The 49,165-nt window shown below is 52.1% G+C and carries 42 protein-coding genes, 6 tRNA genes, 1 rRNA gene and 1 pseudogene (1 of these 50 running past the window's edge); 15 read left to right on the forward strand and 35 right to left on the reverse strand.

What is annotated here, in order from left to right; genetic code table 11:
- The 3 genes in view from BEB54_RS18600 to cyaY are tightly spaced (at most 47 nt apart) and all read left to right on the forward strand, a layout consistent with a single transcriptional unit that may run on beyond the window.
- Positions 1-371 carry the final stretch of a DKNYY family protein gene (locus tag BEB54_RS18600; RefSeq protein WP_123059748.1) on the forward strand. 1,102 nt of this gene lie to the left of the window's left edge, so only the last 371 of its 1,473 coding nucleotides appear in the window; its start codon lies off the left edge, out of view; its stop codon occupies positions 369-371.
- The gene (locus tag BEB54_RS18605; RefSeq protein ID WP_105277625.1) at positions 368-1,696 is read left to right on the forward strand and encodes a DKNYY family protein; all 1,329 of its coding nucleotides are present in this window, start codon (positions 368-370) and stop codon (positions 1,694-1,696) included. The genes BEB54_RS18600 and BEB54_RS18605 overlap by 4 nt, the downstream gene beginning before the upstream one ends.
- A gap of 47 nt (positions 1,697-1,743) precedes the next feature.
- Positions 1,744-2,064: an iron donor protein CyaY gene (gene cyaY, locus BEB54_RS18610; protein WP_105277626.1), complete on the forward strand. Its 321-nt coding sequence runs from the start codon at positions 1,744-1,746 to the stop codon at positions 2,062-2,064.
- Positions 2,065-2,103: 39 nt separating this feature from the next.
- On the opposite strand, the gene cyaA is transcribed toward cyaY, so the two are convergent.
- A complete protein-coding gene (gene cyaA / locus BEB54_RS18615; RefSeq protein ID WP_105277627.1) occupies positions 2,104-4,650 on the reverse strand; it encodes a class I adenylate cyclase in 2,547 nt (848 codons plus the stop codon).
- A gap of 386 nt (positions 4,651-5,036) precedes the next feature.
- On the opposite strand from cyaA, the gene hemC reads away from it, so the two are divergent.
- The 5 genes from hemC to aslA all read left to right on the forward strand — a co-directional run bounded on the left by hemC (position 5,037) and on the right by aslA (position 11,481).
- Positions 5,037-5,978, forward strand: a complete 942-nt coding sequence (gene hemC / locus BEB54_RS18625) for a hydroxymethylbilane synthase (protein WP_001303155.1) — start codon at positions 5,037-5,039, stop codon at positions 5,976-5,978.
- Positions 5,975-6,715 (forward strand): uroporphyrinogen-III synthase, encoded by a 741-nt coding sequence (gene hemD, locus BEB54_RS18630; protein ID WP_000026079.1) that lies wholly within the window; start codon positions 5,975-5,977, stop codon positions 6,713-6,715. Before hemC ends, hemD begins: the two co-directional genes overlap by 4 nt.
- Before the next feature lie 21 nt (positions 6,716-6,736).
- Positions 6,737-7,948, forward strand: a complete 1,212-nt coding sequence (gene hemX, locus BEB54_RS18635; RefSeq protein ID WP_000139106.1) for a uroporphyrinogen-III C-methyltransferase — start codon at positions 6,737-6,739, stop codon at positions 7,946-7,948.
- A 2-nt stretch (positions 7,949-7,950) separates the two neighbouring features.
- Positions 7,951-9,147 (forward strand): protoheme IX biogenesis protein HemY, encoded by a 1,197-nt coding sequence (gene hemY / locus BEB54_RS18640; RefSeq protein ID WP_000921791.1) that lies wholly within the window; start codon positions 7,951-7,953, stop codon positions 9,145-9,147.
- Between the two features lie 678 nt (positions 9,148-9,825).
- The gene (gene aslA, locus BEB54_RS18645; RefSeq protein WP_000395858.1) at positions 9,826-11,481 is read left to right on the forward strand and encodes an arylsulfatase AslA; all 1,656 of its coding nucleotides are present in this window, start codon (positions 9,826-9,828) and stop codon (positions 11,479-11,481) included.
- 174 nt (positions 11,482-11,655) lie between these two features.
- Here aslA and BEB54_RS18650 read toward each other — a convergent pair whose 3' ends face one another.
- The 21 genes from BEB54_RS18650 to trxA form a co-directional block, all read right to left on the reverse strand.
- On the reverse strand, positions 11,656-12,891 hold the full coding sequence (locus BEB54_RS18650) for an anaerobic sulfatase maturase (RefSeq protein WP_105282248.1): 1,236 nt from the start codon (positions 12,889-12,891) through the stop codon (positions 11,656-11,658).
- A 146-nt stretch (positions 12,892-13,037) separates the two neighbouring features.
- A tRNA-Pro gene (locus tag BEB54_RS18655) sits at positions 13,038-13,114 on the reverse strand.
- Positions 13,115-13,156: 42 nt separating this feature from the next.
- Positions 13,157-13,243, reverse strand: a tRNA-Leu gene (locus BEB54_RS18660).
- Positions 13,244-13,263: 20 nt separating this feature from the next.
- Positions 13,264-13,339, reverse strand: a tRNA-His gene (locus tag BEB54_RS18665).
- 58 nt (positions 13,340-13,397) lie between these two features.
- Positions 13,398-13,474, reverse strand: a tRNA-Arg gene (locus tag BEB54_RS18670).
- A gap of 102 nt (positions 13,475-13,576) precedes the next feature.
- Positions 13,577-14,962, reverse strand: coding sequence for a bifunctional threonine/serine APC transporter ThrP (gene thrP / locus BEB54_RS18675; protein ID WP_000774731.1), 1,386 nt, complete (start codon positions 14,960-14,962; stop codon positions 13,577-13,579).
- A 190-nt stretch (positions 14,963-15,152) separates the two neighbouring features.
- Positions 15,153-15,893 (reverse strand): lipopolysaccharide N-acetylmannosaminouronosyltransferase, encoded by a 741-nt coding sequence (gene wecG, locus BEB54_RS18680; RefSeq protein WP_001064038.1) that lies wholly within the window; start codon positions 15,891-15,893, stop codon positions 15,153-15,155.
- Between the two features lie 2 nt (positions 15,894-15,895).
- The gene (gene wzyE, locus BEB54_RS18685; protein WP_000055132.1) at positions 15,896-17,248 is read right to left on the reverse strand and encodes an ECA oligosaccharide polymerase; all 1,353 of its coding nucleotides are present in this window, start codon (positions 17,246-17,248) and stop codon (positions 15,896-15,898) included.
- Positions 17,245-18,324: a TDP-N-acetylfucosamine:lipid II N-acetylfucosaminyltransferase gene (rffT, locus tag BEB54_RS18690; RefSeq protein WP_105282249.1), complete on the reverse strand. Its 1,080-nt coding sequence runs from the start codon at positions 18,322-18,324 to the stop codon at positions 17,245-17,247. Before rffT ends, wzyE begins: the two co-directional genes overlap by 4 nt.
- Positions 18,321-19,571 carry a lipid III flippase WzxE gene (wzxE, locus tag BEB54_RS18695; protein ID WP_032185551.1) on the reverse strand — a complete coding sequence of 417 codons (1,251 nt, stop codon included), beginning with the start codon at positions 19,569-19,571 and terminating at the stop codon, positions 18,321-18,323. Before wzxE ends, rffT begins: the two co-directional genes overlap by 4 nt.
- Position 19,572: 1 nt before the next feature.
- Positions 19,573-20,703, reverse strand: coding sequence for a dTDP-4-amino-4,6-dideoxygalactose transaminase (rffA, locus tag BEB54_RS18700; protein WP_000612044.1), 1,131 nt, complete (start codon positions 20,701-20,703; stop codon positions 19,573-19,575).
- A 4-nt stretch (positions 20,704-20,707) separates the two neighbouring features.
- Positions 20,708-21,382 (reverse strand): dTDP-4-amino-4,6-dideoxy-D-galactose acyltransferase, encoded by a 675-nt coding sequence (gene rffC / locus BEB54_RS18705; protein WP_105277630.1) that lies wholly within the window; start codon positions 21,380-21,382, stop codon positions 20,708-20,710.
- Positions 21,360-22,241, reverse strand: a complete 882-nt coding sequence (rfbA, locus tag BEB54_RS18710) for a glucose-1-phosphate thymidylyltransferase RfbA (protein ID WP_000676063.1) — start codon at positions 22,239-22,241, stop codon at positions 21,360-21,362. Before rfbA ends, rffC begins: the two co-directional genes overlap by 23 nt.
- A gap of 18 nt (positions 22,242-22,259) precedes the next feature.
- Positions 22,260-23,327, reverse strand: coding sequence for a dTDP-glucose 4,6-dehydratase (gene rffG, locus BEB54_RS18715; RefSeq protein WP_105277631.1), 1,068 nt, complete (start codon positions 23,325-23,327; stop codon positions 22,260-22,262).
- Positions 23,327-24,589, reverse strand: a complete 1,263-nt coding sequence (gene wecC, locus BEB54_RS18720; protein WP_000006611.1) for a UDP-N-acetyl-D-mannosamine dehydrogenase — start codon at positions 24,587-24,589, stop codon at positions 23,327-23,329. Before wecC ends, rffG begins: the two co-directional genes overlap by 1 nt.
- Positions 24,586-25,716, reverse strand: a complete 1,131-nt coding sequence (gene wecB / locus BEB54_RS18725; RefSeq protein WP_105277632.1) for a non-hydrolyzing UDP-N-acetylglucosamine 2-epimerase — start codon at positions 25,714-25,716, stop codon at positions 24,586-24,588. The genes wecC and wecB overlap by 4 nt, the downstream gene beginning before the upstream one ends.
- Positions 25,717-25,771: 55 nt before the next feature.
- Entirely contained in the window at positions 25,772-26,818 is a 1,047-nt protein-coding gene (gene wzzE / locus BEB54_RS18730) for an ECA polysaccharide chain length modulation protein (protein ID WP_001355381.1), read from the reverse strand.
- Between the two features lie 11 nt (positions 26,819-26,829).
- The gene (gene wecA / locus BEB54_RS18735; RefSeq protein ID WP_001050960.1) at positions 26,830-27,933 is read right to left on the reverse strand and encodes a UDP-N-acetylglucosamine--undecaprenyl-phosphate N-acetylglucosaminephosphotransferase; all 1,104 of its coding nucleotides are present in this window, start codon (positions 27,931-27,933) and stop codon (positions 26,830-26,832) included.
- 239 nt (positions 27,934-28,172) lie between these two features.
- Positions 28,173-29,432, reverse strand: coding sequence for a transcription termination factor Rho (rho, locus tag BEB54_RS18740; protein ID WP_001054527.1), 1,260 nt, complete (start codon positions 29,430-29,432; stop codon positions 28,173-28,175).
- Between the two features lie 84 nt (positions 29,433-29,516).
- On the reverse strand, positions 29,517-29,618 hold the full coding sequence (gene rhoL / locus BEB54_RS18745) for a rho operon leader peptide RhoL (protein WP_001295255.1): 102 nt from the start codon (positions 29,616-29,618) through the stop codon (positions 29,517-29,519).
- 140 nt (positions 29,619-29,758) lie between these two features.
- Complete coding sequence (gene trxA, locus BEB54_RS18750) at positions 29,759-30,088, reverse strand: thioredoxin TrxA (RefSeq protein WP_001280776.1); 330 nt, start codon at positions 30,086-30,088, stop codon at positions 29,759-29,761.
- 130 nt (positions 30,089-30,218) lie between these two features.
- Between trxA and rhlB the strand changes: the two genes are divergently transcribed.
- Together rhlB and gppA are read left to right on the forward strand one after the other, a co-directional pair.
- Positions 30,219-31,484, forward strand: a complete 1,266-nt coding sequence (gene rhlB, locus BEB54_RS18755; protein WP_000047508.1) for an ATP-dependent RNA helicase RhlB — start codon at positions 30,219-30,221, stop codon at positions 31,482-31,484.
- A gap of 135 nt (positions 31,485-31,619) precedes the next feature.
- Positions 31,620-33,104, forward strand: a complete 1,485-nt coding sequence (gppA, locus tag BEB54_RS18765) for a guanosine-5'-triphosphate,3'-diphosphate diphosphatase (RefSeq protein WP_001355380.1) — start codon at positions 31,620-31,622, stop codon at positions 33,102-33,104.
- Between the two features lie 47 nt (positions 33,105-33,151).
- Here the strand turns inward: gppA and rep are convergent, their stop codons facing one another.
- On the reverse strand, positions 33,152-35,173 hold the full coding sequence (gene rep / locus BEB54_RS18770) for a DNA helicase Rep (RefSeq protein WP_001238880.1): 2,022 nt from the start codon (positions 35,171-35,173) through the stop codon (positions 33,152-33,154).
- 216 nt (positions 35,174-35,389) lie between these two features.
- Here rep and BEB54_RS18775 point away from each other — a divergent pair.
- Positions 35,390-35,839, forward strand: a pseudogene (locus tag BEB54_RS18775) (type II toxin-antitoxin system PemK/MazF family toxin).
- Between the two features lie 151 nt (positions 35,840-35,990).
- Positions 35,991-36,272, forward strand: coding sequence for a peptidylprolyl isomerase PpiC (gene ppiC, locus BEB54_RS18780; RefSeq protein ID WP_001140258.1), 282 nt, complete (start codon positions 35,991-35,993; stop codon positions 36,270-36,272).
- 45 nt (positions 36,273-36,317) lie between these two features.
- Here ppiC and ilvC read toward each other — a convergent pair whose 3' ends face one another.
- Positions 36,318-37,793, reverse strand: coding sequence for a ketol-acid reductoisomerase (ilvC, locus tag BEB54_RS18785; protein ID WP_000024951.1), 1,476 nt, complete (start codon positions 37,791-37,793; stop codon positions 36,318-36,320).
- Positions 37,794-37,942: 149 nt separating this feature from the next.
- Here ilvC and ilvY point away from each other — a divergent pair, with 149 nt between their 5' ends.
- Positions 37,943-38,833 carry an HTH-type transcriptional activator IlvY gene (ilvY, locus tag BEB54_RS18790; RefSeq protein ID WP_064530521.1) on the forward strand — a complete coding sequence of 297 codons (891 nt, stop codon included), beginning with the start codon at positions 37,943-37,945 and terminating at the stop codon, positions 38,831-38,833.
- Here the strand turns inward: ilvY and ilvA are convergent.
- The 7 genes from ilvA to ilvL form a co-directional block, all read right to left on the reverse strand.
- Positions 38,830-40,374 carry a threonine ammonia-lyase, biosynthetic gene (gene ilvA, locus BEB54_RS18795; RefSeq protein ID WP_072128498.1) on the reverse strand — a complete coding sequence of 515 codons (1,545 nt, stop codon included), beginning with the start codon at positions 40,372-40,374 and terminating at the stop codon, positions 38,830-38,832. The genes ilvY and ilvA overlap by 4 nt on opposite strands.
- 2 nt (positions 40,375-40,376) lie before the next feature.
- Positions 40,377-42,227, reverse strand: coding sequence for a dihydroxy-acid dehydratase (gene ilvD / locus BEB54_RS18800; RefSeq protein WP_032185547.1), 1,851 nt, complete (start codon positions 42,225-42,227; stop codon positions 40,377-40,379).
- Positions 42,228-42,291: 64 nt separating this feature from the next.
- Positions 42,292-43,221 (reverse strand): branched-chain-amino-acid transaminase, encoded by a 930-nt coding sequence (gene ilvE / locus BEB54_RS18805; protein WP_000208520.1) that lies wholly within the window; start codon positions 43,219-43,221, stop codon positions 42,292-42,294.
- Positions 43,222-43,240: 19 nt separating this feature from the next.
- Positions 43,241-43,504, reverse strand: coding sequence for an acetolactate synthase 2 small subunit (gene ilvM / locus BEB54_RS18810; RefSeq protein WP_000983255.1), 264 nt, complete (start codon positions 43,502-43,504; stop codon positions 43,241-43,243).
- Positions 43,501-45,147, reverse strand: a complete 1,647-nt coding sequence (gene ilvG / locus BEB54_RS18815; protein WP_105277634.1) for an acetolactate synthase 2 catalytic subunit — start codon at positions 45,145-45,147, stop codon at positions 43,501-43,503. The genes ilvM and ilvG overlap by 4 nt, the downstream gene beginning before the upstream one ends.
- A gap of 2 nt (positions 45,148-45,149) precedes the next feature.
- The gene (ilvX, locus tag BEB54_RS18820; RefSeq protein ID WP_001387183.1) at positions 45,150-45,200 is read right to left on the reverse strand and encodes a peptide IlvX; all 51 of its coding nucleotides are present in this window, start codon (positions 45,198-45,200) and stop codon (positions 45,150-45,152) included.
- 86 nt (positions 45,201-45,286) lie between these two features.
- On the reverse strand, positions 45,287-45,385 hold the full coding sequence (gene ilvL, locus BEB54_RS18825) for an ilv operon leader peptide (protein WP_001311244.1): 99 nt from the start codon (positions 45,383-45,385) through the stop codon (positions 45,287-45,289).
- Positions 45,386-45,737: 352 nt separating this feature from the next.
- On the opposite strand from ilvL, the gene BEB54_RS18835 reads away from it, so the two are divergent.
- Positions 45,738-47,258: a YifB family Mg chelatase-like AAA ATPase gene (locus tag BEB54_RS18835; RefSeq protein ID WP_105277635.1), complete on the forward strand. Its 1,521-nt coding sequence runs from the start codon at positions 45,738-45,740 to the stop codon at positions 47,256-47,258.
- Between the two features lie 24 nt (positions 47,259-47,282).
- On the opposite strand, the gene maoP is transcribed toward BEB54_RS18835, so the two are convergent.
- Complete coding sequence (gene maoP, locus BEB54_RS18840; RefSeq protein WP_000841001.1) at positions 47,283-47,621, reverse strand: macrodomain Ori organization protein MaoP; 339 nt, start codon at positions 47,619-47,621, stop codon at positions 47,283-47,285.
- A 118-nt stretch (positions 47,622-47,739) separates the two neighbouring features.
- Between maoP and hdfR the strand changes: the two genes are divergently transcribed.
- Positions 47,740-48,579 (forward strand): HTH-type transcriptional regulator HdfR, encoded by an 840-nt coding sequence (gene hdfR / locus BEB54_RS18845; protein ID WP_000379254.1) that lies wholly within the window; start codon positions 47,740-47,742, stop codon positions 48,577-48,579.
- 95 nt (positions 48,580-48,674) lie between these two features.
- Here hdfR and BEB54_RS18850 read toward each other — a convergent pair.
- The 3 genes from BEB54_RS18850 to rrf all read right to left on the reverse strand — a co-directional run bounded on the left by BEB54_RS18850 (position 48,675) and on the right by rrf (position 49,005).
- Positions 48,675-48,750, reverse strand: a tRNA-Trp gene (locus tag BEB54_RS18850).
- 8 nt (positions 48,751-48,758) lie between these two features.
- Positions 48,759-48,835: transfer RNA gene (locus BEB54_RS18855), tRNA-Asp, on the reverse strand.
- Between the two features lie 54 nt (positions 48,836-48,889).
- Positions 48,890-49,005, reverse strand: a 5S ribosomal RNA gene (gene rrf / locus BEB54_RS18860).
- Between the last annotated feature and the right edge of the window lie 160 nt (positions 49,006-49,165).

The following is a 49,165-nucleotide window of genomic DNA, read 5'->3' on the forward strand; positions in this document are numbered from 1 at the left end:
CCGGGAAACGCCATGGCTATTTACTTACGCGTGCCGAAGGGTGGCCAAACCATTCCGGTTTACACGTGTTTGAATCTGACGGACCGCTGATCTTACTGGATAACCACTCTCCGGATGAACGCGAAGCCCATCTTGATGACCATCCCTTTTTGCGCAGATGGTATGCCCGCGATAACCGCTACGTTTACAGCTTTGATGGCGCGCAGCTCTGGCGATACCGCACCGCGGATCCGAAACAAGTTCGCTTAATCTGGAAGGAACAACATTCGGGATATGGCTATGGCGTAAATTACAAAACGGGATATCTGGACGGAAAAATTACCGATGACGGCGAATTTATTCCTACCCCGCGCAATGAGGCGACAAAATGAAAGGTCAAATAATCACAGTTGCACTCATCCTGTTGGGGCACACATTTCTGACGCCTGCTGTACAGGCCATAGGGTTCGACTATTACAATGATCACGGTGTTATGTCTTACGGTAAAGGTTATGGGGAGAATGAGAAAATCATTGCCCAATTTCCGAAGATGAACAGAGCCGATTTGCGCCTTGTGACAAATATATCCGGGAAGCGGGAGTTAGTGGAAGGCTATATACCCACCGATGAAATAAGCATAAAAAATGAGGAATACCACTGGGTGACAGACGGCCGCGTTATTCTCTGGCGTGGCAAAATCGTTAGCAATCCACCGGGAACACCCACTGTCGATATTGCCAGCTTTCAGGCTATGGGCCGCTTCGCGGTCGATAAATATAGCCTCTATTTTGACGGACAGCGCACCGAAAGTAATAGCGGCGCGTCACGTGTTGATCTGGCGACACTAAAAGCTATCGAAGGTAACTCTACCACGCTGGTGGATAGTAAAAATCTCTACTTGTCCGGTCGACGTCAGGGGAGCAGCAGTAATGTTACTGTATTAGAAAAAAGATGGTGGGGTATTAATCCACGTCTTATGAGTGCAAACAGAAATTTGTATTCCAATGATCTGCTTATCCGCAGTGGGCAGAATATTTATTTAAATGGCGTTCACCTTACGGCGAATGCAGACTCATTTGAGATAATTCGCTGGATACCTCATTCACTGCTGGTTTTTCGCGACAATAAGGGTCTGCATCGTTATCCCTTTGGTCAATTATCAGGCAAGGCAATACCCGTAGATGATGACGTCTCTTTTGAAGTAGGGGAAAGTCGCGTTCGCTGGCGTAAACAGCTCACGCCCGACCGTCAGTGGAGCCAGTGGATAGACCTACCAGGTATTGAACCTGAACAATTTCATCTGATTACTGACAATATTGCGCAGTATAAAGATCGGCTGTATGTAACAAAATTATCGACTTTTGGTGAAGACCAGCTTGAAATAATCCCGCTGGATTCGCCAGACCTGGTCATTGATCACTCATTTAATCGCGGCAAACAGCATGCTTACTTTATCCACCAATTACGGTCACGCAAGAGCGTGCAAATTATTCCAACTAACAGCCCGCTAACTAAAAACGATCGCTTTGCTTATGACGATCGCAATGTTTATACATGGACCGATACAGAGGTAAGGATTACACCCTCCCCCTGCCCAGCGAAAACATACGTCAGAGAAAAGAATGTCCGTGAAATTCATAACAGCGACATTATTATTCCGGTGACGGAGGAATCGTGCCGGAACGCAGCAGCAGACGGGCAAACTTTGAAGCCCTGACACCATGCCGCTATACTGCCGCCATCACCTAAAAACAGGAAACAACAATGAACGACAGTGAATTTCATCGCCTGGCCGATACCCTGTGGCTGACCATTGAAGAGCGTCTGGACGACTGGGATGGCGATAGCGATATCGACTGCGAAATCAACGGCGGTGTACTGACCATTACCTTTGAAAACGGGAGCAAAATCATTATCAACCGCCAGGAACCGCTGCACCAGGTATGGCTGGCAACCAAACAGGGCGGCTACCATTTTGATATGAAAGGTGACGAATGGATTTGCGACCGTAGCGGCGAAACCTTCTGGGATTTGCTGGAACAGGCGGCAACGCAGCAGGCGGGTGAAACAGTCAGTTTCCGCTAAGATTGCATGCCGGATAAGCCTCGCTTTCCGGCACGCTCATCACGAAAAATACTGCTGTAATAGCGGCGTGTCGTGATCCTGATTGGCAGGCGGCATGTTACCGATAGATTTGGTGCGGAACGGAATCACCTGTTCACGACCATCAACCTTCACAATCTGATAGAACTGCGGCAGGTTGAAGTTGATGAAGCTTGAGCCGTAGGTAAAACGGTCGTGCGATGACGAGTAGAAGCGACTGACGTCACGCACCAGCTCCTCTTTGCTGCCTTCGCAGTGGTGATACACCTCAACCCGGTTGCTTTCGTCGAGAATGTAGATATTAAAGCCATTCTCGTCTTGCGTTTCTTCGAAGAAGAACTGGATGATCCCTTCGCTGGCAAAGCCGTCCACCACCGCCGGTAATTTGACGTGATTGGTTTCAACCTGCACTGACAGGCCGTGCAGTTTGTTATGCGAAATAGCGCCATAAAACTCAATGGCATTTTCCAGTTTCTGTACCGATACATTCAGCCGTTCGAAGAACAACCCCCAGGTTTGACCAGAAACGCGCAGCGCCTTGAAGCGCCCGGTTTCCTGGCGGGTGCTGGAAAGACGCAGTTCAATGCACTCAGAAACCAGTTGCTGCACGCGAGTACGGATTAAGCCGCGCAGATGCTGGCTGTAGCAGAAGACTTCCACGCTATCTGGCGGTGCGGCGTCCTGATGCATTTTGCCGAGAATAGTTTTCAGGGCTTCGATCATCGAGTGCTCGCCGTTGAAGTGCAGCGTACGCACTTCGTTCCACGAGTTGCGGTACAGCAGGTCAACGCTACCTACCAAGCAATTTTGGTTTTCGCCAAAGCTGAAGACGTCCAGCTTACGGAAATCAAAATGCACCACCTGATTGCGGAACGCAGCTGTCGGGTCATATTCCAGGTTAACGATAATCGCCAGATGGCGAATCTCACATGGGCTGTAGAGCGCTTTTGGCGTCGGTGCAGGCAGGCGCAGCGGGAAATGGTGCGACACATCGGCGACCATCTCCTGCAACTTAGGCAAATCGACAATGCCGTTGCCCTTAATATACAAGCGAGTGCGCGAGGTCAGCAGGCCGTTAAACCATGCCCACGCCACCAGTTTATTCAGGTAACGGTTATATTCCAGCGGCTGATGGCTGATGATCGACTCAATATTTGGCGCGCGGTTATACAGATACCAACCTGAACGGTTAGCCCGGCCCGGCGGCACATAAATAAAGGTCAGATTCGGTTCCGAGAGATCGGGCGAAATCTGCGGGTTTACCAGCGTCACTTTACCTGGCAATGCTTCAAACGCGGCGTACAGTTTACGCGTCAGAACACCGATATCCTGTGGGCTGGCGGAGACGCTAAGGTTATTGCGACGCGCAAAGCGGATCAGATTACGGTAGCTCTGCATCATTGCATCGAGCAGCTCGTTGTGCGCCTCGCGCACCTGATCAATCTTCCAGTTAGCGCGGTTATCGAGCATTGCCAGACGAGCATCGTCCCATTCCCACTCTTTCACTAACTGGGTTAGCACTTCACGACGCCAGCCTACACAGGCGCGTTCACGGCTGAGTTTTTCGCACACTTTTAAATAGAAGCAGCGACGCACTAAATCCAGACGGGTGAAATCTTCAATCGCCGTCAGGTATTCAGTAACACGCTCCAGCATCATGCAGTACGGATCGAGACCAAACGATACAATCTCGCCGTCGTGCAAACGCTGTTTGATATCTTTCGCCAGCAGACGTGGGTTCGGGTATTCCCAGGAATAGGCTTCCAGCAGCAGTGTTTTCAGCACCGCTTTGTAGGGAGAATCGATACTCTTATAGAGCTGCCAAAGGCTGGCACCAAAGTACTCTTCGGCAGAAAGTGAGCTTAAGCCGCCGAGATCCAGCCATTCATTAGGAGTAAGCACGCCCTGCGCGTAAAGCGTCATCACATAGTCGTCGTAATGCTCTTCTTCGTCACACGGCACCATATTCCACAGAATACGCTTACCGGCGAGACGCACGGCGGTACGATAAAATTCGTCAAGCAGCAGTATATGCTGGGTGGAGCCACAATCTTCGCCCCCCAGGCTGCCGCTTTCATTATGACGGAAGCGATTTTCATCAATCAGGAAGAAGCTAACTTCCACGCCCAGCGAGGCGGCCCAGCTTTCCAGCAGGCTGCATTTACGTTGCAGTAACTGGCGCTCTTCGCTATCGAGCCAGGATTGATGGCAGACCCAGATATCCAGGTCAGAGGAACAACTTTGCCCTACGGACGAGGTGCTGCCCATGGTATATACACCAGTAATTGGAAGCTCACCTTTCGGCGGATCCTGTACTGACATTCCACGATACAGTTCAAGCTCGTTCAGGTAGTGGCGTTGAGTTTCATCAGGCGTGTAAAGGCAAATGCCTTTGGGAACGTTACCATCAAGGTAACCCGGCATTAGCGGATGGTGATAGTGCAACAATGTCGGCAGTAGACTGTAGACCTGTTGGAATGCAGGCCCCATAGCAGCAAGCGCGCGATCCACACGCAATTGATTTATGGCATCCAGTCTCTGTTTCAGAGTCTCAATATAGAGGTACAAGACGTATCGCCTGATTTGCTACCCGTCATGACTGTGATTCCGCCAACATCAACGGTAACACGCGGCATTCGGGATATTTCGTATGTCAAAGGTAACCGTTACCACTTTTCGCGCCTGGTTTTTTTAGTTTCACGACGAAAAAATGGTCTAAAACGTGATCAATTTAACACCTTGCTGATTGACCGTAAAGAAAGATGCGCTACATACAAGTGTAGCACCGTTTATTCTCTGTAAATTCCTTATTACGACGGCGTGAAACGCCTGTCAGGATCCACTGCCAGACCTCATTTTACGGTTTGCGCAGGCGTCTACGTTTCACCACAACACTGACATCGCTCTGGCAAGGATGTTAGGATGGACCACGGATGATAATGACGGTAACAAGCATGTTAGACAATGTTTTAAGAATTGCCACACGCCAAAGCCCACTTGCACTCTGGCAGGCACACTATGTCAAAGACAAGTTGATGGCGAGCCATCCGGGCCTGGTCGTTGAACTGGTACCGATGGTGACGCGCGGCGATGTGATTCTTGATACGCCGCTGGCGAAAGTAGGCGGAAAAGGCTTATTTGTAAAAGAGCTGGAAGTCGCGCTCCTGGAGAATCGCGCCGATATCGCCGTACATTCAATGAAAGATGTGCCGGTTGAATTCCCGCAAGGTCTGGGGCTGGTCACCATTTGCGAGCGCGAAGATCCTCGCGATGCCTTTGTGTCCAATAACTATGACAGTCTGGATGCGTTACCGGCAGGCAGTATCGTCGGGACGTCCAGTTTACGTCGCCAGTGCCAACTGGCTGAACGCCGCCCGGACCTGATTATCCGCTCCCTGCGCGGCAACGTCGGCACTCGCCTGAGCAAACTGGATAACGGCGAATACGATGCCATCATTCTTGCCGTAGCCGGACTAAAACGTTTAGGTCTGGAGTCACGCATTCGCGCCGCACTGCCACCCGAGATTTCTCTTCCGGCAGTAGGGCAAGGTGCGGTAGGTATTGAATGCCGCCTTGATGATACACGCACTCGCGAGCTGCTTGCCGCACTCAATCACCACGAAACTGCACTGCGCGTTACCGCCGAACGCGCCATGAATACCCGTCTCGAAGGCGGATGTCAGGTGCCAATTGGTAGCTACGCCGAGCTTATTGATGGCGAAATCTGGCTGCGTGCGTTGGTCGGCGCGCCGGACGGTTCGCAGATTATTCGCGGTGAACGCCGCGGTGCGCCGCAGGATGCCGAACAAATGGGGATTTCGCTGGCAGAGGAGCTACTGAATAACGGCGCACGCGAGATCCTTGCTGAAGTCTATAACGGAGACGCCCCGGCATGAGTATCCTGGTCACCCGCCCGTCTCCCGCTGGAGAAGAGTTAGTGAGCCGTCTGCGCACACTGGGGCAGGTGGCCTGGCATTTTCCGCTGATTGAGTTTTCCCCAGGTCGGCAATTACCACAACTTGCCGATCAACTGGCAGCGCTGGGTGAGAGCGATCTGCTGTTTGCCCTCTCGCAACACGCGGTTGCTTTTGCCCAATCACAGCTGCATCAGCAAGAGCGTAAATGGCCCCACCTACCCACTTATTTTGCCATTGGACGGACCACCGCATTGGCGCTACATACCGTAAGCGGACAGAAGATTCTCTACCCGCAGGATCGGGAAATCAGCGAAGTCTTGCTACAATTACCTGAATTACAAAATATTGCGGGCAAACGTGCGCTGATATTACGTGGCAATGGCGGTCGTGAGCTAATTGGGGATACCCTGACGGCGCGCGGTGCTGAGGTCACTTTTTGTGAATGTTATCAACGATGCGCAATCCATTACGATGGCGCAGAAGAAGCGATGCGCTGGCAATCCCGCGAGGTGACGACGGTCGTTGTTACCAGCGGTGAAATGTTGCAGCAACTCTGGTCGCTGATCCCACAATGGTATCGTGAGCACTGGTTACTACGCTGTCGACTATTGGTCGTCAGTGAGCGTTTGGCGAAACTCGCCCGGGAACTGGGCTGGCAAGACATTAAGGTCGCCGATAACGCTGACAACGATGCGCTTTTACGGGCATTACAATAACTCTCATAACAGGAAGCCATAATGACGGAACAAGAAAAAACCTCCGCCGTGGTTGAAGAGACCAGGGAGGCCGTGGACACCACGTCACAACCTGTCGCAACAGAAAAAAAGAGCAAGAACAACACCGCATTGATTCTCAGCGCGGTGGCTATCGCTATTGCTCTGGCGGCGGGCGTCGGTTTGTATGGCTGGGGTAAACAACAGGCCGTCAATCAGACTGCCACCAGCGATGCCCTGGCTAACCAACTTACGGCACTGCAAAAAGCCCAGGAGAGCCAAAAAGCCGAGCTGGAAGGCATTATCAAGCAACAAGCTGTACAGCTTGAGCAAGCGAATCGTCAGCAAGAAACGCTGGCAAAACAGCTGGATGAAGTCCAACAAAAGGTCGCGACTATTTCCGGCAGCGATGCTAAAACCTGGCTGCTGGCTCAGGCTGATTTCCTGGTGAAACTCGCCGGAAGGAAGCTGTGGAGCGATCAGGACGTCACGACCGCTGCAGCGTTGCTGAAAAGTGCAGATGCCAGCCTGGCGGATATGAATGACCCGAGTCTGATTACCGTTCGTCGGGCAATTACCGATGATATCGCCAGCCTTTCTGCGGTATCGCAGGTGGATTATGACGGCATCATCCTTAAGCTGAACCAGCTTTCTAATCAGGTAGATAACCTGCGTCTGGCCGATAATGACAGCGATGGTTCACCGATGGATTCCGACGGTGAAGAGCTTTCCAGTTCCCTCAGCGAATGGCGTATCAATCTACAAAAAAGCTGGCAGAACTTTATGGACAACTTCATTACGATTCGCCGTCGTGATGACACCGCCGTACCACTGTTAGCACCGAATCAGGATATCTATCTGCGCGAAAATATTCGCTCCCGCCTGCTGGTCGCGGCACAAGCCGTACCGCGTCATCAGGAAGAGACTTACCGCCAGGCGCTGGAGAACGTCTCCACCTGGGTTCGTGCTTATTACGATACTGATGATGCCACCACCAAAGCGTTCCTCGACGAGGTGGATCAGCTAAGTCAGCAAAATATCTCGATGGATCTCCCGGAAACCCTGCAAAGCCAGGCGATGCTGGAAAAACTGATGCAGACTCGCGTGCGTAACCTGCTGGCACAACCGGCAGCGGGGACAACGGAAGCTAAACCTGCACCTGCACCTGCACCTGCACCTGCACCTGCACCTGCACCGCAAGCTGATACTCCGGCAGCCGCGCCGCAAGGAGAATAACCATGCTAAAAGTGTTGTTGCTCTTTGTTTTGCTGATTGCGGGGATAGTGGTTGGCCCGATGATTGCCGGTCATCAGGGTTACGTATTGATTCAGACCGACAACTACAATATCGAAACCAGCGTCACTGGCCTGGCGATTATTTTGATTCTGGCGATGGTAGTGCTGTTTGCCATTGAGTGGCTACTGCGGCGGATCTTCCGCACAGGCGCACACACCCGTGGGTGGTTTGTCGGACGTAAGCGTCGCCGTGCCCGTAAGCAGACCGAACAGGCGCTGCTGAAACTAGCGGAAGGCGATTATCAGCAAGTTGAAAAGCTGATGGCGAAAAATGCCGATCACGCTGAACAACCGGTGGTGAACTATCTGCTGGCTGCCGAAGCCGCGCAACAACGCGGTGATGAAGCACGCGCCAACCAACATCTGGAACGCGCAGCGGAGCTGGCCGGCAACGACACAATTCCGGTAGAAATCACCCGTGTACGTCTGCAACTGGCCCGTAATGAAAACCATGCAGCACGTCACGGCGTTGATAAGCTGCTGGAAGTTACGCCACGCCATCCGGAAGTATTACGTCTGGCGGAACAGGCGTATATCCGCACTGGTGCATGGAGTTCGCTGCTGGATATCATCCCATCAATGGCAAAAGCCCACGTTGGCGATGAAGAGCATCGTGCAATGCTGGAACAACAGGCATGGATTGGCCTGATGGATCAGGCGCGTGCCGATAACGGTAGCGAAGGTTTGCGTAACTGGTGGAAAAACCAAAGCCGGAAAACGCGTCATCAGGTGGCGTTACAGGTGGCAATGGCGGAACATCTTATTGAATGTGACGATCATGATACTGCCCAGCAAATTATCATCGACGGCCTGAAACGCCAGTATGACGATCGCCTGCTGCTGCCGATCCCGCGTCTGAAAACCAATAACCCGGAACAGCTGGAAAAAGTGCTGCGCCAACAGATCAAAAACGTGGGCGATCGCCCGTTGTTGTGGAGCACACTGGGTCAGTCGCTGATGAAGCACGGCGAATGGCAGGAAGCATCGCTCGCCTTCCGCGCGGCGCTGAAACAACGTCCGGACGCCTACGATTACGCATGGCTTGCCGACGCGCTGGACAGACTGCACAAGCCGGAAGAAGCCGCAGCGATGCGTCGCGATGGCTTGATGCTAACGTTGCAGAACAACCCGCCACAGTAGCTCTTTCTCACCCGGAGGCAAGCACCTCCGGGGCCTTTCTGATATATAAAAAAACGCCTGCTCTTATTACGGAGCAGGCGTTAAAACAGGTCTGTATGACAACAAGTGGGTGCTTCACTCAACGTTGTGTCCATGGTGTCTGATGAGGCATAAGCGACATCTGTCAGTGGACGATAAGCACCGTAAACGGCTCTGCGTCATTCCGGAGTTTATGAGGCACTAAGGCGAACATAAGAGATGGAATGAGCATCTACTCGTTTATTATGCCACAGAGAACCGGGAAATAACATCCCTTAACACTTGTTATGAGATAATTCTGTAATCCTCTTTGCTTCCTGAGTAATAACTTCCTGAGTGAATATTTCTCCTGCGCACGATTCTACACATATATATAATGAATAATAAAAGTCATTCAATTAATAACATATATATTAATTGCTGTTAAAACTAAAAACAGCATCAATAATCAACGCGATATAACATCACCGCCTTACATATCACCTGCGCCAGAGGTAGGATTGAAAACGCTCTCCTGATTTTCCAATTCATTATCTGGATAAATAAATAATTTATTTTCATCACTATTATTTATGCAATCATCCTGTCAGGGAGAGGGATCTCAATTATCAATGCTTAATTACGTCAACATTTTGACGACATGAAACCGGAGCATTTTGCATGGAATTTTCGTTTTCACCCAAACTTCTTGTTGTGGCTGTCGCCGCCGCTCTTCCACTCATGGCCAGCGCAGCAGATACCCCGTCAACCGCCACCGCACGCAAAGGCTTTGCCGGATACGATCACCCAAACCAGTATCTGGTTAAACCGGCGACCACTATTGCCGACAACATGATGCCGGTGATGCAGCATCCTGCACAAGACAAAGAAACCCAGCAGAAACTGGCGGAACTTGAGAAAAAAACCGGTAAGAAACCGAACGTGGTTGTTTTCTTGCTGGATGATGTGGGCTGGATGGACGTTGGCTTTAACGGCGGCGGCGTGGCGGTGGGTAACCCTACACCAGATATCGACGCCGTTGCCAGCCAGGGGCTGATTTTAACTTCGGCGTATTCTCAACCGAGTTCTTCCCCAACCCGCGCCACGATTCTCACCGGACAATACTCCATCCACCACGGCATTCTGATGCCGCCAATGTACGGGCAACCGGGCGGTCTGCAAGGGTTAACCACGCTGCCACAGTTGCTGCACGATCAGGGCTACGTCACCCAGGCTATCGGGAAATGGCATATGGGGGAAAACAAAGAGTCGCAGCCGCAGAACGTTGGCTTTGATGATTTCCGCGGCTTTAACTCGGTATCTGATATGTATACCGAATGGCGTGATGTTCATGTCAACCCGGAAGTCGCCCTGAGCCCGGATCGTTCTGAATACATCCAAAAACTGCCGTTCAGCAAAGATGACGTTCATGCCGTGCGCGGCGGTGAACAGGAAGCCATTGCCGACATTACGCCGAAATATATGGAAGATCTGGATCAACGCTGGATGGAATATGGCGTTAAGTTCCTCGACAAGATGGCGAAGAGCGATAAGCCTTTCTTCCTCTATTACGGCACTCGCGGCTGTCACTTCGATAACTACCCGAACGCCAAATATGCGGGTAGCTCTCCGGCGCGCACCTCTTACGGCGACTGCATGGTGGAGATGAACGATATCTTCGCCAATCTGTATAAAGCACTGGAGAAAAACGGTCAGCTTGATAACACGCTGATTGTGTTCACCTCTGATAACGGTCCGGAAGCTGAAGTTCCGCCGCACGGTCGCACACCGTTCCGCGGTGCGAAAGGTTCTACATGGGAAGGCGGCGTTCGTGTGCCAACCTTCGTTTACTGGAAAGGCATGATCCAACCGCGTAAATCTGATGGTATTGTCGATCTGGCGGATCTCTTCCCTACGGCGCTGGATCTGGCAGGACATCCTGGAGCGAAAGTGGCGAATTTAGTGCCGAAAACCACCTTTATTGATGGTGTGGACCAGACATCTTTCTTCCTGGGAACAAATGGTCAGTCTAACCGTAAGGCCGAGCACTACTTCCTCAACGGCAAACTTTCTGCTGTGCGTATGGATGAGTTCAAGTATCACGTCCTGATCCAGCAACCGTACGCGTATACCCAGAGCGGGTATCAGGGTGGATTCACCGGCACAGTAATGCAAACGGCGGGATCGTCGGTGTTTAACCTGTACACCGATCCGCAGGAAAGCGACTCTATCGGCGTGCGCCATATCCCAATGGGTGTACCGCTACAGACCGAAATGCATGCGTATATGGAGATCCTGAAAAAATATCCACCACGCGCGCAGATTAAATCTGATTAAGCCGGCGCTATCGCTACATCGGGCCACACTGACCTTGCCGGATGCGGCGTGAACGCCTTATCCGGCCTACAAGCCTTGCAAATTCAATAAATTGCAGCGTCCTGTAGGCCGGATAAGATGCGTCAGCATCGCATCCGGCAATCAACCGCAGGCGGCCACAAAATGGCTGCTTTTTTACTTATTCACCACCATCAAATGCGCCTGCATAATGTCGCTGGCCGGGCGACCGTGCGCCAGCAAATCAGCCATTGCTTTAAGATATGGCGGTAGATAGCGGAAATAACGCTGATACCCGGCACACAAATAATTCAGCCCCGGCTTACCGCTGGCATCGAGCATAAAGCGGTGTTTCGGGCAGCCTCCCCAACATGCTTTTAACACGTTACAACTGCGACACTGCGCCGGTAACTGCTTAAATTTATCTTCTCCAAACACCTGCTGCTGCGGGGAATCTACCATTTCTGCAATTGTTTGCTGAAGCATATTCCCCAGTCGATATTGCGGATAAACATAGTGATCGCAGGCGTAAACGTCGCCGTTGTGTTCGACAATCACCGAGCGTCCACAAGTCGGCTGATGATGGCAAACCGCACCCGGCGCACCGACAAAATTGGCAAACGCCCATTCGATATTCATCACGAAAATCTTGCCGACGTCACGTTTGATCCAGTGGTCAAAAATTGCCACCAGAAACTCACCGAACTCATCGGGGCGCACCGACCATTCTGTCAGTTCCCCCTGAATATCACCAGGCGCATGTAATTTCAGTCCATTGCGGGCAGCTGTTTCATCAGCCAGGCGCTCCACCACCGGAATAAACTGGATGAACTCCACGCCTGCATCACGCAAAAACGCATATACCTGCAACGGTTGCTGCGCGCTGGTGCGGTTGACGCAGGTCAGCACGTTATAGTCGACATGATGTTTTTGCAGGAGCGTCAGGGCACGCATCACCAGCTTATGCGTGGGTCTGCCACCTTTGGTCACGCGATATTGATTGTGGATCTCAGCCGGACCGTCCAGCGATAACCCAACAAGAAAATGATTTTTTGCCAGAAATGCACACCATTCATCATCAAGCAGCACACCGTTAGTCTGAAAGCTGTTACTTATCTTCCTGCCAGCACCATATTTCGCCTGTAGCGCCACGGCACGGCGGTAAAAATCCAGCCCGAGTAACGTTGGTTCGCCGCCCTGCCAGGTAAAAGCCACTTCGTTTTGGGGTTCGCTGGCAGCGATATAGTGACGGACATACGCTTCCAGCGTGTCATCGTCCATATGCGCAACTGGCTTTTCGCGGTAAAGGGATTGTTTTTCGAGATAAAAACAGTAGTCACAGTTCAGATTACAATCGGAACCGCTTGGTTTCGCCATCACATGAAAAGCACGCGTTGGAACCTGTTGCAGCATGGTCGCTCCTTGCCTGAAGTCATCCTTCAATACGTTAAGGGCGAAATCATACCGTGTAGCAATGAGTGACTACGGGCGTTTATTGCGAAGGGAGAGTGATGAAATGCACAGAAAACAAAAAACCCCGCCGAAGCGGGGTTCAAAATTGGTCGGCGAGAGAGGATTCGAACCTCCGACCCACTGGTCCCAAACCAGTTGCGCTACCAAGCTGCGCTACTCGCCGAAATACTGCTTTTTGAATTTTTAGTTCAATTCTTTAAAGTCGTGGTGCGAGGGGGGGGACTTGAACCCCCACGTCCGTAAGGACACTAACACCTGAAGCTAGCGCGTCTACCAATTCCGCCACCTTCGCATTGTCACAACTTCTAATAATGGGGTGGCTAATGGGATTCGAACCCACGACAACTGGAATCACAATCCAGGGCTCTACCAACTGAGCTATAGCCACCACTACAAATCTTGTTACGCGGTATTACTACCACCGCAGCTCAAGCGCCGGGACTAAATGGCGCGCCCGACAGGATTCGAACCTGAGACCTCTGCCTCCGGAGGGCAGCGCTCTATCCAGCTGAGCTACGGGCGCTTAGCGCCGTTGCGGGGGTGGATAATACGGACTTCCCCCCCCTCTGTCTAGTCCCTTTTTAAATAAATTGCGCGTTTGGTTACGGTTTGTGCGTTTTGCTGCTTATTCCTCCAGTTTATGCGCTTTACCGTGGCGATTAAGCCCAAAAACTTTATAAATTGCCGTCACCGCCAGCATAAAGATGATGCCGACAAACAGCGACATACGCGTATCTTCATTAAAGTACATGCCGATCAAAACGCAAATCAGGAATGCCATTGTTACGTAGTTGGCCCACGGGAACAGGATTGAGCGGAACGGATGGCTGGCAATCGCCGCTTTGTGCGCTCGACGAAAACGCAACTGGCTAATCAAAATCACAAACCATGGCACCATCCCCGGAAGCACGCTGGCACTGTAGACATAGACAAACACACGCTGTGGATTGGGAATGATGTAGTTCAGGCATGAGCCAATTAACAGAATAGCAATTGATACCGCCACGCCTGCAACTGGTACACCGTGACGGGAAACTTTCGCCATTGCCGCCGGTAACTGACGGTTTTTCGCCAGCGCATAGAGCATACGTCCGCAACTGTACATGCCGCTGTTACAGCCAGAGAGCGCAGCCGTCAGCACCACAAAGTTGATAATACCCGCTGCTGCGGTAATACCGATTTTGGCGAAAGTCAGTACGAACGGGCTGCCGTTGCTGCCAATTTCATTCCACGGGAAGATGGTGACAATAACGAAAATCGCACCTACGTAGAAAATCAGGATTCGCCACAGCACTTTGCCTACGGCACTGCGCAGCGTCACCTGCGGATTCTTAGCTTCACCGGCCGTAATGCCAATCAGCTCCACGCCCTGGTAAGACGCCACCACGATACACAATGCGGTCAGGAACCCTTTCCAGCCACCCGCAAAGAAACCGCCATGCTCTGTGAGATTGCTAAAACCAATCGACTGCCCGCCATTACCAAAGCCAAAGAAAATCACGCCCAGGCCAATAACAATCATCACGATAATCGTGGTGACTTTGATCATTGCGAACCAGAACTCGATTTCGCCGTACAACCGCACCGCCGCCAGATTCGCCAACGCTACCAGCGCCACCGCGATCAATGCCGGTATCCATTGCGCCATCTCCGGGAACCAGAACTGGACATAAACGCCAATGGCGGTGATTTCTGAGATCCCCACCGCCATCCACATAAACCAATAAGACCAGGCGGTGAGATAGCCAAAAAACGGGCTCATATAACGGTGCGCGTAAACGGCGAACGAACCGGTAACCGGTTCGAGGAACAACATTTCGCCCATTGAGCGCATAATGAAAAAGACGAACAGCCCGGCGATGATATAGGCCAACAATACGGATGGCCCGGCCCATTTCAGGGTACTGGCGGCCCCCATAAACAGGCCGACGCCAATGGTGCCCCCCAGGGCGATGAGTTCGATATGTCGAGCTTCCAGCCCACGCTGTAGCTCTGGTTTGTTATCTGCCATAAATCCTCGTGTTGTGTTTGCATGCTTTCCGGTGTTACCGGTTATCGTTATGGGTACATCGAGTGTTGCGAATGTTTTCGTAATTCAGGAGAAATGGCAAATAAAGCATTAAAAATTTGAATGCTTTGTGTAATAAAAAGACAGGCAGGCGACGAAGTGACCACTCCGTCGCTTTACAGAGAGAGGAAAATCAGAGGTTGCCGGTGTAATGCCAGCGTAAATAACGCAGCAAACGAAGCTGACGCTTAATGCGGCTCGGCTGCGAAAGCAGGCGGTAGAGCCACTCCAGCCCCAGCGTTTGCCAGATTTTCGGTGCGCGTTTCACGTGACCGGTGAAAACATCGTAAGTCCCGCCAACGCCCATATACAGCGCATCCGGATGCACCAGACGGCAGTCGCGCATGAAGATCTCCTGCTTTGGCGATCCCATCGCAACGGTGACGATTTGCGCTCCGCTGGCATGAATGCGTTCAAACAGCGCCTGACGCTGCTCGGGTTTAAAATAACCATCCTGACTGCCAACGATATTCACATTCCACTGATTGCGCAGTTTAGCTTCAGTTTGCGCCAGCACTTCAGGTTTACCGCCCACAAGAAATACCGGCGTCCCTTCTTTGCCTGCACGCGCCATCAGCTCTTCCCAGAGATCGGCCCCGGCAACGCGGGAAACCTGCGCCTGCGGGTACTTTTTACGTACTGAACGTACAACGCTGATGCCATCAGCATATTTAAATTCGGCAGCGTTAATTAACTCCCTGACCTCGGCGTTATCTTCAATGGTCAGCATTTTTTCGGCATTAATGGCAACCAGCGTTCCCTGCTTAAGCTGCCCGTCAGCAAACAGATAATCGAGGGCGTGCTGCATATCACGCCAACCAATCAACTGTAAGCCACGCAGCGTATAGGTCGGTGCTGTGGTGTTGTTATTCATTGTTATCCTTCAACCTGCGTCCGGAGCGATGATTTTGTACGTTTATGAATGAGTCCGGCGCTTTCAAAAAGCCAGTACAACAGTTTTGCGATCATCAGACATGCGCCGAAGACCACGATAAAAAAGACTACGCGTGAGACAAACGAATCCAGCCCTTCACGCGCCAGTACGATCATATTGAAGATCGCCCCGAAGCAGAAACTGTGCAATATCGCAGCCTTATAGCGATTAGTTTCGCGATTGCCCAGTTCATACAGCCAGTCGAACCATTTGATGATCAGTCCAACCACAATCGCCCCGAGCGGGATGAACAACGCGCCGCCCATAACAACCAGTGAGCCTATAAGCGTAGGCGAGATCGCCAGCCCGGAGTGGTTATTCAGCACTTCCCAGGTAAAGTAGTTGGCGGAGTTCAGTACCATACTCGGGCGACCCGGCCACAGCCAGGAAGGGATAAAGACATAGAAATCGCGGACAATGGGAGCCAGGCCCTGGAAGTCGATGTTGTCGTAGTTCTGCAACAGCAATGCCAGATTCTCCCACGGCGAAAAGGTATCGCGGGTGAGATAGAGAAACGTATAGAACGCTTCATCGCCGCTCACATTCATTCCATAGCGTTTTAGCGCCAGCCAGAACATGCCCACAATCCCCAGCACGCCCGCCGCCGCCAGCATCCACAACGAAATCCAGCCGCGAATAATGCCAATAAACAGGAAGATAGCAAATGCGATGATAATATTGGCGCGAGTGCCGCCGACAATCATGTAAGTCAGCAAGCCAAAGGCGACCGTGCTGACGAGGAAAAACAGCCACGCTTTGCTGTCCTGGCGCAGAAAGTAGACCACCAGCATCGCCGGGATGAAAAAGTAAAAGAAACGTTTTAACGCCACGCCGGAGACTTCACTGGAGAAGATCTGACTGTAGGAGTTAAGACGGAACAGCAAAAAACCGTTGTGCATGAAGAAGATGCCGACGCTTACCAACGCAATGCCCATCAGGATCACCCACGTGAGATTGGTCTCCACGCGGTTCATGGTAAACAGCGGACGGCGCGGTACATCAGCAACGCGTTTGCGTAGGCGGGTTTTGTAGGTGACATAGTAAACCGCGTAGAAGCAGCCCGCAGAAAGCAACGCCTGCAACAAGATTTCTGGCGGCGCAACACCAACATCAAAGCGAAATACCAGCACGCTGGTCAGCGGGAAGCCGAAGAAAAAGGTGAGCAAAAACAGCAATGAAAAGAAGACATTGAAGTTAAAGCGCACACGGCGAAACTCAAACCAGGTCAGCGTGGCAATAAACAGCGTGCAGAGCAGCCAGACAACAAACAGGCCACTGAATTGCAGCAGACTCATGCGACCTCCCCGGCGGCAATCGCCAACGCCCGCTGCCAGCCTTGTAGAAAGTTAGGGCTAAAGAAGGCAATGGTGTTTTTATCCACCGACGCCAGCTGGCGCTGTGCTTCACGCACAATATCCTCGTTGAGATCGTCGGTAGTAAACAGCACCGGCAAATGCTGTTCCGTCATATCCTGCCAGAACGGATTTTCCCGGTTAAGCACACAAGGAATGCCCGCCTGAATCAGCAAGCACAGCGTACCAATGCCCTGCTGGCGGGCAAAAATAAAGTAACCGAGATCGCACTGACGAAGTAGCGCCAGATAGGCATCAAATTCCAGTTTTTCGCTCAGAACTTGCAGATTTTCTTCGCTGAATAACGCCAGCCCCGCCTGGCGAACTTCATTGATATATGCATCGTTATTGGGTGGATATCCCATCGGCACCACGACTTTTACCGTATTGCCAAATTGCTGATGAACGGCGCGTAAGGCGGTGACATGCTCATTGCTGCGGTCGCCGGAGTTCCCCACCAGAATGGTCATTTTCCCTTCACGTTGGCGATCGTTCGCCATCGTATTGAGAGAAGGGTCCATCCGCGTCGGGAAGTACAGCAGTTCGCCCCGCACCTTTGGATGCGTTTTGGCAAAAAAACTCAAATCACCGCGGGTGGCAAATACACAGCCGACTCGCTTTTGCGCCAGACGGCGCAGCGGATAAAAAAGCTTATATCTCAAGCCACTGGAAAGCTCATACAGGTCTGCCCCCCAGATATGCCAGTAAAACTGGCTGGGCTTAATGCCCCCACTCAGCAGGGCCAGCCACAGTTTGGGATTGAACTGACCGTGGAAGAAAAATCGCTGCTGACGGTTAGCTTTTGCTTTCGCGATGACCGCTTCCGCCAGCGATTTTTTCCCAGGGAAAAATTGCACAGAAAGCGCCGGACAGCTATTACTTAAGCCGTCGTCCTTGCCAACAACCATAAACTCGCGCGCGTGCTCGCTCGTCGCGGCCAGCGCGTCGTTGAAAAACCGCAGAACGGTTCGGTTATGGTGAGGGATATCCGATCCCAGTACGTGAATCAGTACAGTCATGCCCGCCTACGCCAGAGTAAAAACACGCCACAACAAAGAGAAAAATAGACGATATAGGTTGCCATATAGGCCTGCGCCGCGCCCAGTGCACCATGCGCAGGGATTAGCCAGTGGGCAAATACCATCAATAAAGTGAACTGGCTGACTTCCGCCAGAATATAAAACCGCAGTGACGCTTTGGCGATCACCAGATAACCAAAGACATAAGCGCCCACTTTTAACACATCACCCACTAACTGCCAGGCAAAGAGATCGCGCATAGCGGTAAATTTATTCGACAACAGCAGCCAGATAGCAAAATCACGCAGCAACCAGACGGTAAAACTCGCCGCCGCCACTGCCGGTAAGACGAATTTCAGCGATTTAACCACTTCCCGGGTGATATCGCGCTTTTCCGTTAGCCGCGACAACGTGGGCAGTAAATATACGCTGAACGATGCCGTAATAAATTGCAGGTAGGCATCGGAAATACTGCTCACCCCTTGCCAGATACCCACTTCATCCCAGCTATACTGCGCCGCCAACAGTTTACGCATCATGATGTACGCAACGGGCAAGGTCACCGACGTAATCAACGCCATGAGCGTAAATTTGCTCAACTGCCCTGCCAGGCCGTTATCCCAGCTGGGTTTCAGATAGCTTAACGGGATGGCACCACGTTTGATCAACATGATGACGGCAGGAATCACCACCAACGCGGGAATCAGCGCCAGCCCCAGCAATGCCCCTTCATAACCGCCCAAACGGTAACTGACATAATAAGCAATTACGCCAATCAGGCTGCCGACAATCAGCGATAACGCATTACCTGCAGCATCGCGAAAGCCTTTCATCAGCGCCAGCAACAGGTTGCCCCAGGCGATCCCCATTTGCACCAGCGCCACTAAACGCACCAGCCCCACATAGTCGGTATTACCAAACAATCCCTGGCTAATTGGCGCTGCCGCCAGCACAAAAACCAGCGCCATCAGCGTAGAGAAACCAAGCACCATCGCTGATGAAGTGCCGACCACGCGGCGCAGCTGCTGCGGATTATCATGGTACTGGGCAACGTATTTGGTTACGCCGTTAAAGATGCCTGCACCAGCAAGCACGCCAAGCACGGTAATCAACTGGCGGAAATTTGCCGCCAGCCCAAGCCCCGCAGGACCAAATGACACCGCCAGCAACTTACCGACCAGTAACCCGGCACCAATCTTGACCAGTGTACTGGCCGCCGTCCACAAGGACGCTTTTGCCAACGACATATCAGGAGAAGTAGTTCAACAAGGTCGCAATTACCGTGCGCTGATTGACGGGCGACAGGTTGTAGAACAACGGCAGGCGCAGCAGGCGCTCGCTCTCTTTGGTGGTGTAGCGATCTTCACCGTGGAACTCACCAAAGCGTTCCCCCGCAGGGCAACCGTGCAGCGGAATGTAATGGAACACCGCCATGATTTCCGCTTCTTTCAGAAAGTTAATCAACGCGCTCCGGTCATCAATATCCCGCAGTTTAATGTAGAACATATGCGCGTTCTGCACGCAGCCATCGGGAATCGATGGCAGCTCGATACGCCCGGCTTTCGCCAGAGGCGCTAACGCATCGTAGTAGTTTTGCCACAGCGCCAGACGTTGCTGGTTGATACGATCCGCTGCTTCCAGTTGCGCCCACAGGTACGCAGCTTGCAGATCGGACATCAAATAGCTGGAGCCAATATCGCGCCAGGTATATTTATCGACCTGACCACGGAAGAACTGGCTGCGGTTTGTGCCTTTTTCACGGATGATCTCGGCTCGTTCGATTAACGCTTTATCGTTAATCAGCGTCGCGCCGCCTTCACCGCCCGCCGTGTAGTTTTTGGTTTCATGGAAGCTAAAGCAGCCAATATGACCAATGGTTCCCAGCGCACGCCCTTTATAAGTGGACATCACGCCCTGAGCGGCATCTTCCACCACAAACAGATTATGCTTTTTCGCCAACGCCATAATGGTGTCCATTTCGCAGGCCACACCCGCGTAATGAACCGGCACGATAACGCGCGTTTTGTCGGTGATCGCTGCTTCAATCAACGTTTCGTCGATGTTCATGGTGTCCGGGCGAACATCCACAAAAACGATTTTTGCGCCACGCAGCACAAAGGCATTGGCGGTGGAGACAAAGGTGTAGCTCGGCATGATCACTTCATCGCCAGGCTGGATATCGAGCAGCAGCGCCGCCATCTCCAGCGAAGCGGTGCAGGATGGTGTCAGTAACACTTTGGCGCTGCCAAAACGTTGCTCCAGCCACTGCTGGCAGCGACGGGTAAAACCGCCATCGCCACACAGTTTGCCGCTACCCATTGCCGACTGCATATAGTCGAGTTCGGTTCCCACCACCGGCGGTGCGTTAAATGGAATCATGTGATCACCTGTATAACCAGTACGCGGTGCTTTCTACATTCGCACCACTTTGTATGTATCGTTTAAGCGCGGCGGTGTTGCCCATTTGGGTCGCCACCCGCAAAGTTGTTTTACCGCGAGCATACGCCCAGTTTAGCGCCGTTTGCATCAGCTCAGCACCTGCACCGCGTCCAGCCAGCAGGCCAATTCGTGCATCTGTCGCATTGAGTTCCCGTAAAGAGACATAGCCGCGAATATCGCCGGACGCCGCACGTAAAATCAGACATTGATGATCAAAGGTGCCGCGCACGGCATTTTCAATCCACTGCGCATAAAAGCGACCGCTGGCGTCAGGCGCATACCATGGCGCACGAAAACGGCTTTGCGCAAATGCGGCGCTGGCTAACTGACGTAATGCGGGAATATCTGTCTCTTGTGCCACTTCTGCGCCGCTATCACTGACATTGTTCACGGGTAGCGCCAAATCAACTTCACCTTCAACCAGGCAGAATCCCAGCTGTTGCAAGGCATCCAGCTCAACAGTATTTGATGCAGTAATTTTGGCCTGTACTCGTGACCACGTCGCTAAAGCGTCTGGCGTCAGGAGTGGCGCATCAGGAGTGAGATGCACGATAGCGCTGTTAACGCCAAAGAAGGCATTTTCCCAGGCTAGTGGTTCAATACTGGCGCGGACGGGCACGGAGTAACTCCAGCAGATATTGGCCGTAGCCAGTTTTCGCTAATGAACTGGCAGCACGCTTCACACCTTCGTCATCGAGCCAGCCGTTACGCCAGGCAATCTCTTCCAGGCAGGCAATCTTAAAGCCCTGGCGTTTTTCCACCGTCTGTACAAAGGTACTGGCTTCAATCAGGCTGTCGTGTGTGCCGGTGTCCAACCAGGCAAATCCGCGCCCGAGCAGTTCAACGGTCAGGTTGCCTGCCTCGAGGTACATCTGGTTGATGGAGGTAATCTCCAGTTCACCACGCTCCGACGGCTTCACCTGCTTTGCGTACTCCACAACTTTACTGTCGTAGAAATAAAGCCCGGTCACCGCCCAGTTTGATTTTGGCTGTTTTGGCTTTTCTTCCAGAGAGATAGCGCGGAAATTGTCGTCAAACTCCACGACGCCAAAGCGTTCTGGATCCATTACCTGATAGCCAAATACCGTCGCCCCTTGCGTGCGCGCCGCAACATGACGCAGCTTCGGACTGAAGCCCTGGCCGAAGAAGATGTTATCGCCCAGCACCAGACAAGATGGTTCACCATTAAGGAAGGTTTCACCGATGATAAATGCCTGCGCAAGACCGTCCGGGCTGGGCTGTTCGGCATATTCCAGCTGGATACCGAACTCACTACCATCGCCCAGCAGGCGCTGGAAATAACCTTTATCTTCCGGCGTGGTGATGATGAGAATTTCGCGGATACCGGCCAGCATCAGCACCGACAGCGGATAGTAAATCATTGGCTTATCGTAAATCGGCAATAGTTGCTTCGATACGCCGCGCGTAATCGGATGCAATCGGGTGCCGGAACCGCCCGCCAGGATAATACCTTTCATGTTTGCCTCCGCTGAGAATTAGCCGTTCAGACCTAAACGCTCACCCTGATAGCTGCCGTCCTGCACCTGCTTCCACCAGCTTTCATTAGCCAGATACCACTGCACTGTTTTACGCATTCCACTTTCAAAGGTTTCCTGCGGCAGCCAGCCAAGTTCACGGGCAATTTTCGAAGCATCAATGGCATAGCGTAGGTCATGCCCTGGACGGTCAGCGACAAAGGTAATCAGATCGCGATAGTGCGCCACACCGTACGGTTTATTCGGGGCCAGTTCTTCCAGCAGCTCGCAGATGGTTTCCACAACCTCGAGATTCTTACGCTCGTTGTGACCACCAATATTATAGGTTTCACCGACTTTCCCGGTGGTCACCACGCAATACAGCGCGCGGGCATGATCTTCAACATATAACCAGTCACGGATTTGCTGCCCGTTGCCATATACCGGCAGCGGTTTACCCGCCAGCGCGTTGAGGATCATCAGCGGGATCAGTTTTTCCGGAAAGTGGTAAGGACCGTAGTTATTAGAGCAGTTGGTGATTAACGTCGGCAGGCCGTAGGTCCGCAACCAGGCGCGCACCAGATGGTCGCTGCTTGCTTTTGAAGCAGAATAAGGGCTGCTCGGCGAATACGGCGTGGTTTCGGTGAAGAAATCATCTGTGGAATGCAGGTCACCGTATACTTCGTCGGTGGAGATATGATGAAAACGGAACGCCGATTTTTTGTCTTCTGCCAGCGTATTCCAGTAAGCCCGCGCCGATTCAAGCAGTGTATAAGTCCCGACAATGTTGGTTTCGATAAACGCTGCCGGGCCGTCAATAGAACGGTCAACATGGCTTTCAGCTGCCAGATGCATGACGCAGTCTGGCTGATGTTCTGTGAAAACACGCGCCAGTTCTGCCCGATCGCAGATATCAACTTTCTCAAAGGCAAAGCGATCGCTTTGCGCAACCGGTGCCAGCGACATCAGGTTTCCGGCGTAGGTCAGCTTATCGACCACCACCACCGCATCGCTCGTTTCGTTGATGATATAACGCACCAGCGCCGAGCCAATAAACCCGGCACCGCCTGTTATCAGAATCTTTCTCATTAGCGCCAGACTCCTTTGGCATCGACGACATACTGCTGATGGACGTTGTCGCCATTGATAACTTTGAACTGACTATGATCGACCAACATCACCAGCACATCTGCCGTTGCCAGCGCCTCGTCAAGCTGCGCCAGAGTACAAAGCCCATTCAGTTTGTTCGGCAACTGGTGAATGTTAGGCTCAACAACCAGCGTTTCGCCGCTGTGCCACTGAGCGATCAATTCAGCGATTTCCATCGCCGGACTTTCGCGCAGGTCATCAATATTCGGTTTAAACGCCAGACCAAAACAGGCAATTTTCAGCTCACTGGCGCGTTTATCGGTAGCGGCCAGGCAGTCGGCAACCGCCGCTTTGACCTGATCAATCACCCAGAACGGTTTGTGATCGTTCACTTCGCGCGCGGTACGGATAAGCCGCGCCTGCTGCGGGTTCTGTGCCACGATAAACCACGGATCAACAGCGATGCAGTGACCACCCACGCCAGGGCCAGGTTGAAGAATATTGACGCGAGGGTGACGATTCGCTAGGCGAATCAGTTCCCAGACGTTAATCCCCTGATCGGCGCAAATCAGCGACAGTTCGTTAGCAAAAGCGATATTCACATCGCGGAAGCTGTTCTCGGTGAGTTTACACATTTCCGCCGTCCGTGAGTTAGTGACGACACACTCACCTTCGAGGAAAATTTTGTACAGTTCGCTGGCACGGGCCGAACAAACCGGCGTCATACCACCAATCACGCGATCGTTTTTAATCAGCTCGACCATAACCTGGCCCGGTAACACGCGTTCCGGGCAGTAAGCAATGTTGACGTCCGCCAGCTCGCCCACCTGCTGTGGGAAAGTCAGGTCCGGACGCATCTCTGCTAACCATTCTGCCATCTTCTCGGTTGACCCCACCGGCGAGGTGGATTCAAGGATCACCAGCGCGCCTTTTTTCAGCACTGGCGCAATGGAGCGAGCAGCCGATTCAACGTAGGTCATATCTGGCTCATGATCGCCTTTAAACGGCGTGGGTACAGCAATCAGCCAGGCATCCGCTTCAACCGGCGTCGTGCTCGCTCGTAAAAAACCGCCTTCTACGGCAGTTTTTACTACGCTCGCCAAATCAGGCTCGACGATATGGATTTCGCCACGATTGATGGTATCAACTGCGTGTTGGTTGATATCGACACCAATCACCTGTTTTTGCCGTGAGGCAAACGCTGCCGCCGTTGGCAGCCCGATATAACCCAGTCCGATAACAGAAATGGTCGCAAAACTCATAGTGATATCCGATTATTTTTTAACGCTTCCAGAATGCGAGAGCATGCCTGACCATCACCATACGGGTTATGGGCGCGGCTCATAGCTTGATATTCGTTTTCGTCTTTTAAAAGACGCGTCACTTCCTCGACAATTCGCTGCTTATCCGTGCCGACCAGACGCACCGTACCCGCCTTCACTGCTTCCGGACGTTCAGTGGTTTCACGCATCACCAGCACCGGTTTCCCCAGGGAAGGCGCTTCCTCCTGAATGCCACCTGAATCGGTCAAAATCAGCCAGGCGTGGTTCATCAGCCAGACAAACGGTAAATACTCCTGGGGATCGATCAGAATGACATTTTTCACGTGCCCCAGAATGCGATTGACCGGCTCTCTGACATTCGGGTTGAGATGCACCGGATAGACAATCTGAATGTCCTGGTGAGTGGTGGCGATGTCTGCCAGCGCATGGCAGATTTCTTCAAAGCCACGACCAAAACTCTCACGTCTGTGACCGGTCACCAGAATCATTTTTTTATCAGGGTCGATAAACGGATAATTTGCCGCCAGTTCTGAACGCAGCGTATCGCTGCTCATCACCTGGTCACGCACCCATAACAGTGCATCAATAACGGTATTACCGGTAATGAAGATTCGGCTGTCAGCAACGTTTTCACGCAGCAAGTTTTGCCGGGACGTTTCGGTTGGAGAGAAGTGATACATCGCCAGATGCCCGGTCAATGTACGATTTGCCTCTTCCGGCCACGGCGAATAGAGATCGCCCGTGCGCAGACCAGCCTCAACGTGACCAACAGGAATACGCTGATAAAACGCCGCCAGACTGGTTGCCAGCGTCGTCGTCGTATCGCCGTGAACCAGCACGACGTCTGGTTTGAACTCGGCAAGAATAGGTTTTAGCCCTTCCAGAATCCGACAGGTTATCTCTGTCAGACCCTGTCCTGGCTGCATTATGTTGAGATCGTAGTCAGGTACAATGGAAAAGAGTTTCAGCACCTGATCGAGCATCTCCCGATGCTGCGCAGTGACGCAAACTTTAGCCTCAAAAAAAGGATCTTTTGCCAACGCATGCACCAACGGTGCCATCTTGATGGCTTCCGGGCGCGTACCAAATACAGTCAGTACTTTCACATCGATTCTCTTCGAATAAGCGGCGAGCGCCTTTGCGCTCACCGCAGCAGTGTTGCTATTTCGAGCAACGGCGGGTTAATGCGACACCAGCCCCGATCAGCCCCCCGACAATGCCCCACATAATCATCAGGAAGGCACGACGTGGGCTATCGCGTTTTACCGGTTCTTCCGGCGTACGCAAATAGCGATAGGTCTGAAAACGCGGATCCAGGGTTGGACCAACATTCAGGGTGTTTAACATGGCCCGATTCTGATCATAGTCGAGATCAAAGGCCGGACCGACGGCCTGTAAATTTTCCAGCCGCGCCTGGAGCATTGGACGCCCAAGCAGGAACATTTCTGAATCAGGTAGTTCCTCGGCAGGTACATCTGTCGCACTGCGCGAAATATTATGCTGCTCAGCAATTTTCAGCGCCTGTTCAATGCTGTTCATCCGGCGGTCGTAGATGGCTTTCGCCACTTCTTCCTGACGCTTCACCTGAGCTTTCATCTGGATGGTACGCGCCGCCCATGCGCCTTTCAGCTCATCATTCAGATGGCTGGCAGCTCGTTGGCTGGCAAACGCAACATACTGACGTAACAGGTTATTAGCGTCAGGCGCGGTTTCGGCAATCAGCTTAACGCTATCATTGACCGCACGCGTGAAGTCACCGGGAATAAACACGATGTTGTTAATCATTTCATCCAGCAACGCCGCATCGGCTTTGCTGTTCCCGACCATCCGCTGTTTGTAATAGTCTGTCTGCAACCAGAAATCGCGGCGGGTATCCCACGAGGCCAGTTGCATAACAAACTCTTTATAGGCTTCATCCATGACCGATGGTTGGTCGGCAGAAGCCATGTTCGAACGGACGTCCAGGTTACGCAAAAATTGCTGCTGCGAGTAGTATCCTCCCAGCATATTCACTGTTGGACGATCGGTAATCGCCGTCGAGCTCCACTCCTGACGAGCAAAAAAAGTATACGCCAGCGCGATTAACGCAAACGCCAGCCCCATGCCAATAATCCACAGCTTCCCAGCCCACAAGGTACGAAACAACCCACGAATATCCAGTTCATTTTCAGCGTCTTCGGCCGGTTTCCCAGGCATTGGTTGTGTCATCACATCCTCATTTATTTGGTTAAATTGGGGCTGCCACCACGATTTCTACGCAGTCTGCGTTTTACGCGCTTAATAAAGCGAGCAACTTTCCAGGCACGCTTAATGCAATATCCATAGAGGAAGAATGCTAGCAAAAAGAGCACCAGCATGACCCATTCCGGGACAAAATGAGAGTATTCTGCCAGCACGCCAATTGAGGCGAGCAGTGCTGCGGCAAGGGTAATCAGCACAAACGCCTGGCGGGAAGTAAACCCGGCACGCATGATCAAATGGTGAATATGCTGACGGTCAGGAGAGAATGGGCTCATGCCTTTACGCAGGCGACGGTACATAATTGCCACCATATCCATTAGCGGAATGGCGATAATCCATAATGCAGTAACCGGGCTTATTGGGTGCGTTTTTCCCTGAGTCGTTTCGAGCAGGATCCAGATAACGGTAAAACCAATCAGCGTACTGCCCGCATCACCCATAAAGACTTTGTAGCGGCGACCCAGGATACCAAGGTTGAGCATGATATAGGGCAGGATGGCGGCGATCATCGCAAAGCACCAGATAGCGAGGCTGGTTTGCCCGTCGAACCACAAAATCATACCGATTGCTGCAAACGAGACGCAGGACAACCCGCCCAGCAAGCCATCAATGCCATCAACCATGTTGAAAGCATTAATTGCCGCCCAGACGGCAAATAGCGTCAGGAAGTAGCCAAACGGTCCGAGCACCATCTCCCAGGAGCCAAAGATATAACCCAGGCTACTGAGATAAAGTTTGCCGAACACCATCATAACAATGCCAACAGCGGCCTGTATGGTGGCACGGATTTTTACGCTGATATCAAAACGGTCATCCAGCGCACCGATGAACACAAGCACACCGGCACAAGCGAGATAGAGAGATGCATGCGGAATATAATAATCGACAATTCCGAACGTGAAGCAAATCCCTGCGTAAACCGAAATACCCCCAACGAGAGGTATCAATCCCTGGTGACGTTTGCGGAAGTTAGGTTTATCCACTAAACCGACTTTTTTTGCTACCTTTCGGGCAAAAAACAGAAACAGTGTCGTGAATAAAAAAATACTGATGAGATCAGTACTCACTGTCAGTAAATTCACAATGCATGCTCTCAGAGAAAATTATTAGCAGAAGTATAACCACGAAGACCTTTATTCAGAAGGGAAAGTCCGTTCCGAACCCACCAGTCCTGTGCAAAAATTAATCATTCGATATGCAAATTGCATAACACACGAGCAAAACCCAGGAATTTTCCTAACATTGCCAGTGCGGCAATAAGATTACAGATATAAAAGCAAAACGCCACGTAAACACGTGGCGTTTTTGGCATAAGACAAATTTATGAGCGCTTCATCATTTCGAAGAAATCGTCATTGGTCTTGGTCATCGCCAGTTTATTAATGAGGAACTCCATGGCATCGATTTCGCCCATCGGGTGAATGATTTTGCGCAGGATCCACATTTTCTGCAGCTCTTCCTGAGTAGTGAGCAGCTCTTCTTTACGGGTACCGGAACGGTTGTAGTCGATTGCCGGGAAGACGCGTTTTTCAGCGATCTTACGAGAGAGGTGCAGTTCCATGTTGCCTGTACCTTTAAACTCTTCGTAGATAACTTCGTCCATCTTGGAACCGGTATCGATAAGCGCGGTAGCGATGATGGTCAGGCTGCCGCCCTCTTCCACATTACGCGCCGCACCGAAGAAGCGTTTCGGACGATGCAGGGCGTTGGCATCCACACCACCGGTCAGCACTTTACCTGACGCCGGAACAACGGTGTTGTAAGCACGCGCCAAACGAGTGATGGAGTCGAGCAGAATGATAACGTCTTTCTTGTGCTCAACCAGGCGTTTCGCCTTCTCGATTACCATTTCCGCAACCTGAACGTGGCGAGATGCGGGTTCGTCAAAGGTAGAAGCAACAACTTCACCTTTTACCAGACGCTGCATCTCGGTGACTTCTTCCGGACGTTCGTCGATCAGCAGAACCATCAGCACACAATCCGGGTGGTTGTAAGCAATGCTCTGGGCAATGTTCTGCAGCAGCATGGTTTTACCAGCTTTCGGCGGTGCCACAATCAGACCACGCTGACCACGACCGATAGGTGATGCCAGATCCAGTACGCGAGCGGTTAAATCTTCAGTAGAACCGTTACCACGTTCCATGCGCAGACGAGAGTTTGCGTGCAGCGGGGTTAAGTTCTCAAAGAGGATTTTGTTGCGGGCGTTTTCAGGTTTGTCGAAGTTAACTTCGTTAACTTTCAGCAGCGCAAAATAGCGTTCACCTTCTTTCGGCGGGCGAATCTTACCAGAGATGGTATCACCAGTGCGGAGGTTGAAACGGCGGATTTGGCTAGGAGAAACGTAGATGTCATCAGGACCGGCGAGGTAGGAGCTGTCTGCGGAACGGAGGAAACCAAATCCATCCTGCAATATCTCCAGTACGCCATCACCAAAGATATCTTCGCCACTCTTTGCGTGCTGCTTCAGGATGGCAAAAATAATGTCCTGCTTACGCATACGAGCCAGGTTTTCCAGCCCCATATTTTCGCCGAGAGTGATCAGCTCAGAAACCGGCGTATTCTTTAATTCGGTAAGATTCATAGTGGTGTGAGTTCTTAAACTTGGGGTAAATCTCGAACTTAATGTTGTGAATGGTATGGCAGGATCATCCATGCCTGTTTACGGTCATCGACTCATGTCTTTTCGCTGCCTGGTCACAGGAGAGTACGCAGAACTGAAACGACAAGACGGATTGAGTGACGAGCCAGAAATCTGTTCACTTCGCATTTAAGATAAAACGGGAAGCGTTGGAAATTACAAGATTCAAACTTAATAAGGTATGTTTAATACGAAGTCAACACTAAGTTAGCATGACTCACGCCGGGCGTCCAGTTTTTAGCGACAGGGCACCCGAACATGAAATTCCCTTACGCCAGGTTAGCGTCGAGGAACTCTTTCAACTGACCTTTAGACAGTGCGCCCACTTTGGTTGCCGCCACTTCACCGTTTTTGAACAGCAGCAGAGTCGGGATACCACGGATGCCATATTTCGGCGCAGTGCCAGGGTTTTGATCGATGTTCAGTTTTGCAACGGTCAGTTTGCCCTGATATTCGTCAGCGATTTCATCCAGAATCGGGGCGATCATTTTGCACGGACCGCACCACTCTGCCCAGAAATCAACGAGGATCGCCCCGTCCGCTTTGAGTACATCCGTGTCAAAACTGTCGTCAGTCAGGTGAATAATTTTATCGCTCATATATAACTCCACAGGAATAAGCCTGGCGTGTTGGTTTCGTTGTTGGTGTAACATTAACCAACTAAAGGTTGACTTTATTTCACCGGATACGCTTTCGTAAAGCAATAGTAAGCTGATATTCTACCACACTATGAGCAAAACACATTTAACAGAACAGAAGTTTTCCGACTTCGCCCTGCATCCGAAGGTTGTAGAAGCCCTTGAAAAAAAAGGGTTTCATAACTGTACGCCCATTCAGGCACTGGCCCTTCCGCTGACGCTGGCGGGTCGTGACGTAGCCGGGCAGGCGCAAACCGGTACCGGGAAAACGATGGCGTTTCTTACGTCAACGTTTCATTATCTTCTCTCTCATCCCGCGATTGCCGATCGCAAGGTGAATCAGCCGCGTGCCTTAATTATGGCACCGACGCGTGAACTTGCCGTGCAGATCCACGCCGATGCGGAGCCACTGGCGCAAGCTACCGGCCTGAAGCTGGGTCTGGCTTACGGTGGTGATGGCTACGACAAACAGCTGAAAGTGCTGGAAAGCGGCGTTGACATACTGATTGGCACCACGGGTCGTTTAATTGACTACGCCAAGCAGAACCACATTAACCTCGGTGCCATTCAGGTGGTGGTACTGGACGAAGCCGATCGCATGTACGATCTGGGCTTTATTAAAGATATACGCTGGCTGTTCCGCCGTATGCCGCCTGCAAACCAGCGCCTCAACATGCTGTTCTCCGCCACGCTTTCGTACCGGGTACGCGAACTGGCATTCGAGCAGATGAACAATGCCGAATATATTGAAGTGGAACCGGAACAGAAAACGGGCCACCGTATAAAAGAAGAGCTTTTCTACCCTTCTAACGAAGAAAAAATGCGTTTGCTGCAAACGCTGATTGAAGAAGAATGGCCAGACCGAGCGATTATTTTCGCCAACACCAAACATCGTTGTGAAGAGATCTGGGGCCACCTGGCGGCAGATGGTCATCGTGTCGGTTTGTTGACAGGCGATGTCGCGCAGAAAAAACGTCTGCGTATTCTTGATGAATTTACCCGTGGCGATCTGGATATTCTGGTTGCCACCGACGTTGCCGCGCGTGGTTTGCATATTCCGGCAGTGACGCACGTCTTTAACTACGATTTACCCGATGACTGTGAAGATTACGTTCACCGTATTGGTCGTACAGGTCGCGCAGGCGCAAGCGGTCACTCTATTAGCCTGGCGTGTGAAGAGTATGCATTGAATTTGCCTGCTATTGAGACCTATATTGGTCACTCAATTCCAGTAAGCAAATACAATCCGGACGCATTGATGACCGATCTGCCAAAACCGCTGCGCCTCACGCGCCCGCGCACAGGCAATGGTCCGCGTCGTACTGGCGCTCCGCGTAATCGTCGTCGTTCAGGTTAAATAAAAAATGTCATACTCAAAATCATTCAAACTGTATCAAGATGGCAAGAGAGTTAATCCCAATGAACTTACTGTAGTAAGTGATTCGGGTGAAAGAACGCAGCCAACGCAGAGACAGATTGAAGGATGAAGAGTATGGGTTCCACCTCGTCATTATATGCAGCCATTGATCTCGGTTCGAATAGTTTTCATATGCTGGTTGTGCGCGAGGTGGCTGGAAGCATCCAGACGCTGACGCGAATTAAACGCAAAGTGCGTCTGGCTGCTGGCCTGAACAGCGAAAATGCCCTGTCTAATGAAGCAATGGAGCGCGGTTGGCAATGTTTGCGCCTGTTTGCTGAACGTCTGCAAGATATCCCTCCCTCGCAAATTCGCGTTGTCGCCACGGCGACATTACGCCTTGCCGTCAATGCCGGTGATTTTATTGCCAAAGCGCAGGAAATCCTCGGTTGTCCGGTACAAGTGATCAGCGGTGAAGAAGAAGCTCGCCTGATTTATCAGGGTGTTGCTCACACCACTGGCGGTGCCGATCAGCGCCTGGTGGTGGATATCGGCGGCGCCAGTACTGAACTGGTAACCGGCACGGGCGCACAAACCACCTCGTTGTTCAGCCTGTCGATGGGCTGCGTCACCTGGCTGGAACGCTATTTTGCCGATCGTAATCTGGGGCAGGAAAATTTTGATGCCGCAGAAAAAGCGGCACGCGAAGTGTTACGTCCGGTTGCCGATGAATTGCGGTATCACGGCTGGAAAGTATGCGTTGGTGCTTCCGGCACTGTGCAGGCCTTACAAGAAATCATGATGGCACAGGGGATGGATGAACGGATTACCCTGGAAAAGTTGCAGCAACTGAAACAACGCGCCATTCATTGTGGTCGACTGGAGGAACTGGAGATCGACGGACTGACGCTGGAACGTGCGTTAGTGTTCCCGAGTGGTCTGGCGATCCTGATAGCCATTTTTACCGAACTGAATATTCAGTGTATGACCCTGGCTGGCGGTGCACTGCGTGAAGGCCTGGTCTACGGCATGTTGCATCTGGCCGTCGAGCAGGATATTCGCAGCCGTACACTGCGTAATATTCAACGCCGCTTTATGATCGATATTGATCAGGCTCAGCGAGTAGCCAAAGTTGCGGCTAACTTCTTCGATCAGGTGGAAAACGAATGGCATCTTGAAGCGATTAGCCGTGATTTGCTCATCAGCGCCTGTCAGCTTCATGAAATCGGTCTGAGCGTTGATTTCAAACAAGCGCCGCAACATGCTGCTTATCTGGTGCGTAATCTGGATCTTCCCGGTTTTACGCCTGCACAGAAAAAATTACTGGCGACGCTACTACTCAACCAGACGAACCCAATAGATCTCTCCTCGTTGCATCAACAAAATGCCGTACCGCCACGCGTCGCAGAACAACTCTGCCGTTTACTACGCCTGGCCATCATTTTTGCCAGCCGTCGCCGTGACGATCTCGTGCCAGAGATGACATTAAAGGCCAACCATGAACTGTTGACCTTGACGCTTCCGCAAGGTTGGCTAACCCAACATCCGCTGGGTAAAGAGATTATTGATCAGGAAAGCCAGTGGCAAAGCTATGTTCACTGGCCGTTGGAAGTACATTAAAGAATAATATGCCGGATGCGATGCTCGCGCATCTTACCCGGCCTTGATTATTTCCCTCGTTTTGCTGCCATCATCGCCTTCAGATTTGCCAGATGGTTTTGGCCTTTCTGCATTCGTTCTTCGGCGCTGACAACTTTGCGCTCCTGTTCCCAAACCAAATCATCCTGCGGCAGCTCCAGCAGGAAGCGACTCGGCTCCGGGCGCACCAGTTCGCCGTACTGACGGCGTTCTTTACACAGCGTAAAGGTCAATTCCTTCTGGGCGCGGGTGATGCCAACATAGGCCAGCCGACGCTCCTCATCGATATTGTCTTCATCGATGCTGCTCTGGTGGGGCAAAAATCCTTCTTCCATACCGACCATGTAGACATAGGGAAACTCCAGCCCTTTTGACGCGTGCAGAGTCATCAGTTGTACCTGATCCAGCTCTTCCTCGCTCTCGCCGCGCTCCATCATGTCTCGCAGAGTAAAGCGCGTCACCACCTGAGTGAGCGTCATCGGCTCATCCAGTTCACTGCCTTCCAGCATCTCCGTCATCCAGCTAAACAGTTGGTTGACGTTCTTCATGCGCATTTCGGCAGCTTTCGGGCTGGGCGATGTTTCATACAGCCAGGATTCATAATCCATGCCGTGGATCAGATCGCGTACTGCGGCAATCGGCTCCCGCTCCGCCAGGCGCTGGATTTCCGCCAGCCAGTGAGTGAAGCGGGTCAATGCTTCATAACCACGTCCACTAAGCGTCTGACTCAGGCCCATATCAAAACTGGCGGTAAACATACTTTTATTGCGCGTCATCGCCCACTCGCCCAGCTTTTTCAGCGTCGCCGGACCAATCTCTCTCTTCGGCGTGTTAACGATACGCAGGAACGCACTATCATCGTCCGGGTTAGTCAGCACACGCAGATAAGCCAGCAAATCCTTGATTTCCGGGCGAGAGAAGAATGAAGTACCGCCAGATATTTTGTACGGGATGCGGTTTTGCATCAGGAATTTTTCAAACACCCGCGACTGATGGTTACCACGATAAAGAATGGCGTAATCTTTGTACTGCGTTTTATTGACGAAGTGATGGGCGATCAATTCACCGGTGACGCGCTCGGCCTCATGTTCCTCGTTATTCGCGCTTAAAACTTTTAGCTCTGTGCCGTAACCCAGTTCAGAAAAAAGACGCTTTTCAAAGACGTGCGGGTTATTGGCGATAAGGATGTTCGCCGCTTTCAGAATACGCCCGGAAGAGCGATAGTTCTGTTCGAGTTTAATCACCTTCAGCGCCGGAAAATCCTGGCTCAACAGCACCAGGTTTTGCGGACGTGCGCCGCGCCAGGAGTAGATCGACTGGTCGTCATCGCCAACTACGGTAAAGCGCGCGCGGCTGCCCACCAGCAGTTTCACCAGTTCATACTGGCTGGTGTTGGTGTCCTGATACTCATCCACCAGCAGGTAGCGAATTTTGTTCTGCCAGCGCTCGCGGACTTCTTCATTGCGTTGCAGCAGTAACGTCGGCAATAAAATCAGATCGTCGAAGTCGAGAACGTTGCACGCTTTCAGGTGTGAATCATACAGCCCATAACAATGGGCAAAAATACGGTCCCGCTCGCCCTTTGCTTCTGCCGCCGCCTGCGCCGGTGTTTTGAGATCGTTCTTCCAATTGGAGATGGTCGAAATCAGCTGTTGCAGAAGAACTTTGTCATCTTCAATCAGCCCCTCGGTCAACTCTTTGAGCAACGCCAGTTGATCGGTATCGTCAAACAGTGAAAAGTTCGCTTTCATCCCAAGCGCCGCATACTCCCGTTTGATGATATCCAGCCCTAATGTATGGAAGGTGGAGATCATCAGCCCGCGCGCCTCTTTACGCCCCAGCGTCTGCCCGACACGCTCTTTCATCTCGCGCGCCGCCTTATTGGTAAAGGTCACCGCCGCGATATGTCGCGCCTGATAACCGCAACCGCGGATCAGATGGGCGATTTTATTGGTGATAACACGAGTTTTACCGGAACCCGCGCCCGCCAGCACCAGGCAGGGGCCGGTAACGAATTCGACAGCTTGTTGTTGGCCGGGGTTTAGACGCATAGGTGTATTGCTCAATCTTCGAACGGGGGGAGGATTGTAGCAGAATCGCATTTGAATGTGACCGAGTGAAAACCGCTAACCGGATGGCTGCGGATGTTTAAATCAGAGAGGGAAGGCCGAAACCGGAGTTCATCATGAATCCATTAGACTTAGAAAATATCGGGTCGTAACGTTGTGTTATTACTTTTTCAGAGTTTACTAAGGAGAGGTTTACTCGTGGCGATTAATTTCAGCCCCAAGGTTGGTGAAATACTGGAATGCAACTTTGGTAACTATCCCGTTAGCCAGAATGGACAGTTCAGCACGACGTATTACGATGGCCGCATTCCACCTGAGATGATAAAAAATAGGTTGGTTGTCGTGCTCAACGGAAAAATTAATGGCAACGCATGTATCGTCGTTCCATTATCAACCACTCGCGACCATGACAAGTAAAATCGTGGAATGCATGTTGAAATAGCCAGTAATGTTATCAATGACCTGCAATTCTTTGATCAGCAGATACGTTGGGCTAAAGCCGACCTGGTACAACAAGTCAGTCGAAACCGATTAAACAGAGCAAGGACTTATCGGGGGTATCTTAATCAATGTTTGCCACATGAGTTGGTTGCAGACATACAGAGGGCAGTCATCAAGTCAATCAATGCCATATCGCTCATAAATTGACAATAAAATCACCATCCCCGATAATGACTCTGTAGCCCATAGAGGCCCTAAGTTTTCTCCCCTTGAGGGACCTGCGAAGCCCGGATTTTCCGGGCTTTTGCCATATATGTCCCCCCTCCCTGACTGACAATTTTTAATTCAAGGCACGATCATGGCAAAAACAGCAGCAGCACTGCATATCCTTGTAAAAGAAGAGAAACTGGCTCTGGAACTTCTCGAGCAGATTAAGAACGGTGCCGATTTCGGCAAGCTGGCGAAGAAACACTCCATTTGCCCGTCAGGCAAACGCGGCGGTGATTTAGGTGAATTCCGCCAGGGCCAGATGGTTCCGGCGTTCGATAAAGTGGTTTTCTCTTGTCCGGTACTGGAGCCAACCGGTCCGCTGCATACCCAGTTCGGGTATCACATCATTAAGGTGCTTTACCGTAACTAACAGCAAGGCCTTCTCCGGGAGAAGGCCTTGAACTCTGAATCGCACTTAACCCGCAACTGCAATACGTTTCATATCCGTCATATAGCCGCGCAGTTTCTTACCTACCTGCTCAATCGCATGGCTGCGAATCGCTTCGTTCACATCACGCAACTGCGCGTTATCTACCGCACCTTCCGGAATAGCTTTACCCAGGTCGCCCGGTTGCAGCTCTGCCATAAACGGTTTCAGCAACGGCACACAAGCGTAAGAGAACAGGTAGTTACCGTACTCGGCGGTATCAGAGATAACCACGTTCATTTCATACAGACGCTTACGGGCGATGGTGTTAGCAATCAGCGGCAGCTCGTGCAGTGATTCATAGTAAGCCGACTCTTCGATGATGCCGGAATCAACCATCGTTTCGAATGCCAGTTCAACGCCCGCTTTCACCATCGCGATCATCAGTACGCCTTTATCGAAGTACTCCTGCTCGCCGATTTTGCCTTCATACTGCGGCGCAGTTTCGAACGCGGTTTTGCCGGTCTCTTCACGCCAGGTCAGCAGTTTCTTATCGTCGTTGGCCCAGTCAGCCATCATGCCGGAAGAGAATTCGCCGGAGATGATGTCATCCATATGTTTCTGGAACAGCGGTGCCATGATCTCTTTCAGCTGTTCAGAGAGCGCATAAGCACGCAGTTTCGCCGGGTTAGAGAGACGGTCCATCATCAGGGTGATGCCGCCCTGCTTCAGGGCTTCGGTGATGGTTTCCCAACCGAACTGAATCAGTTTTTCTGCATATGCCGGGTCGGTGCCTTCTTCCACCAGCTTGTCGAAGCACAGCAGAGAGCCAGCCTGCAACATACCGCACAGAATGGTTTGCTCGCCCATCAGGTCAGATTTCACTTCCGCAACAAAGGACGATTCCAGCACGCCAGCACGGTGACCACCAGTTGCTGCCGCCCATGCTTTAGCGATCGCCATGCCTTCGCCTTTCGGATCGTTTTCCGGGTGAACGGCAATCAGCGTCGGTACGCCAAACCCACGTTTGTACTCTTCACGCACTTCAGTGCCAGGGCATTTCGGCGCAACCATTACTACGGTGATGTCTTTACGGATCTGCTCGCCCACTTCGACGATGTTGAAACCATGTGAGTAACCCAGCGCCGCGCCGTCTTTCATCAGTGGCTGTACGGTGCGCACCACGTCGGAGTGCTGTTTGTCTGGCGTCAGGTTAACCACCAGATCTGCCTGCGGGATCAGCTCTTCGTAAGTACCCACTTTAAAACCGTTTTCGGTCGCTTTACGCCAGGATGCGCGCTTCTCAGCGATAGCTTCTTTACGCAGGGCATAAGAGATATCCAGACCAGAATCACGCATGTTCAGGCCCTGGTTCAGACCCTGCGCACCACAACCGACGATGACCACTTTTTTACCCTGAAGGTAGCTCGCGCCATCGGCGAATTCGTCGCGGCCCATAAAGCGACATTTGCCCAGCTGTGCCAGCTGCTGGCGCAGGTTCAGTGTATTAAAGTAGTTAGCCATGGTGATTCCTCGTGATGTTGTGCTTCTTATTGTTCGGTTCGCGTTTGCGAGATTGAATTCACTATATGACAGGAAATTTATTGCGGAAATTGATATATTCACAACGTCACATTGCAATTTTTGCAACGTCAACATTGAGGGCTGCCCCATTGGATTTACGCGATCTGAAAACCTTCCTGCATCTGGCGGAAAGCCGCCATTTTGGCCGCAGCGCGCGGGCGATGCACGTTAGTCCATCCACGCTTTCCCGACAGATTCAGCGCCTGGAAGAAGATCTCGGTCAGCCGCTGTTTGTGCGCGATAACCGTACGGTGACGCTGACCGAAGCGGGCGAAGAACTGCGCGTTTTCGCCCAGCAAACACTGTTGCAGTATCAGCAATTGCGCCACACCATCGACCAGCAAGGACCGTCGCTCTCTGGCGAATTACATATCTTCTGCTCGGTGACCGCTGCCTACAGCCATCTGCCGCCGATTCTTGACAGATTCCGCGCGGAACACCCGTCAGTGGAGATCAAACTCACTACCGGTGATGCGGCGGATGCGATGGAAAAAGTGGTGACGGGGGAAGCGGATCTGGCGATTGCCGGGAAGCCGGAGACTCTGCCAGGTGCGGTGGCATTTTCGATGCTGGAGAACCTTGCGGTGGTGCTGATCGCGCCCGCGCTGCCTTGCCCGGTGCGTAATCAGGTTTCGGTAGAGCAACCGGACTGGTCGACGATTCCCTTCATCATGGCCGATCAAGGGCCAGTACGCCGCCGCATTGAACTGTGGTTCCGACGCAATAAAATCAGTAACCCGATGATTTACGCCACAGTCGGTGGGCATGAAGCGATGGTATCGATGGTGGCGCTCGGCTGCGGCGTGGCCTTGTTGCCAGAAGTGGTGCTGGAAAACAGCCCGGAACCGGTGCGTAACCGCGTGATGATTCTGGAGCGTAGCGATGAGAAAACGCCGTTTGAACTGGGCGTGTGTGCACAAAAAAAGCGGCTGCATGAGCCGCTGATTGAGGCTTTCTGGAAGATTTTACCGAACCATTAACCCGCCAAAAAGAACCTGAACGCCGGGTTATTGGTTTCGTCGTGGCAATCGTAGCCCAGCTCATTCAGCCGGGTTTCGAAATCCGGTTCATGATCGCCAAGCTCGAACGCCGCCAGTACGCGCCCGTAGTCGGTGCCGTGGCTGCGATAATGGAAAAGCGAAATGTTCCAGTGGGTACCTAGCGTGTTGAGGAAGCGCAGCAGCGCACCCGGTGATTCCGGGAATTCGAAGCTGTAGAGACGTTCCTGCAACGGATGCGATGGACGCCCGCCAACCATATAGCGCACGTGTAGCTTCGCCATTTCGTCGTCGGAGAGATCAACCACGCTGTAGCCGCCATCGTTGAGCATCTGCAAAATTTCTTTGCGCTCTTCGAGGCCGCGGCTTAAGCGCACGCCGACAAAGATGCAGGCGTTTTTGGCATCGGCAAAGCGGTAGTTGAACTCGGTGACCGAGCGCCCGCCAAGCAGTTGGCAGAACTTCAGGAAGCTGCCCTTCTCTTCCGGGATAGTCACCGCCAGCAACGCTTCACGCTGTTCACCCAGTTCGCAGCGTTCCGAGACGTAGCGCAGGCCGTGGAAATTGACATTCGCCCCCGAAAGCACATGCGCCAGTCGTTCGCCGCGAATATTGTTCTGGGCGATGTATTTTTTCATTCCCGCCAGCGCCAGCGCGCCGGAAGGTTCCGCCACTGCGCGCACATCTTCGAATAAATCCTTCATCGCTGCACAGATCGCATCACTATCGACGGTGATGATGTCGTCGAGATACTCCTGGCATAAACGGAATGTTTCGTCGCCAATGCGTTTTACCGCTACGCCTTCAGCAAATAGCCCCACGCGCGGCAGATCAACCGGATGACCCGCATCCAGCGCCGCTTTCAGGCAGGCGGAGTCTTCCGCTTCAACGGCGATCACTTTGATTTGCGGCATCAGTTGTTTGATCAGCACCGCCACACCCGCCGCCAGACCGCCGCCGCCGACCGGCACAAACACGCGGTCAAGATGGGCATCCTGCTGGAGCAGTTCCAGCGCCAGCGTGCCTTGCCCGGCGATCACCATCGGGTGGTCGAACGGCGGCACCCAGGTGAAGCCCTGCTGCTGTGACAGTTCGATCGCTTTCGCTTTTGCTTCGTCAAAGTTCGCGCCATGAAGCAACACTTCGCCGCCAAAGCCGCGTACCGCATCAACTTTGATATCGGCGGTGGCGGTTGGCATGACGATCAGCGCCTTCACGCCTAACCGTGCGGAAGAAAACGCGACGCCCTGCGCGTGATTACCCGCCGAGGCAGTGATCACGCCGTGCGCTTTTTGTTCTTCCGTCAGGCCCGCCATCATGGCGTATGCACCGCGCAGCTTAAAGCTGTGTACCGGCTGGCGATCTTCGCGCTTCACCAGAATCACGTTATCAAGACGCGACGAGAGCTTTTCCATTTTTTGTAGCGGCGTGACCTGCGCCGCCTCGTAAACCGGTGCACGTAGCACCGCTCTTAAATATTCGGCGCCTTCCGGAGCACCAGACAGGGGTTGTGAGTCTGCCATCATTAACCCCCCAGTTTCGATTTATCGCGCACCGCGCCTTTGTCGGCGCTGGTTGCCAGGCTGGCGTAGGCGCGCAGGGCAAAGGAAACCTGACGTTCACGGTTTTTCGGCGTCCAGGCTTTGTCGCCACGGGCTTCCTGCGCTTCACGACGGGCCGCCAGTTCGGCATCACTTACCTGTAACTGAATGCCACGGTTCGGAATGTCGATAGCGATCAGGTCACCATCTTCAATCAGGCCAATGCTGCCGCCGCTTGCCGCTTCCGGCGAGACGTGGCCGATGGAAAGACCAGAGGTGCCGCCGGAGAAGCGTCCATCGGTGATCAGCGCACAGGCTTTGCCGAGCCCCATTGATTTCAGGAAGCTGGTTGGGTAGAGCATTTCCTGCATGCCAGGGCCGCCTTTCGGGCCTTCATAGCGGATCACCACCACATCGCCCGCGACAACTTTGCCACCGAGGATCGCTTCTACCGCGTCGTCCTGGCTTTCGTACACTTTCGCCGGGCCGGTGAATTTTAGGATGCTGTCATCGACGCCTGCGGTTTTAACGATGCAGCCGTTTTCTGCGAAATTACCGTAGAGCACCGCCAGACCGCCGTCTTTGCTGTAGGCGTGTTCCAGCGAGCGGATACAGCCGTTTGCGCGATCGTCGTCCAGCGTATCCCAGCGGCAATCCTGCGAGAATGCCTGTGTAGTACGAATGCCCGCAGGGCCAGCGCGGAACATATTTTTTACCGCATCATCCTGGGTCACGACGATGTCGTATTGTTCCAGTGTTTGCGGCAACGTCAGGCCAAGTACGTTTTTCACATCACGGTTCAGTAACCCCGCGCGATCCAGTTCGCCGAGAATACCGATAACACCACCAGCACGGTGAACATCTTCCATATGGTATTTCTGGGTGCTCGGCGCGACTTTACACAGCTGCGGTACTTTGCGGGAGAGCTTATCGATATCACTCATGGTGAAGTCGATTTCCGCTTCCTGTGCCGCCGCCAGCAGGTGAAGTACGGTGTTAGTCGATCCGCCCATCGCAATATCCAGCGTCATGGCGTTTTCAAACGCCGCCTTACTGGCGATGTTACGCGGCAGTGCGCTTTCATCATCCTGTTCGTAGTAACGTTTGGTCAATTCAACAATGCGTTTACCGGCATTGAGGAACAACTGCTTACGGTCAGCGTGGGTTGCCAGCAGCGAGCCGTTGCCCGGCTGCGACAGGCCCAGAGCTTCGGTCAGGCAGTTCATCGAGTTAGCGGTGAACATCCCGGAACACGATCCGCAGGTTGGACAGGCGGAACGTTCAACCTGATCGCTCTGGGAGTCAGAGACTTTCGGGTCTGCGCCCTGGATCATCGCATCAACCAGATCGAGCTTGATGATCTGATCGGACAGTTTGGTTTTCCCGGCCTCCATCGGGCCGCCGGAAACAAAGATCACCGGAATATTCAGGCGCAGGGAAGCCATCAGCATCCCCGGGGTGATTTTGTCGCAGTTAGAGATGCAGACCATGGCGTCGGCGCAGTGGGCATTGACCATATACTCAACGGAATCAGCGATCAGTTCGCGAGATGGCAGTGAATAAAGCATCCCCCCGTGGCCCATAGCGATCCCATCATCCACCGCAATGGTATTGAACTCTTTGGCAACGCCGCCAGCCGCTTCAATTTGTTCGGCGACCAGTTTACCGAGATCGCGCAGATGAACGTGACCCGGTACAAATTGGGTGAACGAGTTCACAACCGCGATAATCGGCTTACCGAAATCGGCGTCGGTCATTCCGGTGGCGCGCCACAGCGCACGAGCACCCGCCATATTACGACCATGAGTGGTGGTGGCGGAACGGTACTTAGGCATACTTTATTTACTCCCAGTGTCTGTCTCGTAAATGGGACGGTGCGTGCCGTCCCATTTTTTGTATTTATTGATTAACTTGATCTAACCAGCCCCATTTATCTTCGGTTTCACCAGTGAAGAGGCCGAAGAAGGCTTGCTGGATGCGTTTGGTAACCGGGCCACAACGGCCTTCACCTACCTGGATACCATCTACACTGCGCACTGGCGTGATTTCAGCCGCTGTACCAGACATAAACACTTCATCCGCCAGGTACAGTGATTCGCGCGACAGCACCTGCTCACGCACTTCAATTCCCAGTTCTTTCGCCAGTTTGATGATGGCGTCACGGGTAATCCCCGGCAGCGCGGATGAGGTGAACGGTGGGGTAAACAGCACACCGTCTTTCACTTCAAACAGGTTTTCGCCCGCACCTTCAGAGATATAACCATTCACGTCCAGCGCGATACCTTCCTGATAACCGTGGCGGCGCGCTTCGCTACCCACCAGCAGAGAAGAGAGGTAGTTACCACCGGCTTTTGCCGCGGTTGGGATGGTGTTTGGCGCTGCGCGGTTCCAGGAGGAAACCATTGCATCGATCCCCTGCTCCAGCGCTTCTGCACCCAGATACGCTCCCCACGGGAAAGCGGCGATAATCACGTCGGTTGAGTATCCCGCTGGCGGGTTTACGCCCATGCCAACATCACCGACGAAGATCAGCGGACGGATATAGGCGCTGGTGAGATTGTTTTTGCGGATCACGTCACGACACGCTTCCATCAGCTCATCAATGCTCTGCGAAACCGGGAAGCGATAGATTTTGGCGGAGTCATGCAGACGCTGCATATGCTCACGATGGCGGAATACAACTGGTCCTTTGTGCGAATCATAGCAACGGATACCTTCAAAAACTGAGGTACCATAGTGCAGCGCGTGCGACATCACATGCACCTTCGCGTCTTCCCAGCGAACCATTTCCCCATTGAACCAAATGTAATCAGCTTTCTTCGTGGTCATTTTTATATTCCTTTTGCGCTCAGGCGCGGATTTGTTGTGATGTGGTTGTGCTCTGGCAGATGGCAACGTGTGCGACGTCCACCAGTTTATTTAACTGACTAAACAGTAAGTCGACCGACCGTGGGCTGGCAACGGTCAATTCGATATTTATATTTTGTGCATCGCTGGCGGCGGCCATATTCATTGAGCAGACGTGGAAACCACGATGACGCACCACGCGTAAAACACGTTCTAAGGTTTCCGGATTGAAGCGAGCCGATACATTGACCTGATGTTGCATCATGATAATTTCTCCAACATTTCTGAATTACTGGCGCCAGGCGGCACCAGCGGCCAGACGTTCTCAAGTTCGTCGATTGAGACATGAAGCAGGTATGGCCCATCACTGTTCAGCATGGTGTCGAGTGCCGCTTCAACCTGGTCTTTACGGGTGATGTGTTGGCCAGGGATGCCGAAGGCGCTGGCTAACATGAGGAAATCGGGATTATCGGTAAGGGTGGTTTCGCTATAACGTTCCTGGAAAAACAGTTGCTGCCATTGTCGAACCATCCCTAACCGTTGGTTATCGAGTAAGACGATTTTCAACGGTAACTGCTTGCGTTTTACGGTGCCCAGCTCTTGCACATTCATCATGAAAGAGCCGTCACCGGAGATACAGACGACGGTATCGTTCGGTCGCGCAACTTGCGCACCAACCGCTGCCGGTAAACCAAACCCCATGGTACCTAATCCGCTTGAAGTGATGAAATTTTCCGGGCGAGTGTGGACGATGTGCTGCGCGGCCCACATCTGGTGCTGCCCTACATCTGTGGTTACTACACAATCTTCAGGTTTACGATCCGACAGTTGTTTTAACAACAACGGCGCGTAGATAGCATCACCGGGATGGTTGTAACGCCATGCATGTTCATCACGCAGCTGCGCGCAGTGTTGCTGCCAGTCATTGATATTCAACGACTGTCGTAATGCCGGTAACAGAGCATTTAAATCACCCTGCAATGCCACATGCGCCTGACGCAGCTTGTTCATTTCTGCCGGGTCGATATCCATATGGATAACACTGGCGTGTGGTGCGAAGGTGTTCAGTTTGCCAGTTACCCGGTCATCAAAACGTGCACCCACGGCGATCAACAAGTCACATTCCTGCACCGCAAAGTTCGCCGCTTTGGTGCCGTGCATCCCCAGCATGCCCAGATAGTACGGATAATCCGCATCAACTGCGCCAAGTCCTTTCAGCGTGCAGGTGGCAGGCATTTTTGTGGCAGAGAGAAATTCTCGTAATGCAGGAACTGCCTGCGCCATACCCACGCCACCGCCAACGTACAGCATCGGTTTTTGCGCTTTTGCCAACATCTGGCGCGCTTGCTCGACTTCGGCATGTGGGAAAGTCACTTCGTTTTCAACGGTGGTGAACCAGGGTTCCAGATCGCCGCTGGCTAACTGGATATCTTTTGGGATATCGACCAAAACCGGACCGGGACGACCTGAGCTGGCAACTTCGAATGCTTCAGCCATGATGCGCGGCAACTCTTCCATAGACTGTACGAGGAAGCTGTGTTTGGTACAGGCTAATGACAATCCCAGGACATCAACTTCCTGAAATGCGTCGGTGCCGATGAAGGGAGCGGACACCTGACCGGTGATGGCAACAACAGGGATGGAATCTAACAGTGCGTCCGCAAGCCCGGTTATCAGGTTGGTTGCGCCCGGACCAGATGTGGCGATACATACGCCAGTTTTGCCGGTAGCACGGGCATAGCCGATAGCCGCCATTGCCGCGCCCTGCTCATGCCGGCACAGCAAGTGCTCCACGCCGCCGTCATACAATGCATCGTAAACCGGCATAATTGCGCCACCCGGATAACCGAAAACGGTATTCACACCTTGTGCCCGCAACGCATGTACCACCCACTGTGCGCCATTCATAGTTAGTTCCCCGTCCTGAATCTTGAGAAACAGAATTTTGTGCTGTTATTCATTGTCTGCTCCTCGGTTATGTTTTTAAGGTCAAAAAAAACCCCCGGACCTTTCGGTGCGGGGGTCTTAGTTCGTTAAGGCTTGATCTCTAAGCCTTTCCTCGTCCAAGTGCAGCCCCGCACGGTGGGATAATAATCACCACCACGCTAATCACGACCAGGCTAATCACTCGTAGAAGGGCTGTCATTTTGTCTTTTCTTGCATCTTGTTCGAAGGAATGCCTAAAGAGTTACCATAGATTTTGCGAATAGCACAAGATATTTTTTGGCCGATTTTTATGATGCCTTTAATAATTTCAATAGAAATTGTTGTTTTTTAAAAAGAAAACAGTGAGTGAAAAAAATTCAATTTCAGTATGAATGTTGTTCCCTTCCTCGTAGTTAATCCTTTGTCCACTGCATTTTTGCGAGCATCGTTCCACCGCCAGAACAACTCAACTTCACTTGCACAAATAAACAGGAATCAGCCACTAAAATTCACGAATTAGCGGGCTACAGCAGCGATATCTTATGCACATAATGGCGACTCAAGGAGGGCTTATGTCACTGTCAATTGTTCATACCCGCGCAGCCCTGGGAGTAAATGCGCCCCCAATCACTGTTGAGGTACATATCAGTAAAGGTCTACCCGGCTTAACGATGGTGGGCTTACCAGAAACAACGGTAAAAGAAGCTCGCGATCGCGTGCGCAGCGCCATTATCAATAGCGGATATGAATATCCGGCGAAAAAAATCACCATCAACCTTGCTCCAGCCGATCTGCCAAAAGAAGGGGGACGATATGATTTGCCTATCGCTATTGCGTTACTGGCGGCCTCAGAACAGCTTACAGCCAATAAGTTAGATGAATATGAATTAGTCGGAGAACTGGCGCTTACAGGCGCTCTGCGTGGCGTTCCCGGCGCAATCTCCAGTGCAACTGAAGCCATTAAGTCGGGCAGAAAAATTATCGTCGCGAAAGATAACGAAGATGAAGTGGGGCTAATTAACGGTGAAGGATGCCTGATAGCCGATCATCTGCAGGCTGTCTGCGCGTTTCTGGAAGGTAAGCACGCTCTCGAACGTCCGAAACCAACTAATGCAGTATCCCGGGCGCTACAACATGATCTCATTGATGTTGTCGGTCAGGAGCAAGGAAAGCGAGGACTGGAAATTACCGCCGCTGGCGGGCACAACCTTTTACTGATTGGACCGCCAGGAACAGGTAAAACAATGCTCGCCAGCCGTATTAATGGCCTGTTGCCAGATTTAAGCAATGAAGAGGCACTGGAGAGCGCTGCGATATTAAGTCTGGTAAATGCTGAATCAGTACAAAAACAATGGCGGCAGCGCCCGTTCCGCTCACCTCATCACAGTGCGTCGTTAACTGCGATGGTGGGCGGTGGTGCAATTCCAGGGCCTGGTGAAATTTCGCTGGCGCATAACGGCGTGCTTTTTCTTGATGAGCTACCTGAATTTGAACGGCGTACACTGGATGCCTTGCGAGAGCCGATTGAATCCGGGCAGATCCATCTTTCACGCACGCGAGCAAAAATAACCTATCCAGCCCGTTTCCAGCTTGTCGCGGCGATGAATCCCAGCCCTACCGGACATTATCAGGGAAACCATAACCGCTGCACACCAGAGCAAACGCTGCGTTATCTCAACCGACTCTCTGGTCCCTTTCTCGACCGCTTCGATCTCTCACTGGAGATCCCATTACCGCCACCCGGCATTTTGAGTAAAACGGTAGTGCCGGGAGAAAGCAGCGCCACCGTTAAACAACGCGTAATGGCCGCCAGAGAGCGCCAATTTAAGCGGCAGAATAAACTGAATGCCTGGCTGGATAGTCCGGAAATACGCCAATTCTGCAAGCTTGAGAGCGAAGATGCGCAGTGGCTGGAAGAAACGCTGATCCATCTGGGGTTATCGATTCGTGCCTGGCAGCGGTTACTGAAAGTTGCACGAACCATTGCTGATATTGATCAGTCCGACATTATCACACGTCAGCATTTGCAGGAGGCAGTTAGCTATCGTGCCATTGACCGTTTGCTCATCCATCTGCAAAAACTACTGACATAAAAAAAGGGCATTTCGCCCTTTTTATTAATCGTCAGAATCGGTGTAGTCTTCAGCACCTTCAACCTGCGGTTTACCGCCGGAAAGGGTGTGAAAACGTTTTGGACGCTTGATACGCGTCATATACTTGGACCACACGCGTTCTGCTTCTGTCACTGGCTCACGTTCGCCACGGCATACTGCTACGAAGAGTTTCTCTTCCTCGGTAACCGGCTCGCGTTTGCCGAGATCCAGCTCATTGAAGGCATAACCATGACGCTCAAGCAGTTGTGCCTCTTTGATGGTGAAATCACCATGACGAGAGAATCCACGTGGATAATGTTTATTGTCGAAATATCGATTAGTCGTCGTAAAGCTTTCCGCCATCCTGCACGCTCCTAATTCTTTGACCGAGCTAGTTATGGCGCGGAGTATTAGTTACGCTTGACAGAGTGTAAAACAAAACATTTAAATCATAACGACAAATAATTTTGCGGAGAGCACTGTGGATACGGAATTGTTAAAAACTTTCCTGGAAGTTAGCCGAACGCGTCACTTTGGTCGAGCGGCTGAATCGCTCTATCTGACCCAGTCAGCAGTGAGCTTTCGAATCAGACAACTGGAAAATCAACTGGGTGTGAACCTTTTCACCCGCCACAGAAACAATATCCGTTTAACCGCTGCCGGTGAAAAGCTACTGCCCTATGCAGAAACGCTCATGAGTACCTGGCAGGCCGCCCGTAAGGAGGTGGCGCATACCTCACGACATAATGAGTTTTCTATCGGTGCCAGCGCCTCGTTGTGGGAATGTATGCTTAATCAGTGGTTGGGACGCTTGTATCAAAACCAGGATACCCATACAGGTTTACAGTTCGAAGCGCGAATTGCCCAACGGCAGTCTCTGGTAAAACAGCTGCATGAACGCCAGCTTGATCTTCTTATTACTACTGAAGCACCCAAAATGGACGAATTTAGCAGTCAGTTGTTGGGGTATTTCACTTTAGCGCTTTATACCAGTGCCCCTTCCAAACTAAAGGGAGATCTAAACTATCTGCGACTGGAATGGGGGCCAGATTTTCAACAGCATGAGGCAGGTTTGATCGGTGCTGACGAAGTTCCCATTCTGACAACGAGTTCAGCTGAACTGGCACAGCAACAGATTGCGATGCTTAATGGTTGCACCTGGCTACCAGTCAGCTGGGCGCGTAAAAAAGGCGGCCTACATACCGTTGTCGATAGCACAACACTTTCACGGCCGCTTTATGCTATATGGCTGCAAAATAGCGATAAAAATGCGTTGATTCGTGATCTATTGAAAATTAACGTGCTGGATGAAGTGTATTAATCAAAATGACTGGCAAGGATGCCGGTGGAAGGATTTACTTCGGAGAGGGTTGTTACAGATAAAAAAAATCCTTAGCTTTCGCTAAGGATGATTTCTGGCAGGGGCGGAGAGACTCGAACTCCCAACACCCGGTTTTGGAGACCGGTGCTCTACCAATTGAACTACGCCCCTAATTAGGGTGGCGGAACGGACGGGACTCGAACCCGCGACCCCCTGCGTGACAGGCAGGTATTCTAACCGACTGAACTACCGCTCCACCGAATTCTTTTACAACCACCGGTTTTATGACCGGCTTACTGCTTAATTTGATGCCTGGCAGTTCCCTACTCTCGCATGGGGAGACCCCACACTACCATCGGCGCTACGGCGTTTCACTTCTGAGTTCGGCATGGGGTCAGGTGGGACCACCGCGCTAAGGCCGCCAGGCAAATTCTGTTTCATCAGACCGCTTCTGCGTTCTGATTTAATCTGTATCAGGCTGAAAATCTTCTCTCAATCCGCCAAAACATCTTCGGCGTTGTAAGGTTAAGCCTCACGGTTCATTAGTACCGGTTAGCTCAACGCATCGCTGCGCTTACACACCCGG

The sequence above is a fragment of the Escherichia sp. MOD1-EC6021 genome (assembly GCF_002965245.1).
Taxonomy (GTDB): domain Bacteria; phylum Pseudomonadota; class Gammaproteobacteria; order Enterobacterales; family Enterobacteriaceae; genus Escherichia; species Escherichia coli_F.

Bases quoted from the DNA above. Each gene is read 5' to 3' on its own strand.
- BEB54_RS18605 (WP_105277625.1), top strand. From the start codon at position 368: ATGAAAGGTCAAATAATCACAGTTGCACTCATCCTGTTGGGGCACACA.
- cyaY (WP_105277626.1), top strand. From the start codon at position 1,744: ATGAACGACAGTGAATTTCATCGCCTGGCCGATACCCTGTGGCTGACC.
- hemC (WP_001303155.1), top strand. From the start codon at position 5,037: ATGTTAGACAATGTTTTAAGAATTGCCACACGCCAAAGCCCACTTGCA.
- hemD (WP_000026079.1), top strand. From the start codon at position 5,975: ATGAGTATCCTGGTCACCCGCCCGTCTCCCGCTGGAGAAGAGTTAGTG.
- hemX (WP_000139106.1), top strand. From the start codon at position 6,737: ATGACGGAACAAGAAAAAACCTCCGCCGTGGTTGAAGAGACCAGGGAG.
- hemY (WP_000921791.1), top strand. From the start codon at position 7,951: ATGCTAAAAGTGTTGTTGCTCTTTGTTTTGCTGATTGCGGGGATAGTG.
- aslA (WP_000395858.1), top strand. From the start codon at position 9,826: ATGGAATTTTCGTTTTCACCCAAACTTCTTGTTGTGGCTGTCGCCGCC.
- BEB54_RS18650 (WP_105282248.1), bottom strand. From the start codon at position 12,891: ATGCTGCAACAGGTTCCAACGCGTGCTTTTCATGTGATGGCGAAACCA.
- thrP (WP_000774731.1), bottom strand. From the start codon at position 14,962: ATGGCAGATAACAAACCAGAGCTACAGCGTGGGCTGGAAGCTCGACAT.
- wecG (WP_001064038.1), bottom strand. From the start codon at position 15,893: ATGAATAACAACACCACAGCACCGACCTATACGCTGCGTGGCTTACAG.
- wzyE (WP_000055132.1), bottom strand. From the start codon at position 17,248: ATGAGTCTGCTGCAATTCAGTGGCCTGTTTGTTGTCTGGCTGCTCTGC.
- rffT (WP_105282249.1), bottom strand. From the start codon at position 18,324: ATGACTGTACTGATTCACGTACTGGGATCGGATATCCCTCACCATAAC.
- wzxE (WP_032185551.1), bottom strand. From the start codon at position 19,571: ATGTCGTTGGCAAAAGCGTCCTTGTGGACGGCGGCCAGTACACTGGTC.
- rffA (WP_000612044.1), bottom strand. From the start codon at position 20,703: ATGATTCCATTTAACGCACCGCCGGTGGTGGGAACCGAACTCGACTAT.
- rfbA (WP_000676063.1), bottom strand. From the start codon at position 22,241: ATGAAAGGTATTATCCTGGCGGGCGGTTCCGGCACCCGATTGCATCCG.
- rffG (WP_105277631.1), bottom strand. From the start codon at position 23,327: ATGAGAAAGATTCTGATAACAGGCGGTGCCGGGTTTATTGGCTCGGCG.
- wecC (WP_000006611.1), bottom strand. From the start codon at position 24,589: ATGAGTTTTGCGACCATTTCTGTTATCGGACTGGGTTATATCGGGCTG.
- wzzE (WP_001355381.1), bottom strand. From the start codon at position 26,818: ATGACACAACCAATGCCTGGGAAACCGGCCGAAGACGCTGAAAATGAA.
- rho (WP_001054527.1), bottom strand. From the start codon at position 29,432: ATGAATCTTACCGAATTAAAGAATACGCCGGTTTCTGAGCTGATCACT.
- rhoL (WP_001295255.1), bottom strand. From the start codon at position 29,618: ATGCGAAGTGAACAGATTTCTGGCTCGTCACTCAATCCGTCTTGTCGT.
- trxA (WP_001280776.1), bottom strand. From the start codon at position 30,088: ATGAGCGATAAAATTATTCACCTGACTGACGACAGTTTTGACACGGAT.
- rhlB (WP_000047508.1), top strand. From the start codon at position 30,219: ATGAGCAAAACACATTTAACAGAACAGAAGTTTTCCGACTTCGCCCTG.
- gppA (WP_001355380.1), top strand. From the start codon at position 31,620: ATGGGTTCCACCTCGTCATTATATGCAGCCATTGATCTCGGTTCGAAT.
- rep (WP_001238880.1), bottom strand. From the start codon at position 35,173: ATGCGTCTAAACCCCGGCCAACAACAAGCTGTCGAATTCGTTACCGGC.
- ppiC (WP_001140258.1), top strand. From the start codon at position 35,991: ATGGCAAAAACAGCAGCAGCACTGCATATCCTTGTAAAAGAAGAGAAA.
- ilvC (WP_000024951.1), bottom strand. From the start codon at position 37,793: ATGGCTAACTACTTTAATACACTGAACCTGCGCCAGCAGCTGGCACAG.
- ilvA (WP_072128498.1), bottom strand. From the start codon at position 40,374: ATGGCAGACTCACAACCCCTGTCTGGTGCTCCGGAAGGCGCCGAATAT.
- ilvD (WP_032185547.1), bottom strand. From the start codon at position 42,227: ATGCCTAAGTACCGTTCCGCCACCACCACTCATGGTCGTAATATGGCG.
- ilvE (WP_000208520.1), bottom strand. From the start codon at position 43,221: ATGACCACGAAGAAAGCTGATTACATTTGGTTCAATGGGGAAATGGTT.
- ilvM (WP_000983255.1), bottom strand. From the start codon at position 43,504: ATGATGCAACATCAGGTCAATGTATCGGCTCGCTTCAATCCGGAAACC.
- ilvG (WP_105277634.1), bottom strand. From the start codon at position 45,147: ATGAATGGCGCACAGTGGGTGGTACATGCGTTGCGGGCACAAGGTGTG.
- ilvL (WP_001311244.1), bottom strand. From the start codon at position 45,385: ATGACAGCCCTTCTACGAGTGATTAGCCTGGTCGTGATTAGCGTGGTG.
- BEB54_RS18835 (WP_105277635.1), top strand. From the start codon at position 45,738: ATGTCACTGTCAATTGTTCATACCCGCGCAGCCCTGGGAGTAAATGCG.
- maoP (WP_000841001.1), bottom strand. From the start codon at position 47,621: ATGGCGGAAAGCTTTACGACGACTAATCGATATTTCGACAATAAACAT.